This window comes from Acinetobacter sp. 742879 (genome assembly GCF_000588535.1).
Classification (GTDB): domain Bacteria; phylum Pseudomonadota; class Gammaproteobacteria; order Pseudomonadales; family Moraxellaceae; genus Acinetobacter; species Acinetobacter pittii.
Genome location: NZ_JFYC01000012.1, coordinates 57,672 through 115,342, shown reverse-complemented (window position 1 = coordinate 115,342; position 57,671 = coordinate 57,672). Strand labels below are relative to the sequence as shown.

Below are 57,671 nucleotides of genomic sequence, written 5' to 3'. Positions count from 1 at the left end.
ACTACCAGCTTATTTTTTTGGTTTAGCCATTGGGCAGTTGGTTTATGGTCCTTTAAGCGATCGTATCGGTAGAAAGAAACCACTTTACTTTGGCCTCGCGCTTTATGCAGTCGCAAGCTTATTTTGTGTAATGGCTACTAATGAATGGAGCTTGATTGCGGCCCGTATTTTACAAGCTTTAGGTGGTTGTGTTGGTGTAGTCATGGCTCGTGCAGCAATACGCGATAAATTGGACGTTCAAGGTTCTGCACAAGCTTTCTCAAGTATGATGATTGTCATGGGGCTTGCACCAATTTTGGCTCCTATGATCGGAGCATGGATTTTAATTTGGTTTCCGTGGCAGGCTATTTTTATTGCGCTTTCAATTGTGGGTGCACTATGTTGGTTGTGCGTACATTTCTTTTTTAAGGAAACTTTGGCAAATGATAAAAGGCTTAAGCTATCGCTCTATCAAGTGGTGACTTTATATGGAGCTATTTTCAAAGATGCGAGTTTCCGCTTACCTATGTTTGCAGGTTGTTTAACAGGGGCTGCATTGTTTTCCTATATCAGCTCAGCCCCTGCCGTGTTTATGGATCAGTACGGACTTAATCAGCAAGAGTTTGCTTACGTGTTTGGACTAAATGCTTTTGGCATTATGTTGATGTCTTCTTTAAACAAGCATTTAACAACACGTGTTGAAATTACCAAACGCTTAAAATCGGGTTCCCTTGTGCAAGTGACTGGAGCCATCATTGTATTTATTGCTGGTTTAATCCCTGCAGCGCCTTTATGGCTGGTTATGGTAGGGTTATTTTTAGCTATTTCGGGTATTGGTTTAACAGGCCCAAATGCTATGGCGTTAGCAATGTCCAAACAAGGTGCTCGCGCTGGGACAGCAAGTGCAATTATGGGAAGTATGCAATTCGCTTGTGGCCTTTTAGGTGGCGTGCTTCTTAACTTCCTGATTTGGTCCGCATCGCTCAATATGGGCGTAATGATGGTGTTATTTACACTAAGTGGTTTTATTGTCGTATTGAAAGCGACACAACAGGTCAAAACCAAGCCATTCTCATAGCTTTTAGAGAATGGCTACTTATAGCTTATTCGTCTAGAAAAACTGTGAAATTTTCAACAGGTTCTCTAGGCGTAATAAAGGTATTTACAATGTGGTTAGGATCGGCATGACCTAATGCAATTGCACATACCAGTTCTTCGTCATCTGATGCACCTATTATATCTAAAACAATAGGGTGAAAATGATTCCAAGCTGCTTGTGGGCATGTATCTAAACCACGTGCCTTGGCAGCGACCATCACGTTTTGGATCATCATTGCGATATCCATTTTAGAACCGATTCCCATCGTTTTATTTACGGTAAAGAAAAGGCCGACTGGTGCATCAAACAATTTAAAATTACGTAGCTGCTGTTCAGCCATTTTTTCTTTTTCGCCCTTTTTGATTTCGAGTAAACCGTAGAGTCCCCAACCATTCTCGCGGCGGCGGTCAATAAAAGGGGATATCCATTTTTCAGGGTAATAGGCAAAAGTTTCTTTATATTGTTCTGCTAGCTCAGGATTTTTTGAAACTTCAATTTGTGCAGCACAGACACGTTCAACCATTTCATCACGTTTTTTACCTGTGACCACATAGACTTTCCATGGTTGGGTGTTCGTTCCAGAAGGTGCTCGACTTGCGACTCGTAATATATCTTTAATGACTTCTGGCTCAATTGGAGTATTTAAAAAAGCGCGGACAGAATGTCGAGAAGTGATAGCTTCATCAACGAGACGAACTTGTTCCAGATTCATGCGTACTCCTATATCTTTTCTTAAATACTTAATACTTTTTTGAAGTTTAATTTCATGTTTTGAAAGTACTTCATTTATAAGCAAAAAATATTAGAAAAGGGATATCCTTAAAGATATGATGATGTGTTTAGTTTGGATATAATGTCTAATTAAATCTAATGTGAATATGCCACTTTAGATCTAAATAGACAAAAAAGTATGATGGTTTTGACTATAAAAATAAATTTATAGCATCAGTTGGATTAAAAATCACTCAATTGAAAAAAAGGTATAATATGTTTAAAAACAGTACAAAACAGATGATTTTGGATAAAAAACAATCTGAAATAACATAAATTTTTAATGAAAAACATACACAAAATTTTAAATTTCTGCATAATACCGACTTTTTTACGCAGGTATGATTTCTCCATACTCATGTTAGGAAAGAAATGGCTGCATACAAAATCCCTTTACAAAAAGGATTTGGATGTAGAAATGGAGAAATACACGAGGAATAAGGAGCTTTACATGAGTCTACCGCTCATCAACAAGCAGTTCATGAAACAAGGATTGGCGATTACCATTGCAACCATGAAAATGAACGTAACTCACGCAACTACTGAGCCACAAGAAATACAACAGCTTGGTACAGATCTAAACGCACTCTTTTCCAATCAGAGGGAAAAGGGCGCAGATAGCCGCGTTATGGCGATGGCTCGTTACAGTCTTTGAAATTCATATCCATTTTAGACATTCGCTCTCAAGTATATGTAAATATGCTTATTGGCTTAAATCCAGATTTTTATAACTCGATTAATTGATGGGAATCATTAAGCGAGCTGATTTAGCGGTGGTCATTTGTTAGTTTCCAAGTTTGTAGCCGAGTCGATGCATTCTGTTCACCCAAATGGGAATATGTTCAGTGGTGCGATGAATTCATTTTATCTGAAGGGTACTTTCTCTCATGTTACCTTCAAAGGCTTAGTGCTGGGCATTATGTTGCTTAAACTTGTGACGGTAATTGCTATTCAAGTGACATTAAAAGTTTTTCCTTAAATGTACTGAAGAAGTCCCTATTTTGAGGGGCTTTTTTGTTTATTGCAGTATTTTGGCTTGTGCTATTAGCACATTAGCAAGAACGTAAGCGGACCGAGTATGAATGAACAACTCAATGCCACACTGATGTCGTGGGTACAATTTTTTAATGACCCTTTATGGGACTTTTTGGTTATCTTCTTGCTGGCTGTCGGTATTTTTTATACGGTCTTAACAGGAGCCGTGCAAATTCGCATGTTCTTGCAAAGTATCCGAGTCATGAAAAGTAGTCGTACAGCAGGCGAAGATGAGCATGGACTTACACCTTTCCAAGCGTTTGTAACGGGTCTTGCGAGCCGTGTTGGGGTGGGTAACATTGCAGGTGTGGCAATTGCGATCGCAATTGGTGGCCCTGGTGCTGTGTTCTGGATGTGGGTAACTGCTGTACTTGGTATGAGCTCTGCTTTTATTGAGTCTACACTTGCTCAGCTCTTTAAAGTTAGAGATAACAAGACTAAACAGTTCCGCGGTGGACCAGCTTACTATATTACCCAAGGCTTACGCAGTAAAACCTTTGGTGTGGTTTTCGCACTAGCACTCATCTTTACCTACGGTTTCGTATTCAACTCAGTCCAAATTAATGCGATTGCGAATGCTTCTTCACATGCTTGGGGTTGGGACAAAGCTAATCTTGTTGCTCATTTAGGTGGTGTTGATCTAGAAATTTCATGGGTTGGCCTTGCGCTTGTTGTTATGGTTGCATTGGCAATTTTTGGTGGTATTAAACGTATCGCTAAATTTGCAGAGATGTTTGTACCTTTAAAAGCAGGTCTTTATCTAGCCGTTGCTCTTTATATTGCAATTAGTAACTATGCAATTTTGCCTGATATTTTAAAGCTGATTGTGACTGAAGCTTTCCACTTCAATGCTGCGGCAGGGGGTTTCTTCGGTGCGGCAGTGTCAATGGCAATGATGCAAGGTATTAAACGTGGTTTGTTCTCAAACGAAGCAGGTATGGGTTCTGCGCCAAACGCAGCTGCTGCATCTGATGTAAAACATCCTGTAAACCAAGGTTTAGTACAGATGCTTGGTGTATTCGTAGATACGTTCATTGTATGTACAAGTACTGCAATCATCATCTTAGTTTCTGGCGTTTACCAAGACGCAGGTTTTGTTGGTGTTGAATTAACACAACGTGCCTTAGAAACTCAAGTTGGACATTGGGGATCTGATTTCCTAGCGGTTCTATTATTCTTATTCTGCTATTCAGCTGTATTAGGTAACTATGCTTATGCAGAAGGTAATGTACAGTTTATTAATAACAACCCGAAAGTCATGTTCATCTTCCGTATTTTCGTATTGGTGATGGTGTACTTCGGTGCAATCGGTAGTGTTCCACTCGTTTGGTCAATGGCTGACTTGTTTATGGGTATCATGGCAACCATTAACTTGATTGCAATTTTACTATTAACGCCAATGGCACGTACTTTGTTAAAAGATTACCGCGAGCAATTAAAACGAGGCATTAAAGAGCCTGAGTTTAAAATTGACAAGTATCCGGAATTGAAGAAAAAAGTTGATTCAGATATCTGGTAAGTTTCAAAAGGCCTCTTATACATAAGGGGCCTTTTTTATATAGGGGACAAATAAAATACTTGAGTCTAAATTTTAAACATGACAAATTAAATAAATTCACTACAGCTTTTCACGAAAGTAGCAACTAAAATTGCAATCCGAACTTAAACCTCATAGTGCGAAGATGGGCCATGAAACAGCTTAAATTGTGGGTTCTCGGACTCTCTATGGTGTTGGCGGGATGCCAGACCACCACACACTTGTCTGCTGCTCTAAAACCGCAAACGACAGAAGCTTATGCTCGTCCTGTCGATCAACCTTTTGCAAGAATTAAAAAAATGCAAAAACGTCCTGTTGTTGCGCTTGTATTGGGTAGCGGTGGGGCACGAGGCTATGCTCATATAGGGGTGATTGAAGTTTTAGAACAACATGGTATTCGCCCGGATTTTATTGTAGGTACGAGTGCGGGTAGTATTGTTGGGGCAATTTATGCCAGTGGTAAAACACCTGCTGAACTGCGTGATACTGCTTTAAAAATGAAAGCTGGCGATGTCCGTGACATTAGTATCGGTTTAAAAGGTTTTTTTGATGGTAAAAAAGTAGAGAACTACGTTAACCAGCAAGTAAATAACATGCCACTCGAAAAAATGAAGATCCCAATGTATGTGGTGGCAACTGAACTAAAGCATGGCACTAAGACCGTATTTAACTACTGCAATACCGGTAAAGCCGTAAGAGCCTCTGCTTCGATTCCGAGTATGTTTGTGCCAACTAAAATTGGTAAATCTGAATATGTAGACGGTGGGTTGGTGAGTCCTGTACCGGTTGAAGTAGCTCGTGATTTAGGGGCTGATGTCATTATTGCAGTTGATATTTTAGCTCAGCCTATTTACACAGAAACATCGAATGTCTGGGGACTGTTTAACCAGAATATTAATATCATGCAAGGGCGTTTGGCAGCAGAAGAATTACAATATGCAGATGTTGTTATTCAGCCAGATTTAAGAGAAAAAGCACATATTTTTGATGTCAAAGGCCGTGAAGCTACTATGAAATCTGGTATAGATGCAGCTAATGCCAAGCTTTCTGATATTCAGTTTGCTATTGATGAAAAAATAGCTGAACAAAATATGTCTACGGAGGGCTTGAGTGCTCAAAGCCAATAAATAAACGTTAATATTCTGAAAATTATATAAAAAGCCCACAAAGAGCTTTTTTTATGGAAGTCTAAATCTTCAATTTTTAGAATAAAATTTTTTGTATATTAGAGACATGTTGGATATGCTGAAAACTCTAATGGTTAATATGAAATATTGTTGCCGTTTTTTAAAAAATAATTGATTTGTAGTGTATTGAGGCTGACTGGATAAATGATACAGCAACAGGTTAAAAATGGCTTTCCAACATTAGATGATGTTCATGCTGCCGCAGAGCGTTTGGAAGGTTTGGTTGTAAAAACTCCCTTTGTTTTCTCAGAGACCATTTCTAAAACCTTAGGGGCTGAGATGTGGTTGAAATTTGAAAACTTACAATTTACAGCTTCATTTAAAGAGCGGGGTGCTCTGAATAAACTGTTGTGTTTATCTGAGCAAGAAAAACAACATGGTGTTATTGCAGCTTCGGCAGGCAACCACGCCCAAGGTGTAGCCTATCATGCTCAGCGGACAGGTGTGACTGCGACTATTGTAATGCCGAAATCTACGCCAAACGTTAAGGTACAACGAGTACGTGAGTATGGTGCACGCGTTATTTTGCATGGGCAGGATTTTTCGGAAGCTGCTGCTGAAATGCACCGTGTTGCGCAAGAAGAATCTTTAACGATTATCCACCCATTTGATGATGCTGAAATTATTGCGGGTCAAGGCACCATTGCACTTGAAATGCTTGCGGCTGTGCCTGATCTGGATATTTTGGTTGTGCCAATTGGTGGTGGTGGTTTAATTTCTGGTATTGCAATTGCTGCTAAAGCGATCAATCCAAAAATCAAAATTATTGGGGTGCAGTCAGTTGTATACCCAAGTATGGCAAAACTACTTTGCAATTATCAACATGCGGTTTCAATGGGCTCTACTGTTGCTGAAGGTATTGCGGTAAAAACTCCAGGTGAGCTTACGACCCAAGTTGCTAAAGAATATGTTGATGACATTGTCGTTGTTACTGAGGACATGATTGAAGAAGCGATTGCACTATTACTTAATATTGAAAAAACAGTATGTGAAGGAGCAGGGGCGACAGGTATTGCTGCAATTATGTCGCGTCCCAATCTGTTTTTAGGTCATAAATTAGGTGTGGTGCTGTCGGGTGGAAATATTGATACACGTGTTATGGTCTCTGTATTACAACGCCATTTAACCCGTACAGGCCGTATGGTTCGTATTCGTGTTGAATTACCGGACAATCCAGGTGCTTTAGCTCGTTTGACGGCCATTATTGCTGAGCAAGGTGGTAATATTTATGAACTACGTCATGAACGCTTTGCGGCAACAAGCCGTGCCAAAGAAAGCGCTGTAAGCGTTGATGTAGAGTTAAAGAGTGCCTCAGACCTAGATTTGCTCATTCAAGCAATGCAATTAGAAGGCTATATTGTTCGTAAAGAAGAGATTTAATCTCTGATATCACTGTGTTATAAAAGCTGTATATGGCTCTATCGAGAGTCATATACAAGGTAATTTAAATGGATTAAATTGCCAAAAAAGGGATTAATTTACAAAAAAACGATCAAATCCTTCAATGGAACAGGAAAAACTGACAATTCTCTAAACTTTACCCTTCACAATTTTAAGGTTTAGGTTTTAGTATTCCTTTCATTGTAAATTTGAAGAAATATAGGGATATCCACGCTCAATGTTCAAATCATTTTTTCCATCACCAAGGTATTTTTTTATATCTGCGGTCATTTGGATCGCGCTCAATATGGTGCTCTGGTACTCAGGTGGGAACACATGGGGAACTTTTATCGGCTTTGCTAAGGGCTACCATGATGTTCAACCACCATTAGGTGTGAGCCGTTTTTGGTCTCCCACTTTCTTATGGTTTTATGTTTGGTTTTTAGTCTCTACTGCGCTTTTTGCTGGTTTCTGGAGGACTATATCGAATAACCCTTGGCAACGTTGGTCTGTGTGGGGCTCGGCGTTTATTTTATTCAATATCTGGTTTAGCGTTCAGGTTAGTGTAGCTGTTAATGCATGGTATGGGCCTTTTTATAATCTCATTCAAAGTATGTTAGATCACGGTGGTGGTGATATTAATAAACTTTATATGGGAACAGTTACATTTCTTTTAATTGCGATGGTCGGTGTGACTTTAGCTGTTATTAATGCTTTTTTTGCTAGTCATTATGTATTCCGCTGGCGTACAGCAATGAATGAATATTACACAGAGCATTGGGAAAAGCTTCGTCATATCGAGGGGGCTTCACAGCGTGTTCAAGAAGATACCATGCGTTTCGCCTCTGTTTTAGAAGACCTCGGAGTAAATTTTGTTAAGGCTATAATGGTTTTAATTGCCTTTTTACCTATTCTTTTTGAACTTTCTAAACAAGTTAGAGTACTGCCTATTGTAGGTGAAATTGATCATTCATTGGTCTGGGCTGCAATTGTATGGGCTGTTTTTGGTACTGTTCTATTAATGGTGGTTGGTATTAAATTACCTGGTTTACAGTTTAATAATCAAAAAGTAGAAGCAGCCTATCGTAAAGAACTTGTCTATGGTGAGGATCATGAGGAGCGTGCACAGCCAAAAACATTAAGAGAATTGTTCTCAAGTGTTAGGCTGAATTATTTCCGTTTATATCTGCATTACTCTTATTTTAATTTAGTTAGTATTTGGTATATCCAATTAGATATTTTATATAGTCTAGTTGTTTTATTCCCTTCTATTGCCGCAGGTAAAATGACATTGGGTTTAATTACGCAAATAGGTAATGTTTTTGATAAAGTCCGTGAATCATTCCAATATTTAATTAGTTCATGGAAAACGATTATTGAACTGCTTTCAATTTATAAGCGTTTAAGAATATTTGAGAAAATTTTAGATTAAAAAGTAATCATATCTCTGAAAGATGCCTTGGTTCAAGCCATGGCATCTTTAGAATATTAAGTATTTAGTAGAATAAAAGATTTGGTAAGTTTCTTCGTTTATAATTTTGATTTATATAAAAATATATTTTTGAAAATATTATATTTTCGCGGTATAAAACTTGCTTCTATATTGGTTTTAATTTTGCCATTCGCTTAATTAATAAAAAATAATCACTTTAAACCATTGTTTTAGATCATTAAATATTTAAATATGAGGTTAAGTCTTTGAAATCTATTTTACTTAAAAGTGCTCTTACGATTGCACTTATGACTTCTGCTAATTTGGTACGTGCGGAATTAGTAACAAATTCTCAAATCAAAAAAATATCAGGTATAGATCAACAATATATTGATTCCTCTATTAATGAAAAGAACGATTTTTATTCACATGTAAATGGTATTTGGTTAAAAAATACTGAAATCCCAGCTGATAAAGCAAGTTGGGGAGCTTTTAATCAGCTCCGTGAGTTATCAATCAGCCAAGTACATGGAATTGTAGAAGAGCTCTCTGGTCAAAAGTGGGTGGATGGTAGTTTAGAGCAGAAAATAGCTACTCTATATGCTAGCTTTATGGATGAAAAAAGTATTGAAAAGCAAGGTGTTAGTCCTCTAAAAAAAGAGATAAATCAAATTGATAAATTGAAAAATAAGAATCAAATTGCAATTTTAATGGCACATTTTGCTCGTATTGATGTCAATAGCCCAATCCGTCTAAGCATTGAACAGGATATGAAACAATCTACTGAAATGGTGGCTGGATTGGAGCAAAGTGGTTTGGGTCTACCTGACCGTGATTATTATTTGAAAGATGATAAAAAATTTATTGAAACTCGTGCACATTATTTAAAGTATATTGAAAAAACTTTAACACTTGCTGGAGACTCGCAAGCAGCACAACATGCTCAGGAAATTTTAAAACTTGAAACTCAGTTGGCAAAAATACAATGGAGTAATGTACAAAATCGTAATCTTGCAAAACGCTACAATAAATACAAAATCAAAGATTTATATAAACTAACACCTGTATTTGATTGGCAAGGTTATCTAACAGCAACTGAATTAAAAGGAAAAATTGATACTATTCAGGTAAATCAGCCAGACTACTTTCAGGGCTTAAATACAATTATTCAAGATACACCCTTAGATATATGGAAAGCTTATTTTAAATTGCATTTGATAAATAATTTTTCTCCATTACTAAATAGCGCTTTTGTAGATAATAAATTTGATTTTTATAACAAGACACTTCGAGATATTACGGAACAAGAAACACGTTGGAAGCGGGGTGTACAGCTTGTTGATAAGGTTCTGGGAGATGGTATTGGTAAACTTTATGTTGAAAAATACTTTCCTGCTGAGAAAAAACAACAGATAGAATTATTGGTTCAAAATCTGATTCGTGCTTATGACCAAAGCATTACAGAATTGGACTGGATGAGTCCTGCGACGAAAATACAAGCTCGTAAAAAGCTTTCTCACATGTCAATAAAGATCGGTTATCCAAAAAAGTGGCGTAATTATTCTGGTCTGCACATCGCTAAAAATGATTTAGTTGGAAATATAATTCGTGCAAGTGAGTTTAGATACCAATATGAACTTAATAAATTGGGTAAGCCGGTTGATCGTGATGAATGGTATATGAAACCACAAACGGTGAATGCTTATTACAATCCATCATTGAATGAAATTGTATTTCCAGCAGCGATATTACAACCACCTTTTTTTAATATAAAGGCAGATGATGCAGTGAACTATGGTGGTATAGGTGCTGTGATTGGCCATGAAATTAGTCATAGCTTTGATGATCAGGGTAGTCAGTTTGATGAATTGGGCAATATGAGAAACTGGTGGAATGCTGAAGATCATCAGCATTTTAAAGCTAAAACACAAGCGTTGATTGAACAATATAACCGTTATGAACCGATTGCTGGTTATCATGTTAATGGTGAATTGACATTAGGTGAAAACATTGCAGATAACTCCGGGTTAGCAATTGCCTATAAGGCTTATCAAATTGCATTAGATGGTAAGCCAGCCCCTGTAATTGATGGACGGACTGGTGAGCAACGTTTTTATATGGGGTGGGCTCAAGTTTGGCGTGCGAAAACCCGCGAAGCTCAAGCGATTATCTATTTAAAAACAGATCCTCACTCTCCTGATAAAGTGCGTGGCAATGGAGCTTTAATGAATCAAAAACCATTTTATGAGGCTTTTAAAATAAACGAAGATGATCAGATGTATTTACCACCAGAGAAGCGGGTAACTATTTGGTGAATAAGAAAACCCGCGAAAGCGGGTTTTCTTATTAATTATTGGATTAGTGCGTTGCATTATAAAAATTAAGGATAGGACCAACCAAAGACTGCTGCGATTTATCTAAGGTGACTTGAATTTCTTTATAGTTAAAAGTGTCTTCATCATAATATTTAGCAATACCATGCGTTTTATTGTTCACTTGTGGAATTTGATAACTAAAAAAAGCTACTTTCTTAGAAGGATGAACAATGTTAATTAGTTTTTTAGGATCTTTATAGCCACCGAATTCATTTTCAAGACTTTCTTTTAATAACTCTGGGAAATAGAGCGTTGCATTTGGTAGTCCGCAGCCAACACAAAATGAAGAATCATAGAGTTCTATTGCTCGTTTTTGATCTGTACTCATTATTAGAGCAAAACCAGTCCCATTAGCGCCTGCATTTGCTTGCACATCTTGCCAATTTCTTGGAACGAGCACCAAACCTGTTTCAGGTAATGCAAGAAGCTTGAGTTGTTTTGCATGTTGAGCATCGATTTTAAAATTAAAATGGCAGCTTTTAGGTGTACAGGTTTCAAAGTCTTTAAGTAAACCATTCTCTGTTGGGCTTTGTGCTGTAACACCATAAAACGGGACTGTAACGCCGTTTAAAAACTTTGCCTCTCCTAGAGCGTAGAATTGATTATCTGCTTTGCGGGTTGCAGCAGAGCTATAAAACTTTGGAAAATGGGGAGTAAAGCTTTTTACTTCTGCATAAACAGTTGAAGTTAGACTGACCAATGCTGTGCATAATAAAAAATTTAGTTTTTTCATTTTTAGAAAGTAATCAATTTAAATCTTATATAAATCTAACATATTCTTTTAAACTATAAGGCAATTCAAAATTTAAAACTGTTTTTAACTTCATAATAAAACAGACCAGCAGAGACATGAAAAAATGAAGAAAGTCCTTTCAATTTGCTGTTTATCATTCATTGGTTCTTATGGTTTTGCTCAAGAAATCAAAGGTATTTCATTTTCACACCAAGAGTGGGAAATCTCGTGTAGCAATACGGGTACATGTAAAGCCGCAGGCTATCAAAGTGAAGAAAATGGTGATAATCCAGCATCACTTTTATTGGTGCGTAAAGCAGGGCTAAAACAACCTGTGCAAGCTGAATTTGCTTTATCAGACTATGAGCAAAGTTTGCCAGCCAACCAGCTTAAAAATATTCATTTTTATATAAATGGCAAAGATTTAGGCGCTGTGACTGTAGATGGTACTGAGTTACCACTTATGGGTAAACTCAACAGCTCGCAAGTCAATGCTGTACTACAGCAATCCAAACAGAAGTCCGAAATTGTATTTAAAAATGCACAGCATAAATGGAAAATTTCCGATGCTGGAATGACTGCTGTGTTATTAAAAATGGATGATTTTCAGAGGCGTATCGGAACTGTTGGTGCTTTGCTTAAAAAGGGTAATGCCAATGAAACCAAAGTGCTTATGCCTGAGCCAAAACTACTTGTTAAACGTATTAAGACTTCAAACAAACCTTATTTAACTTTACTGCCTAAAAATAAACAGTATCAAGCAATACACCGTAGTTTGATGGCTGCTAAACCGAATCCGAAAGAAGACGGCTTTTGTGAAGGCGTTTATGGTGGTAATAGCGATGGAGCTGAACCACAGAAAATTGAGTTATATAAACTAACCAATAAGAAAGTTCTGGCGACTACGTTGTGCTGGAGAGGCGCCTATAACGAAGGATATGGTGCTTGGGTGTTAGATGAGTCTTTAAATGGTAAGGCAACATTTGTGACTGAGTCCGCTTCAGATTTTGATAGCGGTATGATCAGCAGTGCTCAAAAGGGAAGAGGCATAGGCGATTGCTGGGCAAGTGAAGAGTGGGTCTGGGATGGCAAGAGTTTTGTACATACTAAGGATATGTGGACAGGTATGTGCAAAGGCTTGGCAGCAGGTGGGGTGTGGGAGCTTGATCTAATAGAGTCTGTGGTGAAATAAATATTTTGTGGTTACAGAGTCATAACAGGTAACTTTAGTGACTCTGTGATAAAAAGAACAGATTGTTTATTGGAGCCAGACCTATGTCACATCATCTTTACGCTATTGTTCGCCGTAAGTTTTCACACCTGAGCCGTTCAATATGTGTGGCTGCTGCTGTGTTGGGGACTACTCAAATTGCGATGGCTGGACCAACGGTTGATCAGCTCAGTGATTGTTTGGTTAAGGCTACAACGGCTTCAGACAAAACTACTGTACTTCAATGGACATTTACAGCTTTAGCAGCTCATCCAGATTTAAAAGCATTTAGTAATGTAACGCCCGAGCAAAAAGATCAGTTAGACCAAAAACTGGCACAGGTTTTACAACGTGTGATTGTGGAGCAATGTTCTGCTCAGACCAAAGCTGTAATTCAGGCTGAAGGTGTGAAGGCGGTTGGAGAGGCTTTTCAACAGTTAGGTCAAAGTGCGGGTGAAGATATTGTTAAAGCCCCTGCCGTTAAACAGCAGTTACAAGGTACATTGCGTTATATCGATTTAAATAAATTAGTGACGACGTTTTTAACACCAGAAATTTGGAATAAATTAGGGATTACAAGATAAAAATCTAGTTTTCTATTTTAGTAATAAAGCCTGCTATCTGACAGCAGGCTTTATTGTATTTGGGATAAAGAGATCTCTTTAGATCGTAATTGTAGCCCCTAAAACTTTCACAAATTGAGCTAACCAAGCTGGATGTGCAGGCCAAGCAGGTGCAGTCACCAAATGCCCATCTGTAACTGCTTCAGTCACAGCAATATCTGCGTATTGTCCCCCTGCCAATTTTACTTCGGCAGAACATGCTGGATAAGCTGAGCAGAGGCGGCCTTGTAATATATCTGCCGCTGCGAGTAATTGAGCGCCATGGCATACGGCTGCTATCGGTTTTTTCACTCTATCGAACTCACGTACAATTTCAATAATACGTTCATTCATGCGTAAATACTCTGGTGCACGACCACCCGGAATAACTAGACCTACATAGTCTTCGGTATTAACGGCATCAAAATCATAGTTAATCGCAAAGTTGTGGCCACGTTTTTCGCTATAAGTTTGTTCGCCTTCAAAATCATGAATAGCTGTCGCAATATGGTCGCCGTTCTTTTTATTTGGGCAAACAGCATGCACGGTATAACCTAAACCAGTTAAGAACTGAAATGGAACCATAGTTTCATAGTCTTCGGCATAGTCACCGACCAACATTAGAATCTTTTTAGACATGATTTATCTCTCTTATTTAAAATATATGTGATTTCAATTTTTAATTTAAATTAGCACAATGAAAGTATGATTTTTAGCAAAAAGCACATTCTTTAGTCGAAGGATGTTTCATAAGGATGTAAAAAAGCCCCGATAAATCGAGGCTTTTTTTGAGTTAGCTAATGAAATTAACCAATCAATTTTTTCATTAATTCATTTACTTGAGCAGGGTTGGCTTTACCCTTAGAAGCTTTCATGACTTGACCAACAAGACCGTTAAAGGCTTTTTCTTTACCAGACTTGTACTCTTCAACCATTTTTTCATTGGCTGCAAGTACTTCTTTAATGATCGCTTCAATTGCACCAGTGTCAGTTTCTTGCTTTAAGCCTTTTTCCGCAATAATGTCATCGGCAGATTTACCTTCCGATTCCCACATAAAGCCAAAGACTTGTTTAGCAATCTTACCGCTAATGGTGTTGTCAATAATGCGTGCAATCATGCCGCCAAGTTGTTCAGCAGAAACAGGAGAGTCTGCTAAGTCTAGGCCAGCTTTGTTTAACGCACCTGAGAATTCACCCATTACCCAGTTTGCTGATACTTTACCTTGCTTCGCACCGCCAGCAGCAGCCACAACAGCTTCATAGAAGTCTGCCATTTCGCGTGAGAGCGTAAGTACATGTGCATCGTACTCAGTTACACCAAAGTCTGCGATAAAGCGCGCACGGCGAGCAGCAGGGAGCTCTGGAAGTGCAGCGCGAGCAGCTTCAATTTGCTCATCAGCAATAATCACAGGTAACAAATCTGGATCGGGGAAGTAGCGGTAGTCATTCGCTTCTTCTTTAGAACGCATAGAGCGCGTTTCCATTTTGTTTGGATCGAACAAACGAGTTTCTTGGTCGATACTTCCGCCGTATTCCAAAATTTCCATTTGGCGTTCAATTTCAACATTGATCGCTTGCTCAATGAAACGGAATGAATTGAGGTTTTTAAGTTCACAGCGCGTACCAAAAGGTTGGCCTGGACGACGTAAAGATACGTTACAGTCCGCACGGAATGAACCTTCTGCCATGTTACCGTCAGAAATACCCAACCAACGTACTAATGTATGAATCGCTTTGATGTAAGCAACTGCTTCTTCAACCGAACGCATGTCGGGCTCAGAAACGATTTCAAGTAAAGGTGTACCAGCACGGTTTAAGTCAATGCCAGACATGCCTTCAAATTGGTCATGTACAGATTTACCAGCATCTTCTTCAAGGTGAGCACGAGTTACGCCAATACGTTTAGTCGTACCATCCTCAAGTTGGATGTCGATGTGACCTAAGCCTACAATCGGGTTGTCCATTTGGCTAATTTGGTAGCCTTTTGGCGAGTCAGGGTAGAAGTAGTTTTTACGTGCAAACACAGATGCTTGGTCGATGTATGCATCAATACCCAAACCAAAGCGGATAGCAAGATCAACCACTTTTTCATTCAAAACAGGGAGTACACCCGGCATAGCCAAGTCGACAAGGCTTGCTTGTGTGTTTGGGTCTTGACCAAATTCAGTTGATGAACCTGAGAAAATTTTAGAATTGGTTGCAAGCTGAGTGTGAATCTCGATACCAATAACGACTTCCCAACCGTCAATCAATTTCAACTTTTGAGCTTCAGCCATTATGCATTCTCCTCAGCAATTGCCGCACGTTGAGTATGGAAATCGGTATTTTGTTGGTATTGATGAACAATCGACAACAATTGTGATTCTGACCAGTAGTTACCAATTAATTGTAGGCCTACAGGTAAGCTGTCTTTATCAAAACCAACAGGAGCATTAATCGCTGGTAAGCCTGCTAAGTTCACTGCAAGGGTATAGATATCGCCTAAATACATTTCAGTTGGGCTTAAGTTCGCACCAATTTTATATGCAGTTGTTGGCGCAGCAGGAGCAGCAATCACATCCACATTCTCAAATGCTTTTAAGAAGTCTTGTTGAATCAAACGACGTACTTTTTGAGCTTTTACATAGTAGGCATCGTAATAACCCGCAGAAAGCGCATAAGTACCAATGAGAATACGACGTTGAACTTCTGGACCGAAACCTTCTGAACGAGAGCGTTTGTAAAGATCCATCAAATCAGCTGGGTTTTCACAGCGGTAGCCGTAACGAACACCATCGTAACGTGACAAGTTAGATGATGCTTCTGCTGGCGCGATGAGGTAATACGTTGGAACATAGGCTTCAGTCATGTTGAGGTCGATCTCAACAAGCGTTGCACCCATTTCTTCAAGCTTTTTCAATGATTCTTCAACACGAGCTTTTACGTCGGCATCTAAACCTGCAACGTTAAAGTACTGTTTAGGAATACCAATGCGTAGACCTTTTACAGATGTGTTGTTTAAGTTTGCAACGTAGTCATCAACTTCTTTTTTAACCGAAGTCGAGTCTTTTGCATCGTGACCCGCAATTACATTCATTAAGTAAGCACAGTCTTCAGCAGAGCGTGCCATTGGCCCCGCTTGGTCTAAAGATGATGCATAAGCAATGATCCCGAAACGAGATACACGACCATAGGTTGGTTTTAAGCCAGTTAAGCCACAGAATGACGCAGGTTGACGAATTGAGCCACCTGTATCAGTACCTGTTGCAAAAGGTGCTAAATCAGCCGCTACAGCCGCAGCAGAACCACCTGATGAGCCACCAGGAACGTGGTCGAGTGCCCATGGGTTACTTGTTGCACCAATATACGAGCTTTCTGAAGTTGAACCCATTGCCAACTCGTCCATGTTCACTTTACCTAAAGTGACAAGACCAGCTGCTTTAGTTTTTTCAACAACAGTTGCATCGTATGGAGAGATGAAGTTGTCTAGTATTTTTGAACCGGCAGTTGTTTTAATGCCTTTGGTACAAAAGATATCTTTATGCGCAAGAGGAATACCCGTTAAAGCGGTTGCATTACCTGCTTTTAATGCAGCATCCGCAGCGTCAGCTTCTGCGAGCGCCTGTTCAGGCGTAACTGTCACGTAGCTTTTTACCAGTGGGTCAATTTTAGCAATACGTTTTAAATAGTGTTCAGTCAGTTCGCGAGATGAAAACTTCGCTTGGCTTAAGCCCTCAGCAAGTTCACGAATTGATAAGCGATGTAAATCAGTCATGAGTAAAATTTCTTTACATTCAAAATAGGGAAGATGGGTTAATTGAGTAAAAGTTATTCAATCACGCGAGGAACAAGATACAAACCATTTTGAGTTGCAGGCGCAACTGCTTGGTATTCATCTCGATGATTGCTTTCAGTTACCACATCAGCACGTAAAGGTTGAGGATTGTCAAAAGGACTTTTCAAAGGTTCTACGCCTTCCGTATCAATGCCTTTTAAGGTTTCCATCATGCCTAAAATTTTATTTAGACTTTGAGCATATTCAGCAGATTGCGTATCATTGAGCGACAATCGAGCAAGATTGGCGATTGCTGAAACTGTTTGTGCATTTAAATCTGCTGAATGCTGTGCATCCGATGTAGACATAACATCACCTAATCAGTATTAAAAATTTTCAAAATATCGTGCGTTATAATAAGCGATTGACTTGTTCAAATCATCACATTTAGTTTAAAGTTGCCACCTTGCATCCACATGAAAGTTTAACTGAGAACGAACCGTGATTCTAAAACGACTAATTGGCTTGTTTTCGCCGGATCTAGCCATTGATTTAGGTACAGCAAATACACTTATTTATGCACCAGGCCGCGGCATTATATTAAATGAACCAACAGTTGTGGCAATTCGTCACAGTGGTTCACAAAAAATTGTTGCTGCTGTAGGTCTAGATGCTAAGCAAATGCTGGGCCGTACGCCTGCGAATATTTCTGCAATTCGTCCAATGAAAGACGGTGTAATTGCGGATTTTGAAGTGACTGAAACCATGTTGAATCAGTTTATTGGTAAAGTTCACGAAAAACGTTTGTTCCCACCTGCACCTCGTGTAGTTGTATGTGTACCATGTAAATCAACTTTGGTCGAGCGTCGTGCGATTCGCGAAGCAGTATTTAATGCTGGTGCCCGTGATGTTCGTTTGATTGAAGAGCCTATGGCAGCAGCAATTGGCGCAGGTATGCCAGTTGAACAAGCATGTGGTTCTATGGTTGTGGATGTTGGTGGCGGTACAACAGAAATTGCAATTATTTCATTGCAAGGTTGTGTCTATGCTGACTCTTTACGCATCGGCGGCGATGTTTTTGATGAGCAAATCATCAATTATGTTCGTAAAGCTCACGGTTGTGTGATTGGTGAAACCACTGCTGAAATTATTAAAAAAGAAGTAGGTATGGCTGTTTCTGATGGTACAACATTAGAAATCGAAGTACGTGGCCGTAACCTTGCAGAAGGTGTGCCTCGTGCAATTACCGTAACTTCTGACGAAATTACTCAAGCTATTTCTGATCCATTACAAAGCATTGTAAGCGCTGTGAAATCTGCTCTTGAGCAAACTCCTCCTGAACTTTCTTCTGATATTGCTGAGCGCGGTATTGTGTTGACAGGCGGTGGTGCGCTACTTCGTAACCTTGACAAGTTATTGGCTCAAGAAACTGGTTTACCAGTTGTTGTTGCTGAAGATCCTCTTACTTGCGTAACCCGTGGTGGTGGTAAAGTATTAGAATTCTTCGACAACCCGAACCATGACATGCTTTTCGTCGGTTAAGTTTAAGGATTAGGCGGTGCAACCGAATATTTTTTCAAGACAGCCGCCATCTTTCCGCTCGTTCATTATTGCGGTCATTACATGTTTGGTTGTGCTCTTCTTTGATTGGCGCATGCCTTATGTAATTCAGCCAGCAAGGGATGTCTTGTACGCTGCATATAACCCAATTTATGCATTGGCTAGCTATCCGGTACTGTCGAGAGAATGGCTGAATCAACAAACAAAATCTGAAGCACAACTGCGTCGTGAAAATACAGCGATGCAGGCTGAGCTTTTACAAGCTCAAGTCCGCTTACAGAAGCTTTCTGAACTGTCAGCTGAAAATACCCGTTTACGAGGCCTTCTTGATACACCGTTAATTATTGATGGTCGTATGGAAATTGCCGAAGTAATTGGGACAGATGCAGATCCATTACGTCATATCATCATTATTAACCGAGGCTCTACGGACCATCTAAAGGTCGGTCAAACGGTTCTGGATGATAAGGGGATTATGGGGCAGATCATTAATGTATATCCTCATAGCTCACGTGTGATGCTACTTTCAGACAAAGAGCATTCACTGTCGGTACGTCTTGAGCGTACTGGAATGCGGGCAATTGTTTCTGGTACAGGTGATTTGGGCCGTTTAAAAATGGAATATGTCCCGACCAGTGCGAATATTCAGGTGGGTGATAAAGTGTTTAGCTCAGGCTTGGGTGAACATTTCCCAGCAGGTTACGCAGTGGGTACAGTTGCTAAAATAAAACGCCATAATTCAGGTGAGTTTGCTGAAATTGATGTAACACCATCAGCACAATTGGCAACAGGCCATCATGTAGTTGTACTTTTCTCTGAATCATTAGCGAAGGAGCAGCCGTATGCCGATCGCTAAACTAAAACGAGAAAAGCGTAAAGATCCATTATGGGGAATTATTCTCTCCGTTATTGTGGGTTCTGTACTTATGGTTTATCCGCTATCTTATGATATTTCAGGATGGCGGCCACTATTCATGTTAATGATTATGCTATTTTGGGTAGTATGTCAGCCAACATGGTGTGGGGTCTGGTTTGCATTTGGGATGGGGATCTTTACAGACTTACTGCTTGATGCGCCTTTAGGACTCAATGCCTTAAGTTTTGTAATTGTGACTTTTCTTACCCGTTTTTTAATTCGGGAACGCCGTATTTTAACTTTTGTTAATTTATGGACGATAGCAACGCTGGTCATTATTGCCCATTTAGCATTTATGTGGGTAACACAGACGATGGGTGGAATTCATTTTTCGATTGCTAGACATTGGCAACCTTTGATGACAAGTATCATCACGTGGCCAGTCGTCTATTATTGTTTGGCAAAATGGCGCATATAGTTTTAGCATCTAGCTCTCCTCGTCGAAAGGAGCTGTTGCAACAGCTAGGCTTAGATTTTGAAATCTATAGTCCTGACATTGATGAGTCTGTTCATGAAAATGAGCTGGTTCATCATTATGTTGAACGATTGGCTAGAGAAAAAGCTCAAACTGTATTGAAGCTTTTTCCAGAAGCAATTGTTATTGCTGCCGATACAAGTCTGGGACTTGATGGCCAAATTATTGGTAAGCCTGAATCGAAAAATCATGCTTTTGAAATCTGGAAACAATTATCTGGACGTTGGCATGATGTGTTTTCTGGACTGTGCGTTGCGACTCAACAACAAATGTTAAGTCAGGTAGTGCAAACACAAGTTGAGTTTCAGCACCTGACTAAACAGGATATGGAAGATTATTGGACCACGGGTGAGCCTGTTGGAAAAGCGGGTGGATATGCAATTCAAGGAATTGCCTCGCAATATATTCCCCAAATTCAAGGAAGTTATAGTAATGTGGTAGGACTTCCTTTATACGAATTTGCACAGTTATTCAAAAGAGTAAAGACATAAGGGGTTGTTATCATTCTTCATTGAATAGCATTGTCGATGAACACTAGACAACGTTAAAGTTAACAGCTTCTCTGACTCTTTAATAAAAAATTTTATAATGCTTTGAGTTTATGTATGTCAGAAGAACTACTTATTAATGTCACGCCTATGGAGTGTCGGGTGGCATTAATCGAAAATGGAACTGTTAATGAACTGTATGTCGAGCGTACAGTTAAACGCGGTCTAGTCGGCAATATCTACAAGGGTAAAGTTGTGCGAGTGCTTCCGGGCATGCAAGCTGCCTTTGTTGATATTGGTTTGTCTCGAACAGCCTTTTTACATATCAATGATATGGTTTGGCCTCGTTCGCAGCCTACCCCAAATGTCTTTGAGCTATTACATCCTGGGCAAACCCTTACTGTCCAAGTAATGAAAGATATGTTGGGCACAAAAGGTGCACGTCTAAGTACAGATCTTTCAATCCCTTCTCGCTATTTGGTTTTAATGCCATATGGCAACCATATTGGTGTTTCGCAGCGTATTGAGTCTGAAGAAGAGCGAGATCGTCTGCGTAATATTATTGAAGGTATTCAATCTGAGCATAATTTACCCGGTAGCGTGATTGTCCGTACGGCTGCAGAAGGTGTGGATGAGGCAGAAATTGCACAGGACATGTGCTATCTGAGCAAATTGTGGGAGTACATTCAGCGTAAACAGACCGACGTTGCTGTTCCTTCTTTAATTTTTGAAGAACTTCCATTACCTCAACGTATTATTCGCGACTTAGCAAGCGAAGAAACTGCAAAGATTTATGTAGATTCGCGAGAGATTCATGCAAAACTGCTTGAGTTTGTAGATGAATTTGTCCCGAATATGAAGAGTCGTCTCATTCATTATCCGGGCGAGCGACCACTATTTGATCTTTATAATGTTGAAGAAGATATTCAAAAAGCCTTACAAACTCGCGTAGCTTTGAAGTCGGGCGGTTATCTGATGATCGACCAGACTGAAGCCATGACAACGATTGACGTTAATACAGGTTCATATGTAGGTGGTCGTAGTCTTGAAGACACCGTTTTTAAAACCAATATGGAAGCGACTCAAGTTATCGCGCGTCAACTTAGACTGCGTAATTTGGGGGGGATTCTCATTATTGATTTTATTGACATGCAAGAAGCAACTCACCGTGAAGAGGTGATGCGTCAGTTCGAGAAAATGCTTGAGCGAGATCACGCGAAGACCAAAATTACTCAAGTGTCAGAACTTGGTCTGGTCGAAATGACGCGTAAACGAACTCGTGAATCATTAGAACACTTGTTATGTGAATCATGTCCAACATGCCAAGGGCGGGGTTTTGTCAAAACAGCGGAGACAGTGTGTTACGAAATATTTCGTGAGATATTACGATATACCCGCGCATTTGAGTCAACGAGTGGCTTTACTGTTGTTGCCCATCCTTCTGTGATTGATCGATTATTAACAGCAGAAGCACCAGCAGTAGCCGATTTAGAGCATTTTATTAACCGTGTTATTAAATTTCAGGTCGAAAATTTATATACGCAAGAGCAATACGATATCATTTTAAGTTAAAGTTGTAACAAGATATCGCTTAATCCTTGTTACAACTGAAATTTTACTTTCATTCATGAATTTTAAATACTACTTACATACAGTAGCCCTAGACGTTCTCCCTATTAAACGTCTTAGCAAACAATAAGAGGTATAACCCATGAATGTAAGTGAAAACTTAATTAGCAACGGTCTTAAACATGTTTTAGAAAGCACGCCAGTAAATAGCTGCTATATGTTGAATGACCAAGGTAAAGAAGTACCAATCACAACTGCAATGATTCGTTCAGTATGTCATCAGTTGCTTAACCAGTGCCGCACAATCAAAAAATAAGGGGCCAATTCAAAGCCCCTTAACTTTTTCTAACTTGCTGAATGATGTTTCAGCTGTTTCTCTGCAATAATTTCTTCAAAACGTTGAATCTCATCTTCTAAATGAGTCAAAAGGTTTTGCATTTTCGGCAAAGCATTTCGACAAGCTGTTAATCCAACTTCAAGCTTATCTAAATAACTGGTCATGGTAATGTTTAGAGCTTGTCCATCCATGACAATCGAAGCAGGGTAGAGCGCATCTAATTTCGCGCCATTCCAATAAAGTGGCTCACGTGGTCCTGGTACATTGGAAATTACTAAATTGAACGCCTGACGCTTAGGAAGCATTCCTGACATGATGTTTAATCCCGCCGGACCATAAACAACCGCACTATAGTTTAAAATTTCATTCGCAGTCATGCGGCTAAAGCGTTGCTTTGAATTCTGCATGCTGCGACGAATGATTTCTAGGCGTTCTAACGGTTGATCTTTATGCGTCCCTAAATTTGCCAGAATCATGGTAATTCGGTTACTCATGTCAGAATCATCTGTACGTAATGAAGCTGGAACCATGGCAATAAGTGGCTTTTTAGGTAAGCTGTTTTGGCTAATCAAATATTCACGTAAAGCGCCTGAACATACAGCTAGGACAACATCATTAATCGTCACGCCTAATGCTTTTGAAATTTTTCTAAGGCGGCTTAATTCAAATGATTGGGCCGCAAAACGACGTGAAGCACTAACTCTTTGGTTCAAAATAGAAACTGGTGCCTGAAAAGTAGAAACATAATCAGGATTTTTACCCATTTCCTTGAATATTGTTTGAGATAGCTCGTGCATAACTTTTGGAGCTATGTCGAGTTGAGATTTAATACCGCCTAAAATACTCTTAATTTTACTAGTACTTGGAGTTGGTACTTTTAGACGCTTAGCTCTTTTGCTTTCAACACACCATAAAGGAACAACATGTTTTTCTTCTGGTGTTTTTGATAGAGATTTCTCGATCAAACGCATACCAGCAACACCATCTACCATTGCATGATGGATTTTAAAATACATGGCAAAACGATTGCCTTCGATTCCTTCAATAATGTCACAAGTCCAAAGTGGCTTTGCACGATCAATTAGTGAACTATGCTGCTGTGAAATATACACCAGAAGTTCACGAATACGGCCAGGATGAGGCAAAGCAATGTGGCGAAAGTGATGATCGATATCGAATTCTTCATCTTCATCCCAAAACAGACCACTTAAGCGGTTATTGAAGGGCGGAATAGGAATGCTCTTTGAGCGTTTAATATCTTCTACTAAATCATGTACAAAGGTTTCTGGTGCATTTTCAGGAATTTCAAATAAAAATAATCCACCGACATGCATGGGTTGCTGTCTTTTTTCAAGTGACAGAAAAATGAAATCAATTGGGTGTAATGGACGCATAAATCATTGTGCCTCATGCATTTTTCTAAGAAGCCCTTATATGAGCTCTTATTAGAATTATAGAACCGTAAAATTAAGTATATAGCGTTTAGAGTAGAGAAAATATGACTTTGTGTACGGAACATGACATAAAAAAAACCACTGATTTGCCAGTGGTTTTTTGATATCCAATTACTTTTTCATATTACCAGCATGTAAGCCACACTCTTTTTGAGTGGCTTCTTCCCACCACCAGCGTCCTTCACGCTCATGTTGATTTGGTAATACAGGTCGCGTACATGGTTCACATCCAATAGAAACAAAACCACGCTCATGAAGAGGGTTATATGGAATTTCCATCATACGGATGTAGCTCCATACCTCAGCACTTGTCCAGTTTGCTAGAGGATTATATTTAATGAGTTGCTTACCTGGGCCAGAGAAGCCAGCATCAGCTTGTACTACAGGAATCTCTGTACGCGTACCAGGGCTTTGATCTTTACGTTGACCCGTAATCCAGCCATCTAAAGTCGCAAGTTTTTTACGTAAAGGCTGAACTTTTCGAATACCGCAACATTCTTGATGCCCATCTGTAAAAAAGCTGAATAAACCTTTTTCGTTTACCATGTTTTGAACAGCTTCAGATTCAGGGAAACAAATTTCGATATTGATATTGTAGTGTTTACGGACAGTTTCAATAAATTGATAAGTTTCGGCATGCAGGCGGCCTGTGTCGAGACTAAATACACGGAAAGGTTTGCCTAAGCGTGAAGCAATATCAATTAACACAACATCTTCTGCTCCCGAAAACGAAATTGCAATTTCACCTTGTTGGCTTAAGGCAAGTTCTAAAATTTCTCGAGGGCTTTTGGTTGCATATTCAGCAGCAAGAGCATCTACGATATCAATAGTCGGAATAACGGTCATGTGTGTTCCTGGCAAAAGGCTTGGGCGCATTGAGTTATGAAAAATATTCTAAAGGATAGTTGATAAAGTGCTTAGCACTTTAATTTCGATCCTTATGAATAAAATTGATTTGATCAATAACAACGCAAAACTGAAAATCTTAATGGTATGATACAGCAATTTTTAACCAACGTTGGAAGCATTCATGGAAATCGTATGCCTAGATCTTGAAGGGGTTTTAGTTCCTGAAATCTGGATCAATTTCGCTAAAAAAACAGGGATTAAAGAACTCGAAGCAACAACTCGTGATATTCCGGATTATGATGTTTTAATGACTCAGCGTCTTAATATCTTAAAACAACATGGTTTAGGCTTAAACGACATTCAAGAAGTCATTGCTGAGATGGGGCCATTACCGGGGGCAAAAGAGTTTGTTGAATGGGTGAGTACGCATTTCCAACTCGTGATCTTATCAGATACCTTCTATGAATTTGCGCATCCTTTAATGAAGCAATTAGGATGGCCAACAATTTTCTGTCATAAGTTAGAGACAGATGAAGAAGGTATGATTACCGCTTATAAACTACGTCAACCCGATCAAAAACGTGAGTCTGTTAAAGCACTGCATGGCTTAAATTTCCGTGTAATCGCTGCAGGTGATTCGTATAACGATACAACCATGCTTGGTGAAGCGGACCATGGTTTCTTATTTGATGCACCAGCAAATGTGATTGCTGAGTTTCCTCAGTTTCCAGCTATCCACGGTTACGATGCATTAAAAGAAGCAATCCGTTCAGTTTCACAGCGTACAATCCCAGCTTGAGAATAAATAATAAAAAAGGCGCTTTAAGCGCCTTTTTTATATAGATTAGTTTTTAAACTTAGAATTTATAACCAAGTTTTAAACCATAAGCGATAGCGTTGTTGTCAGAGAATTCTGCAACATAGTAGTCATCGCTACCAGCTTGGGCTCCAGTTTGTGCTTTTGCATCGCCCAACCAGAAATATTTTACACCGCCAGCAATAAAGGTTTGTGGAGTAGGGCTGTATTGAACACCTACGCCTACGTTCCAGTAACCTTCAGTTGGACCTAAAGTTGTTACAGGATTACCTGCGCCAGAGTCCCAACCTACCGAAACATTACCCGCCCACTTGTCGTTAAGTTTACGACCTACACCAGCATTCACAGACCATTGGTCATCAGAATATTCCACTAAATTAAAGCCATTTGGACGGCTAGGAGTTGCTATTGGACCTACAGCTTCTGATACTTTGCCAAATTTATATGGACGAATTGCGAAATCTTTCCAATTTACCCAGCGTACATTCGCAAATGCGACTGTATTTGCCATAATTCCTGTCTGGAAATCAAGGTTTACAGATTGAGGGGTAGTAATTGTAGTCTTGCCTTCTAATTGGTTAGCAGCAATAGCTTTACCAATTGTTTGTTGGATCGCTCCAGCTTGAGCTGGAGTTAACTGACCAGCTGCAACTAATTGTCCAATAGTTGACCCAAGTGCTCCAGCATTGGCTGTAATTGAATCTGCAAGTGCAATTGTTTCATCTGCATCAATTTTGTGGTCAATTTCTGAACGGTATGTAATCGATGCCTTAAGTGCAATTTCTGGGATTTGGAAAGCGGCCCCTGCTAACCAGCCAGCTGCTCCATCTTCAGGAATTGAAGCATCATAGCCATTATATAAGCTGTATGCAGAACCTCTTAAATGAACATTTCCTTTAATTGTTTGATATACACCACCACCGTAGAAATTAAAGTTTTCGGTAGGTTGGAAACCAAAAATCATCGAAATATTTTGACTATCAACTTCAACAGAAGTTGCACCTTGAGTACCACCTAAAGCACCAGTTGTAATTGGTAAAGTGCCAAGAATTGGATCTGATGGGCTTGCTACAAAGGCATTATTACCAGAATATTCTGCATCTGCCCCAAATGGTTGATCATAGAGTAAACCAAAAGAGAATTTATCAGTAAGTTGTAGTTTTAAGGCTGCGCTAGGGAAATAATAGTCATCTCCCATATCGCCAATATTACGACCTGTTTTAATTGTACCAGCTTCTTTACCAGCTACATCTGGGTCTAAAACAGAAATTCCAGCTTCAAAGTAATTACCAGGCTGCAAAAATGCAGAGATGGATTGTCCAGAGCGATCTAATGCTGCTGCAAAAACCCCAGTTGCAGGCAGCGTTGCTAAAATCATTGCAGTGCTCAGATGTTTTAATTTCATTTTAATCTTTCCTTGAACTTCAAGACATTTTTTTAAAAGTAACAGAGTTAAACCGTTTAAACTGTGTTGCCTTCAAAGCTCCTAATTACAAGTAATAGAAGCTTTGATAACTCCATGTAACAAAAATAGCATAATTACAATAAGAGTAAATCTGTTATATGAACTGAGGAGTACTCACTTTTTATACAAATAATGCCAATAATGGATGAAATATGAAGGAATATTTGCATTGTTAAATTAATTTAATTATTTGATATTTATATTTTTTATATATTAGTGGTGACCTTTGTTTTTATGACATTTTTGTCACAAATCCAAGAAAAATGGTCAAAGATTTTTTTGTAAAAATATGAATTAAGTGATTATGAAATGAGTATTGGTAGTCATTTTTAGTTGACAAGTCCAGTTTCTCTACATCTGTATATTATTGATTAAATTTTATATTATTCATTTTATGAAAAAGTTTACCTTAATTTTTTTACCATTTGATCTATTTTTTGAGCGAATTTGGATTCTATATTTGAAAGTTATGTGTAATAAAAAACCGAAAATAATGATCTAAATTCGGTTATTCAATTTTAAGAGCTAAAACAGAGTATTAGAGTGGATAAAGTTTTTCATCAAATTGTTCAAGTTGAGGAAACTTTAAAGGTTCGAGTTGGTCGAGGTGAGTAAGGTAGATTACATAGTCTTCAAGAAGGGTTTCTCGTGCTTCTTGGCTAATATACGGTACATGGTAAGCAATGAATGGAGGTAAGACTTCAAAACCAGCATATGCCAAAGTACCACGTTGAATCGGGGATAAATAATTTTCGATTGGGCCGTGAATTGAGTTTTCTCCAAACATGTGTGTTCTACCACCGAGTGTTAAACACAACATCGCTTTTTTTCCTGCCATGCCACCATGGTTGTAAAACCGCTTACCCCCATAAAAAAGCCCAGATACAAACACACGATCAATCCAGCCTTTTAAAATTGCTGGCACAGATGTCCAATAAAGTGGGAAATTTAAAATGACGAGATCAGCTTTTTTTACCTTTTCAATTTCTGCTTGAATATCTGGAGCTAGAAGCTGATTTTTGCTGGCATTTCTTTGTTCAAGTGCATAGTTAAAATAATCAGGTTGGTTAAGCTCTAAAAAATCTTCTTTGGATGCAATAGGGTTAAATTGCATCGCATATAAATCTGAAATTTCTACGCTGTGCCCCAATTCTTCTAAGGTTTGCTTAGCTGTACTTTTTAGAGCAGTGGTGAAAGACTGGGGTTCTGGATGAGCATGGACAATCAGAATGTTCATAAGGCGACCTGTATTCTTTTCAGAAATTGTGCTGTCTAGTGCAATTCAGCGGATTTTGTTTTGAATAACTATGCATCAATTTAAAAGCATGGCATAGTTCATGAACTGACAGTTTTTACCATTTCGCGCCATTTTATTTTGCTCATATGGGTTGCTCATGAATCCAGAATTACCCGGAACTTATATTAATTTAATCGTCGAGACTGTTAAGCGGTGGGGTGTCTCTGGTGAGCAGCTTTTAAATGGAAGCGGAATAACTTTAGACCAATTAGAAAAGCCTTACTGGTATGTTGAATTCAACATCTTAAATCAGCTTATTGAACGGGCGATCGAGTTATGCAAAGAGCCAGCACTAGCAGGGTATTTAGCTTTAAGCATGACGGCTTCATGTTATGGTTCAGTCGGAATGGCTGCCATAGTTTCTCCAAATTTAGGAGAAGCACTGAAAATACTTGAACAATTCATTGGTTCACGTTGTAAGGTTTTTAAACCGGAATTAAAACAAGAAAATAATGATGCATATTGGTCAATTCATCAGCCTGTCAATGCATTTCAGCTGAGCCCAAATGCCAACATTTTTTTGTTAGTCGGTTTTGTTCAAATTGCCAAAAAATTAACAGGGCTTTCTCATTTGGGAAAAGTTGAATTACCAATGCCAGAGCCGATAGGTTTTGGCCAAATCAGTCATCAACTGGCTGTAACTTGTTTATTTAACCAAAAGCGTAATCGTTGGATATTTCCAAAAGAGTATTTAGCACAACCTGTATTAACGGCAGACCCAATGCTAGCGCCGTTGTTAAATGCACAATGTAAGCGGGATATAGAGAAATTAAACTTAAAAAGTGGTTGGAAAGGCCAAGTCAAACAAGTTGCCGAAAAATTGCTTTTGAATGGGGAGATTGACGCATTAAAAGTTGGGCAAGTGGCTCATATCATGAATATGTCAGAGCGAACTTTGCAACGCTATTTAGCTCTTGATGATACTAGTTTTACACTCTTGGTAGACTCACTGAAAAAGGAGCATGCCCAGAAACTTTTAACTCAAAATAACATGTCGATCGAAAAAGTTGCTTTAATGCTAGGTTATGCCGAGACTTCTCACTTCACTCGTGCGTTTAAGCGCTGGATGGGGATGACGCCTAAATATTTCCAAACCCAGCATAAAATGGCGGATTCAAATTAAAAGGTCATAAATTTAATTTCATGGCCTTTCATTTATTATTTGAGTCAATTAAGTAGACTATTCTGGCTTAGATGAGAGTGATTCAATCACTTCAAAATAGCTAGGCGGTGCAGGAACATGTCCGCGGTCTCTCAATAGACGATGCATACGTGGCAGTTTGAAGTAGGGCACCGAAGCCATTAAATGATGTTCCATGTGATAATTGACATGAATCGGCGCTACAAAACTTCTAGCAATCCAACCTGCACGTGTAGTACGGGTATTAGTTAAAGCTGTATTACTCGTTTGCATCCCTGCATGTTCGGCCATTGAGCGAATTCTTAAAAATAATGGAAACGGTGTTAAATAAGCTAGGGGCCATAACCAATAAAACCGTTGCTGACCAAAAGCTTTTAAAACACCATAAAGAGCAACATTGGTTACAATGGCACCACTACTGTTTTTTATAAGACTTTTTGCATAGTCAACGAAATCTTTATTGCTTCGATCTAACCAGACTTGATCATTTGCAACGGTCCATTTCATTAGATCTAGGTCCATTAATACTCGGCCAAAGCTAAACTTTAATCCTGTCATACCTGTTAAGTCGCGTAAAAATTTACGAGTAAGAGATTTTTTGCTTACAGGAAAACCGGAAACTAAAGAAAGATCGGGGTCATCTGGAGTAGATGTTTTTGCATGATGACGAACATGATGTACGCGATATTTTTGTAGATCATTCCAGATTGGACGGGCGCATAGCCATTCGCCTACAAAGTCATTTATTTTTTTATTTTTGAATAAGCTTTTATGAGATGCATCATGCATCAAAATTGCTAGGCATAACTGGCGACCTGCCAATATAACTAAAGCTAGCATACAAGCAAGTAATTTGCCCCAGCTAGGTAAGTAATCCCACATCATGATTAAACTGGCAAATGTTCCGCCAATAACAGCCCATGTACTTGCAACAGCCCAAGCACCGTATATATCTGAGGGTTGTGTGAGCTCCTGTATTTCTTCTCTGCTAAATAGATCGGTCACACTCACTTGTGCATTCATTTTTATTCTCCCAAATCAGATTTTGGCATTCATATTTTATATTACAAATATAATCATAAAATTTTAAAAATTGAAATATTTGTTTGTAAAAAAATAAATCGCCTATTATTGGGCTAATTCATTTTCATAAAGTTTTTGCCATAGCTTTTGTCCAATCGAATCGAGTTGCTGTACATTCTGAGCAAACTGATTGCGGGCATGTTCGTCAACAAATGGAGAGGGCAGTAGAGGATCATTCATGAGTAAGGTAATGGTTTCACGTCCTAATAATAAAGCTTGGGTAGCAGCCTCATTTAAGGATAGATTTTTATATTTTAAAAGCCATTCTTGAATATCTTGACTATACATTTCATAGTTCTTTTCAAGCTGTTTGGTATCCCACAAAGAATGAATTAATGAAAGTGTTTTTGCGTCAAATTTTTGAATAATAGAAATTTTAGCTTCATTTTCAAGACCCGCTAAAATGAGCTCTTCACATGTTTTTTCAAAGCTATACGCTAAATTATCTGGACGTATATAAATTCCAGTTTCGAGTTCTCTAAAACCAAATTGACGTAAAGCTTGTTCTCTCTTTTTTAAAGCGGTTCGATCAATACGACCTAAAGTTCCAGTAAAGACTGCCAGATATTGATGTTGCCATTCTTTAGTCTGCTTAATGCCATTTTTACGATTCAAAATAACTTTTGCCCATTCTTTGGTTGATGGCGAAAGTTGATAAATACCGCGTTCTACACTTTCTATCATCCCTTCATTTAATAGCCGAGTCGTAGCCACACGAATACCGTTGTCACTCATATTAAAAAGTTTAGCGGCAATTAATATTTGTCTAATCGTGAGCTGAGGGTAAGCAGAGGAAAGAAATAAATCGATAATGAGATGGCGTGCATTAATTTTGATATTTTTCATTCAGATTGAATTTTTGATATGAGTTGCATTTGATCAGAATAATATCATGTTTTTTTAAGGACTTTTTAAGATCATTTTGTAGAGTAAGTAAAGGTAAAAAGCTTTGTCTATAACAAGAAAAACTTTGGCAGTTCTTAACCAAGTTTTATCTTTTTACGATAGTTAACCCAAGTTTGTCATCATGATGTGATACATTATCGCACTTTAAATAAACTGCCTTTAACTAGGGGCAATAACCACAAACGTTAGAAATGATCTGATATTGAACATGTGTTAAGTCTAATTTGGGACTTACCAATTTCGATAAAACAAATTTTAGGTCGTTCTAATGATTAACTTTCTTTGAGCAAGTTATGGAAAATTTTGAAGTTATAAAAGCACTGTTTTTAGGCTTTGTCGAAGGCTTAACTGAATTTTTACCCATCTCGAGTACAGGCCATTTAATTTTATTTGGTCATATTATCGATTTCCACTCAGACGGCGGTCGTGTATTTGAGGTCGTAATCCAGTTAGGTGCTATTTTGGCAGTGTGCTGGTTATATCGACAAAAAATTATTAACTTGATTAAGGGATTTTTTAGCGGTGATGTGGAGTCACGTCATTTTGCGATCAGTGTGCTTATTGCATTCTTTCCAGCAGTCATTATTGGTGTTCTAGCTGTCGACTTTATTAAAAGTGTTCTATTTAGCCCAATTGTGGTTGCGATTGCCTTAATTGTCGGTGCCCTTATCATTTTCTGGGTGGAATCTAGACAGTTTGAACATAAGACACTTGATGCAACCAAAATCACCTTTAAACAAGCGCTTTTAGTAGGTCTTGCTCAGTGTGTGGCGATGATTCCGGGAACTTCGCGTTCAGGCGCAACAATTGTAGGCGGAATGTTTGCAGGTTTATCACGCAAAGCTGCTACAGAATTTTCTTTTTTCCTTGCTATGCCGACCATGTTGGGCGCTGCGACTTTTGACTTGATTAAAAATGCTGACGTACTTACCTCAGACAATATGGTTAATATTGGGGTGGGATTCGTTGCTGCTTTTATTGCCGCGCTGTTTGTTGTAAAAGCATTGGTACTGTTTGTTGAGCGTCACACGTTACGTGTATTTGCTTGGTACCGAATTGTACTTGGTGTAATTATTTTGATTGCAGCAATGTTCTTTAATTTATCGGCTTAAATAATCTTATAAATTGAAAAAAACCTAGAATGCTCTAGGTTTTTTTATGCCTAAAAATTGATTTGAATTGCCTATTTATACAAAGTAAACGCAAGACAGATGTTTTCATTTTAGGTTCATTGTTATATTGATTATTAGATTACCTTTCACAATAAAACTATGCCGCAAAATCATCTTACAGAACATTTGGTCGATGCATTTTTGCACTTGGCTCCAGCAGAAGGCCTCTATCCTACTTTTATCTCTAACATCACTTTGATGCGTGTAGATCATTCCACACCACCTATTGCCGTGCTGCAAGAACCCTCAATTGTTTTAGTGATACAGGGGGTAAAGCGAGGATATATTGGTAAAGAAATCTTTCAGTTTCAACAAGGTCAGTGTTTATTTATCTCAATTGCAATACCGTTTGATTGCGATACTGTGGTTGAAAATAATGAACCAATGCTCGCGATAGCCATAAAATTTGAACCACAAATGATGACTGATCTCATTACTAAAATGGATAAACAGCAACAAGTGGTTACTGAAGATGCTCATTCAGAAGATTTAAAATTAAGCTGCGGGCTTAGAGTGATTGACATGAATGAGACTATTTCAGAGGTTGCTCTACGATTACTCAATTTACTTCGCTCTAAACAAGATACTTTTATATTGGGTGAGCAAGTTAAAAGAGAATTGGTTTATCGTGTGGTGCAGACTTCAGGCGGCAATCTAGTCGAGAGCTTATCGGCTATGGCAAGTCGAAATGGCGTGATTTACACCATTTGTGAAATTATTCAACGTGATTATTATCATAACTTAACGGTTCAAGAGTTGGCGAAACAAGCGGGCATGAGCATATCGCTTTTTCATCAAACTTTTAAAAAGGTGACGAATTATTCGCCCTTACAGTACATCAAAATTACTCGGTTACATAAGGCACGCGAGTTAATCACGAACAATAAAATGGGAGTCGCAGAAGCCGCCTATGAAGTTGGATATGTTAGTGCTTCACAATTTAGCCGAGAATTTAAACGACTGTTTGGCATTCCACCCAAGTCCTCAATTATTTAACGTAGATTAGTATTTTTAGATATAAATCAAACATGGAGCATTTTATGACCCTTCCAACAACCATGAAAATTATTGAAATTACGGCTCCGGGTGGACCTGAGGTTCTAAAAGTTCAAGATGCTAATATTCCAGAACCTCAAGCAGATGAAGTCTTAATTGAGGTAAAGGCTGCAGGAATCAACCGCCCTGATGTATTGCAGCGTATGGGATTATATCCAATGCCTAAAGGTGTTACTCAAATACCTGGACTTGAAGTCGCTGGTGTTGTGGTTGCTGTAGGTGACGAAGTAGATCAATTCAAGGTTGGCGATAAAGTTTGCGCCCTAACAAATGGCGGCGGTTATGCAGAATATTGTGCGGTAACTGCAACTCAAGTATTACCAATACCTGAAAATTTATCATTTACTCAAGCTGCTGCGATTCCAGAAACATTTTTTACAGTTTGGGCAAATCTATTTGATATTGGCCGTTTAAAGAAAGATGAAACCGCACTGATTCATGGTGGGGCTAGTGGTATTGGAACCACAGCTTTAGCCATTTGCCACGCTTTGGGGATTAAAACTTTTGCTACGGTTGGTAGTGAAGATAAAGTTGAAGCACTCTCAAGTTTAACGACAGCAATTAACTATAAAACCCAAGATTTTGAGCAGGAAGTTTTGAAGCACACTCAAGATCAAGGTGTTAATGTCATTTTAGATATTGTAGGTGGTTCTTATTTCACGAAAAACCTAAATCTATTAAAACGTGATGGCCGATTGGTCATTATTGGTTTTATGGGTGGACGAATCGCAAAAGAATTTGATTTACAAAAACTGATTTTAAAACGTGCCACAATTACGGGTTCAACGATGCGAGCACGTAATAGCCAAGAAAAAGCACAAATTGCCCAATCTTTGCATGAGCATGTGTGGCCATTATTGGCACAAGGTAAATGTTTACCGCAAATCTATAAAACGTATGCTTTTTCAGATGTACAAAGTGCTCACGCATGTATGGAACAAGGTGATCATATTGGAAAGATCGTTTTAGAAATGAATGCGTAACACTGTAATCATTGAAGTTTGGGCGAACGACAGGTTCGCCTAAACTGAATTTTATAATTCTAGATTCTGCCTATTTCTCTATAAAAATTGCCAAATTCTATTGGCAGATTGCACCAGTTCCATAACTTCACCTATAAATTGAGTAAGAAATAAAAATGGGTTCTTACCTTATTATTTCTTTCCATACTGATGAAAAAGGATAGTAACAATGAATACCGCAAATATTGATGATAAAAATCCTACTCCAGATTTGGCTGAAGATAATGCCTTTTTCCCATCACCTTATTCACTAAGTCAATATACTGCTCCTAAAACCGATTACGATGGCACCACTTATTCAACGCCGTATGCGGGCAATAAAAAAGTTTTAATGATTGCAACTGATGAGCGTTACATTCAGATGCAAAACGGTAAGTTCTTTTCAACAGGCAACCATCCTGTAGAAATGCTTTTACCGATGTTTCATTTAGATAATGCAGGCTTCGAAATTGATATTGCGACACTTTCAGGAAATCCAGCCAAACTTGAAATGTGGGCAATGCCAAAGCAAGAACAAGTGGTGTTAGACACCTTTCAGAAATATGCAGATAAATTAAAAAATCCGCTAAAACTAGCTGACATTTTAGAAAATGCAGTTGGTGAAAACTCACCCTATGCGGCTGTATTTATTCCGGGTGGGCATGGCGTATTAGCTAAAATTCCACATAGTCTTGAGGTAAAGAAAGTTCTTAAATGGGCGGTTGAACAAGATAAATTTATTATTACGTTATGCCATGGTCCAGCCTCATTACTGGCTGCGGCAGTTAATGAACAGCCAGAAAACTATATTTTTAAAGGCTATCAAATTTGTGTATTCCCTGATTCATTAGATAAAGGAGCAAATATTGATATTGGTTATATGCCTGGAGCTTTACCTTGGTTAGTGGGTGAAAATCTTGAAAAACTCGGTGTAGAAATTTTAAATAAGGGCATTACAGGTCAATGTCATAGAGACCGTAAATTGCTAACTGGTGATAGTCCGCTTGCTTCTAATAATTTAGGGAAACTTGCAGCTGAAACATTGTTGGCTGAAGTGAAGGATTAAGTGATGAAATATGTACGCCCTGCGGGACTCGAACCCACGTCGGTCGCTTAGGAGGCAACTGCTCTATCCAGTTAAGCTAAGGGCGCATAATTTTATGATTATAAACAAAAAAGCTATTGCGAAGGCAATGGCTTTTTTACGTTTTAGTTATTAAAAATTTTGCCAGAGTGGCCAATAAAGATAAAGTTGAACCATTCAACGGTTTCAAACACTTATATCTGTAGAAAAACAGTTTATAAAGCTAAAAAATCACAAAAACTTCATGTTGATCTTTCTATGATCTGAAGCAAAACACGAAAAGGTTTAAGACAAGCAATTGAGTAGATGAAACTGTTCCCGAAAGGTTGTTTGTTAAAAATCAGATTTAGCTACCTATAATTCAAAAGGGCATAGCATGAAAAAAATTGATGAACAGGACTTATCTAGAATTATTGAAATGGCATGGGAAGATCGAACCCCATTTGAAGCAATTGAGCGAGAATATGGGTTAAGTGAAAGTGAAGTGATTCGTTTAATGAGATACAACCTAAAAACCAATAGTTTTAAACTTTGGCGTAAACGTATGGCAGGGCGTAAAACTAAGCATCAACAATTACGTTCACCAGCCGTTGAACGAGCTTACTGCTCTCGTCAGTATAAATATGCTTAAGGCGATCAAATATAATCAATTGAAATACAGCTGATTCAACAATTAAGAGTCGTGTTGAATCAGTTAAAACAATCGAGTGAAATATCTACTTAGTTGATCGGGCTTGTCTTTTACATCTTTCAGAGCAATATTTTACTTCTTCCCAGCAACGTTCCCATTTTTTTCGCCAGTCAAAAGGACGTTGACAATAGACACATATTTTCTGGGGTAAATGCTGTTTTTTCATGATTTTAAAGCTCATCAAGTTGATGAATAAGTAACTTTGCGTGCTGCATGACAGAAGCTTTATCTTTCATACGATCAAGATTTTTGTAGATCATCGACATTCTGGGATTCTGACGAAATATGGCCTCATGCTGGCTCATAAAATACCAATACAAACTGTTAAATGGACAACTGTCTGGTTCAGTTTTTGTTTTGACGTTATATGTACAGTGCTGACAATAATTTGACATTTTATGTATGTAATTACTTGATACAGCATAGGGTTTACTTGCCATGATGCCGCCATCTGCATACATCACCATACCTAAAGTATTCGGTAATTCGACCCATTCATAAGCATCTACATAGACTGCTAAATACCATTTGCAAATTTCTGATGGATTTACACCTGCTAAAAGTGCAAAGTTGCCTGTAATCATTAAACGCTGAATATGGTGAGCATAGCCATGTTCAAAGGTATTTCTGAAACACTCGGCCATACATGCCATTTTTGTATTACCCGTCCAGTAATATTGTGGCAGCGGCGTGCTGGCTTGAAGGGTATTTTGATCGCTATAGTCAGGCATACACAACCAATAGATTCCACGCACATATTCCCGCCACCCTAATATCTGCCGAATAAATCCTTCTACTGCATTTAAGGGAGCCTGTCCGTTGTAATAAGCTGTTTGGGCAGCGTCACATACCTCTTTTGGTAATAACAATCCACAATTTAAATAAGGCGAGAGCAGACTATGAAACATAAAATCTGAACCATAAACCATGGCATCTTGATAATCGCCAAAGTGGGGTAGGTTGTTAGAAATAAAATGATCTAGAGCAAGTAGGGCATTTTGACGGGTTGTTGCCCATTGAAAGGAGTTGATATTGCCGATATGTTGAGAAAATTCTTTCTTGACCAGTTGAATAACATCTATATCAATTTGATCATGCTCAAAGGTTAATTTTGGTGGCAAAGGTGGATTGCCTGACCAAGCTTTTCGATTGGCTTGATCAAAGTTCCATTGCCCGCCAACGGGTTGTTGGTCATGCATTAAATAATGAGTTTGCTTGCGCATTTCTCGGTAAAAGTATTCCATTCTTAGTGTTTTATATTTGTTTGCCCATTGCTTGAATTGTTCTACGGTACAAAAGAATCGATCATCTTCTAAACAAATAACAGGTAGTTTTAGCTTGTTAGCCCATGAAGTTCCGATTTCATGTTGTAAGCGATACTCACCACATTGGGTAATGACGAGAGTATTCGCCGAGAAGTGTTGCTGCTGCAAAGCAATAAAGTCGACTAACTTTTTTATATGACTTTCGCGCTTAAATGTGTGATAACGGATTTTCCAGCCCTGTGCTTTTAATTCCTTTGCAAAGTGACGCATTGCACTAAAAATCAGTGCTATTTTTTGTGGATGATGAGCAACATAAGATGTTTCCTCAAGTACTTCAGCCATCAAAATAATGTCTTCATTCCGGTTTAAATACTTGAGCGTTGCGAGTTGGTGATTTAATTGATCACCCAGAATTAAACCAAATCGCATATTTTTGCTTCATGAGATGGAACTAAAATTAGTCTATATTTTCAGAGATCAATTTTATGTGAAGCAGAGCTTCTAAGTTCATCACTGGTCAGTTAGCTATAAAGTCATAGATATAACTTAAAAGCATAGCATGCGTGAATAAAATGTGATTTTAATCAAAAAGATACAAATTAAATAAATTGAAGATGTTTGCCAGTATACGTAAGATTTTTGAAAAATATGTTTTAAGTCTGATCCTTTTGAAGGAGCTATAGAGGCCGTCGAAAGGTTCTTCACTCGAGTATATAAATGGATACCAACAACCTTCCTATTGCTTATATTTTTCAGCAGCAACAACTTTTGGTTGATGCGAATTTTAATCTACCTTGCCTTGAACAGCAGGAATATGATTTACCTATACAAGCAGACCCTCTAGTAATAGCAAGAGATTTCCAAGAAAGCGAACTTATACCAAAAGGATATCAGTTCATACCCATTCGCCAACTCTTACAGTATTGGACTAAACCTCAGTTTGAGCAGGCAAGTCGCGCTTTTCAGTTGCTAGAGTGGCGTCGTAATCATCAGTTTTGTAGCCGTTGCGGACATAAAACCCAACAGCATAAGACCGAATATTCTATGACTTGTCCTGCATGTAATTTTAGTCAATATCCTAGAGTTAATCCTTGTGTGATTACTATTATTACACGTGGAGAGGACGAGATTTTGCTGGCTAAAAATGCCAGAAATACGAGCCAGATGTACAGTTTAATCGCTGGCTTTGTCGAGGTAGGGGAAGCACTAGAAGATGCTGTTCGACGTGAAACATTAGAAGAAGTTGGATTACAAATTAAGAATATTCAGTATTTGGCGAGCCAACCATGGCCATTTCCGAGTAACTTAATGTTGGCTTTTAAAGCTGAATATGAAGCGGGCGAAATTGAAATTCAGGAGAAAGAACTTAGCGATGCTCAGTTTTTCAAATTTAATCAATTACCTGAAATTCCATTTAAGGGCAGTATTGCTCATGCAATGATTATGCACGTTATTCATGGCACACCTGTCGCTGATGATACGAAACAGTGGCTTTAAACTGAGATTCAGATATGGCTTTAATCTTGTAGTTTTAAATAAAAAAGCCATTGTCTAGACAATGGCTTTTTAGATTTATTTATTCTTCAGGATTCTCAATGGAATCTAGTTTTTTAGGATTTAAATAGTCAAAAAGTACAAGCATTGCCGTAATCCAAATAGGGATCATCATTACTGACTCTTTGAAGCCTTGAGTCCACATAATATAGAGAACCACAGCAATAAACGCTAAAACTGAGTAATTACTAAAAGGTGACCATAACGCTGGAAAAGATGTCTTAATATTCGCGTGCTTAACAAAGCGTCTATACTTCAAGTGTGTAATTGATATCATTGCCCAGTTTAGAACAAGTGCACCAACTACAACATACATGAGATGTCCAAGAGCATCTTCAGGTACAAAGTAATTTAAAAGAACGCAACCAAAGATTAATAAAGCAGAAAGCAGAACAGCGGGAATAGGAACCCCCTGTTTATTGGTTTTTGCAAAAACTTTTGGTGCATTCCCTTGTTGAGCGAGACTGTATAGCATACGGCTATTTGCAAACATCCCACTGTTATAAACAGATAGAGCAGCAGTTAAAATAATAAAGTTAAGTAAGTGTGCAGCCCAACCAATACCCATTTGGCTAAAAATCATAACAAATGGACTTTTGTCGAGACCGCCAAGATCTAATTGGTTCCACGGCACTAATGAAAGTAAAATTGCCAATGAACCGATATAGAAAATCAAGATACGGAAAACGACTTGGTTAATTGCTTTTGGAATCGTTTTTTTCGGATCTTTTGCTTCTGCTGCGGCCATACCAATCAGTTCGATACCACCAAAGGCGAACATCAAGAAAGCCAACATATAGAAGAGGCCGCTAAAGCCATTTGGAAAAAATCCACCATGAGACCAAAGGTTACTAAATGAAATATTTGAGCCTACATCTGCTGTAAATAGCAAATAGAGTCCAAAAACAATCATAGAGATGACCGCAGCAACTTTAATAATAGCGAGCCAGAATTCGGACTCACCATAAAATTTGACGTTTGTTAGGTTAATTGCCGTAATCACGACAAAGAAAAATAAGACAGACGTCCACGCTGGAATATGAGGCCACCAATAATTAATATATTTGGCCACTGCGGTGAGTTCGCTCATCGCAACCAGAACGTAGAGTATCCAATAATTCCATCCAGTTAAAAATCCGGGAAATTTCCCCCAGTATTTATACGCAAAATGGCTGAACGATCCTGCAACAGGTTCTTCAACAATCATTTCTCCCAGGTGGCGCATAATTAAAAAAGCAATTAAGCCACCAATGGCATATCCTAAAATAATGGATGGTCCCGCAGATTGAATCACTTGCGCCGAGCCTAAAAATAATCCGGTACCAATTGCTCCACCCATAGCAATTAATTGGATATGTCGATTTTTTAGTCCTCGTTGAAGTGTAGAAGATTCGTTGGTCAAAGGTCTTCACTCACTATGAATAAGTAAATTATTCTAATAGATGGAGTTATTTTAGCCTAGACTACAAATTAATAAGCAGTGACTGAAAAGTAATTATAAAAACTATTTAAAATCATAATCTTGCATTTAATATTTCTATTTCGAGTGAAAAGTACTCTAAAAAATATAATTTCAGATAGACTTTTTTTCTTAGATTTTGCTTAGATTAAGTCATTGCAAGAGCATTGTTAAATTCACAAAATATGCTCGCGTCAATACGATTGATGTATAAAGCAGATCGCTATCTCTTGGCCTTAAAACAATTTAAGATGAAGAGAAGGGTAAACAAGAATGCTTGTTTTGATATAGAAGAACATAATAGTAAGGATAACAGTTGATATGAGCTCAGTACCGCAAATTAAAATTCCAGCAACTTATATGCGTGGTGGAACGAGTAAAGGTGTCTTTTTTAAACTTGATGATTTGCCGGAAATAGCTCAAGTTGCAGGTCAAGCAAGAGATCAGCTGTTACTACGTGTCATTGGTAGTCCGGATCCTTATGGAAAACAAATTGATGGAATGGGTGGTGCCACTTCGAGTACCAGCAAAACAGTTATTCTCGCTAAAAGTACGCAGTCAGATCATGATGTCGATTATTTGTTTGGTCAGGTTTCAATTGATCAAGCTTTTGTAGATTGGAGTGGTAACTGCGGTAATTTGACTGCGGCTGTTGGTTCTTTTGCGATTTCAAACGGTTTGGTTGATGCCGATCGTATTCCAGAAAATGGTCTATGCACGGTTCGAATCTGGAAAAAAAATATTCAAAAAACTATTATTGCGCATGTGCCTATTACCAATGGACAGGTTCAAGAAACTGGAGATTTTGAACTGGATGGAGTGACGTTTCCTGCCGCTGAAGTTCAAATTGAGTTCTTAGATCCTGCTGATGATGGTGAAGAAGGCGGTGATATGTTCCCGACAGGGAATGTTGTTGACCAATTAGATGTTCCAGAAATTGGTAGTTTTCAAGCGACATTCATTAATGCAGGTATTCCAACCATTTTCTTAAATGCAGAAGATTTAGGCTACGAAGGTACTGAATTACAAGATCATATTAATGGTGATGCAGCAGCATTAGCACGTTTTGAAAAAATTCGTGCCTATGGTGCAGTTCAGATGGGCTTAATTAAAGATATTTCAGAAGCAGCAGCGCGTCAGCACACACCCAAAATTGCCTTTGTTTCTAAACCGAAGAGCTATACGGCATCAAGCGGTAAAAACGTTTCAGAGAATGACGTTGATTTACTGGTTCGTGCTTTGTCGATGGGTAAACTTCACCATGCAATGATGGGAACAGCAGCGGTGGCGATTGGTACGGCTGCTGCTATTCCGGGCACATTGGTAAATTTAGCAGCTGGCGGCGGTGAGCGTGAAGCAGTACGCTTTGGTCATCCATCTGGGACATTACGTGTTGGTGCTCAAGCAGAACTTACTAATGGCCAGTGGATTGTTAAAAAGGCAATTATGAGTCGTAGTGCGCGTGTGTTAATGGAAGGTTGGGTACGCGTTCCGGGTGACAGTTTCTAAAAGTCACTTAAGAATGTAAAAAAGCCTCTCCATTTTGTAGAGGCTTTTTTACATGGGCCTTCGAAAACTCATCACGCACTTTTCATAGTGAATCGTGTATGATGTAGCGCATGAATGCTTCATGACATTCAATAAAATTTCTCTACTGATTTTATCGAGGCGACTGTGTCATCACTCTCTCAAGTTAATGCGGATGTTTTAAAACAAGCTCAACAACGTATTCAACAAGATTTATTGACGACACTGGCCGCATTTTCAATTCCAGAACCTTTAAAAAGTGCAGTACACCATGCAGTCATGCTTGGTGGAAAACGTGTGCGTCCAGCTTTATGTTATGCCACGGCTTCTTTACAGCCAAATCCGAATTTTGCTGCGGCTCGCCGTGCTGCGGTTGCAGTTGAACTTATTCATTGTTACTCACTAGCGCATGATGACTTGCCTTGTATGGACAATGATTTACTGCGTCGTGGTCAGCCGACTTGTCATGTTGCGTTTGGTGAAGATACGGCTTTGCTTGCAGGCGACATTTTACAATCAATGGCTTTTGAGATTTTAGGGAGCCGTTTGTTCGATGAACAAGGGCAGGGTACCGATGCCGCGATTGTATTAAAACAAATGCAGATTTTAGCAACTGCCAGCTCCAAAATGGTCTCTGGACAGGTATTAGATTTGCAAGCTGAAGGTAAGAAAATTACTCAAGACGAACTTGAAAATATCCATCGCAATAAAACTGGTGCGCTCATTCAGGCTGCCATTATGATGGGTGCCGTGACCATTTTCTCTGGAACAGATCAAGCAATTCCAAAGTTACGTCAATATGGGCAGACGATTGGTTTGGCTTTTCAAGTATTAGACGATATTCTTGATATTACTTCGAGTACCGAAACCTTGGGTAAAACCGCAGGTAAGGATGAACAAGTACAAAAATCGACGTACCCAGCTTTAATGGGTCTCGAACAAGCAAAGTCCTATGCTAAAGAATTGCATGATCAAGCTTTTGAAGCCTTAGCTCACTTTGGTGACGATGCAAAAGAATTAGTAGATATCTCACAATTCCTTTTAGCACGTACCAATTAATAATATTAAATCAATATTCATAACTTCTATTCATATTCAATGAATAAGGGAGAAAAGAATGAATGGTGCTCAGCTTCATCAAGCTGCAATTGAAATCGCTCGCAATCTTCCTTTTAGCCAACAGGATCATCCATTTGGGCCTGAATATGAAGTTTTTAAAATTTTAGAAAAAATGTTCATGCTGACCGCAGAAGTAGCTGACGTCAAAATAGTTAATGTCAAAAGTGATCCCTATAAAAGTCAGGAATATCAGGAGCTCTATTCATTTATTATTCCGGGTTATCACATGAATAAAAAGCACTGGATTTCGATTACACCGCATAAGAACTTAACAAGCGATTTACTTCAAGACTTGATTCACGACTCTTATGACTTGGTCGTAAAAAAGCTACCTTTGAAAGATCAAAAAAGATTAAACAACCAATAATACTCAATATAAAACGGCGACATAGTAGTCGCCGTTTTTATTTCAATTACGTATTGAAAGTTCCTAAATTAATTATGTTTTCCCATAATTCCGCGAATTGTATTTAAAACATCGGCTGGTAAAACCACAGTTTTAGCATTGCTTGATTTCGCCATATCTTGCATTGCTTTGACATACTGTTCACCTAACAGATAAGCAACAGGCGTTTCTTTATCACCCACTGCACTTGTCACCATCTCAATGGCTTTTTGTGAAGCTTCTGCCAAAACAACTTGTGCTTCTGCATCACGGCGGGATGCTTCTAAGCGACCATCAGCTTCTAAAATTGCAGCTTGTTTTTCACCATCAGCTCTCGTTACTGTAGCACGGCGTTGACGTTCTGCGGCAGCTTGAGCTTCCATGGCAGCTTGCATGGTAGAAGAGGGTTGAATATCTTGAATTTCAACAGTTTTTAAAGTGATACCCCAATCTGAAATATCATCAGAAATAGCAGCTTTGAGCTTCGCTTTAATATGATCTCGTGAAGACAAAGCATCATCTAGATCCATTTCACCGACAATAGAACGTAATGAAGTTTGTACAAGGTTTTGAATTGCCCATGTATAGTTTTCAATACCATAAACCGCTTTTTCTGGTGTGGTTAAATTAATATATGCCACAGCATTCATGAGTAATACAGCATTGTCGCGCGTAATCACTTCTTGAGATGGGATATCTAACACAATATCTTTAGTGGTAACTTTATAAGCCACTTCATCGACATAGGGAATCACAAAATTAAGCCCCGGATTAAGGGTAGAATGATATTTCCCTAAACGTTGAACAATCCACTTATAACCCTGAGGAACAATACGAACCCCTTTAAAAATGGTGACAGCCACAAAAGCCAAAAAGGCTAAAACAATAATAGTACCGACTGGCATGAAAATACCCTCTCTTTATCTTTAATGTTTATGAAGTACCATGGGACTGGACAATTAAGTCGTTACCCGAAATATCAATAACTCTAACACGGTCACCGACTTTGACTGGTGTGGTGCTTCGGCAGTTCCACTCATCGGCCCCTAAAATAGGCATTGGAAAGCGAACAATAATTTGATCATGGTCGAGACCGGTTTGGATCACCATACCAATTTGACCAATCGTCGCTTCACGGGGTAATCCCGCTTTAGTTTTATCAATTGATAATGGTTTAATAAATTTGAACCAAAGAATGGTGCATAGCACTGACAGAGCTATCCACAATACAATTTGCGTTGTGAGGCTAATATCTGGAAATAACCAGTAGAGAAAGCACACCATAATGGCGGCAATACCAAACCAAAGCGCGGCAAAGGCGGGTAGAATCAGTTCAGAAAGAATAAGTAAGATACCCAATACAAACCAGTGCCAAGGTTGTATAACAAACTCCATAGATCTGCTCTTTTATATATCTTTATGATGGGTAAAAGTGACTCAATATCACTTTTACCACTGTAGCAGATGATGGGGAGTGTGGATAGAAAAAAACCACCTCAATTAGAATTTAGGGCGTGGTGCAGGCTTAAACGCAGCTGGAGATTTTTTGAAGTTTGCAATTGCAGTTTCAACTTGGCGTATTTGCGCTTGAGCTGCTTTTTCGCCTTCCAAAATTGCTTGGTTACTTGATTTGAGATCAAGAGTACCTAGGTGACCAACTTTAGGTTGAATGACAACATTGGCCTGCTTGAGCTCTTCATTAATACTTTGTTGACCCATGATATTAATAGTTTGATCCAGTAATCCCCACATGTTTGCTGGGCGGTTTCCTGCTGGACGCGCAGAAATATCGACTGCAATGACAATATCTGCACCCATGTCACGAGCTGTTTTAACAGGAATTGGGCTAACCAATCCACCGTCGACATATTTCTGCTTGCCAATTGTTGTTGGTACAAACACATTTGGAATACTGCAAGATGCACGCACTGCTTGGCCTGCATTACCTTTAATGAAGTCAGCTTTTTGACCATTATCAAGGCGTGTTGCCACGGCAGCAAAACGGATTGGGAACTTCTCAATCGGTTTATTGCCTACATTACGGTTAACGTAGTCCTGTAACTTTTGTCCTAGAATAATACCCTGACGATTAAGTGTTAAATCGCGGATATCTGATTCTTGTAACTTCAGCGCTAGACTTTGCAACTGATAAGGCGTTTGTCCACTTGCGTAGATACTTCCAACAAAGCTACCGGCACTGGTACCCGTGACAATTTTAGGTTTAATTCCGTGAGACTCTAAAACCTTAATTACACCAATGTGTGAAAATCCTTTTGCTCCACCGCCACCTAAAGCAAGTGCAATCACAGGTTCACGGGCTTTCATTGAGGTTGTCGGTGTTGGTGTTTTGCTAAATTTATCACAGCCAAATAGTGCTAGAGAGATAAATCCAATACTGGCAAATTGAGCAATTTTCATCTTTAAAAATAATCTACGTCGAGATAAATTAAGAGGGCTCATGAGACCAGATTTGCTCAATTTTTGCTAGGTTTTTTTCACTAGATTTTGTAAAGGTTCGGCAAGCCAATTGCGATTTTTAGGTGAAATTTTTCCTTCATAACGCTCAAAAATCTTGGTGAGATCTTCATCATAGTTGCCACTTGGGTTTAGGTGACCTAAGCAGTGAATCGTCTTGTGATCATAATCAAAAGAAAACATCACAATGGGAATATTGGCTTTTGCAGCGATATGATAAAAGCCACTTTTCATTTTTTTTGCTTTTTTACGTGTGCCTTCGGGCGCCATTCCAATCCAGATCTTGTCATATTTTTGAATGGTTGCAACGACTTGCTCAGTAAGTCCATTGGCTGTGTCACGTTTAACTGGAATGACCCCAGCCCAATCTAAAGCTCGTTTAAACGGTGGTTTAAAAAGGGCATCTTTACCCAATACTGTAATTTGGATACCTAATCCGAAAATCGCAAGAAAGCCATACCATCCATCAATATTGGAAGTATGGGGGGAAATAATTGCCACTGCTTTTGGAAAATTAGGAACTTCGCCTTCAATTGTCCAGCCTTGCGCTAAAAAAAGTTTTTTAAATAGTGCTCGGCTTAAAGCAGTACCGCGTTGAGGCACCAAATCAGGTAAATTAGGGAAATGTTGATCCATATTTTTTTAAATTTTAACTTGTCCTAGTTTTATCTTAATCTTTTGAAATATATGCTTCATTGGCAAAATGTAAGAACAACATGACATTTGATGTTATTCCTCATTAAACAAATAAAAAGTAGGTTTCTATGTTGCGGCAGCAAAATCTTTATCTTCTGCTATTTTCCTTATATTGGGCACAAGGACTGCCTGTTGGGTTTATGACCCATGCTTTACCCGTGATCTTAAGGGCAGAAGGAGTTTCACTCGCCCATATTGGTGGCTTTGGCTTATTAATGTTGCCATGGTCAATCAAGATTTTTTGGGCGCCATGGGTCGACCGACACGCACTTTCCCGTTTAGGACATTATCGTAGTTGGATTCTACCTACTCAGTTTTTGACTGTGGGTGTACTGTGTATTTTGTCTTTTTTCCCTGTTCAAGCTTTAGATCAACCTATTTATTTATTCGCATTTTTTATTTCCCTTCTTTTTATGAACTTAACTGGAGCAACACAAGACATTGCTACCGATGCTTTAGCAGTCAACTTGTTAAAACATGATCAGCAGCATTGGGGCAATACATTTCAGGTCATTGGTTCGCGGTTAGGTTTTATTGTTGGGGGAGGCGCCGTACTTTGGTGCTTAGACTGGTTAACATGGCAACCCACTTTTTTGCTATTAGCAACCATAGTATTTTTAAATACTCTACCAGTTTGGTTATTTAAAGAGCCTCAACATTCTTCTCATGCGAGTTGCGAACTCAAACTTGATCAGCAAAATTTAGTCCTAAAAATTAAAGCTTACCTAAGATATTTCTCTCAAAATAAAGAGCTCCGCTCTTGGTTAATGGTACTGATCACTTTTAAAGTAGCAGACGGCTTAGCAGGGCCATTACTTAAACCTTTAATGGTGGATATAGGATTAAGTTTTACTCAAATTGGTGTTTACATCACGATGCTCGGTGCAGTAGCAGCACTCGCTGGGGCGGCAATAGCAGGAGGCGTGCTTAAATACTTTTCAAGACCAGCAGCATTAATTGGCTTTTCAATTTTTAAAATTATGAGTCTAGGAGCCTATGCTTATTTAGCCTATGCCTATGAACAAAAAATTCAGTTGAATGTCTGGGTTATATATACAGTCAATGCTTTAGAAGATGCATTCTCGGCAATGCTGTTGGTGGTTATGTTGACTCTGGTCATGCATTACAGTCGAAAAGAATATGCGGGAACAGACTTCACCTTTCAGGTTTCAGTCATGGCGACTGTTAGCGGTCTTCTTTATAGTTTTAGTGGGGTGATTGGAGATTTACTCGGTTATTTCCATTATTTGATAGCTATTGTCATTATTGCAGTGATCAGTTTACTGCCTATTTTCCTATGGAAACATGAGAAACTACAGGAAAAATAATGTTAACTAAATGAAATAAAGAACTTTAATATTGCTCAAGTAGTGATCTAAGCTTTATATAATACCTTTGTCTATGTTTTTAAAAATGTATATTTTTAGCTATTTAAATGCTCAATTAATTGTGCCATCTTGTGTGGGTAGCAAATGGAAGCTAAATGGAGAAAAAATGGATTTGGATAACAAGAAAAATCATGTGAATCAATCAAAATGGGCAGAAGAATGTTCAATTAGATTGGTTATTAGCCTAAAGTCTAAAAAAGAATAATGAAATAACGATTTAATCATTCTATAAGATAAGAGAGTTGTGTAGGATTCGTTACAACATGAAGTTAAGGTAAAAATCTGTAAATCAAAGTATGTTTTTTATGTCTTTGTTTATCGGTTTTAGTCTTGCACAACGTTGAAATTGGTTTTGGTTGCGGTAATAAAATTAATGTAACCAATGTGGAGGAGAGTTGATTTTTTAGCCCCTAATTTAATGGCGTAAATCAACTTGGCATGGATAGGCAACATAAAATATATTTTTAGGAGTTTTTGATGGATCTATTCCTTAATCGTAAATCTTTCGTTATTAAAAGTTTAGCTCTTACAGTTACAGCTTTAATGATGAGTGGGGCACATGCTGCGACTTCCGACAAAGCGGAAATTCAACAGCTTCGTAAAGAAGTTGAAGCGTTAAAAGCTTTAATTCAAGAACAACGTCAAGTTCAGCAACAACAACAGCAAGTACAGCAACAACAGCAAGTACAGTTAGCAGAAGTTAAGGCACAACCTCAAGCTGCTGCACCAGCTTCTCCATTAGCAGGATTTAAATCTAAAGCTGGTGCTGATGTGAACCTATATGGTTTTGTTCGTGGTGATGCTAACTATATTATTGAAGGTGCGGATAACGACTTTGGTGATGTAAGTAAGTCAGACGGTAAAACTCATGATAAATTACGTGCGACTGCTAAAACAACACGCCTTGGTTTAGACTTTAATACGCCTGTTGGAGACAACAAAGTAGGTGGTAAGGTCGAAGTCGATTTTGCTGGCTCAACAACAGATTCAAATGGCTCATTGCGTATTCGTCATGCTTATTTAACTTATAATAACTGGTTGTTTGGTCAAACAACGTCTAACTTCTTGTCTAACCATGCACCAGAAATGATCGACTTCTCGACAAACATTGGTGGTGGTACTAAACGTGTACCTCAAGTACGTTATAACTACAAGTTAGGACCAACTACACAATTATTTGTTTCTGCTGAAAAAGGTGATAGCACTACTTCGGTAGCAGGCGATAGCATTAAGTATAGCCTACCTGCATTAACTGCTAAAATCACTCAAGGCTATGCAGAAGGCAGAGGCTCTGCTTCAGCTCGTGTTCTAGTAGAAAATTATAAATCACAACTTGCTGATGATGATAAAACTGGCTGGGGTGTAGCTGTTGGTACTGACTTTAAAGTGTCTGATCCTTTAAAACTCTTTGCTGATGCATCATATGTTGTTGGTGATAATAGCTACTTATATGGTAGTAACACTCCTTATGCAGTAGAAGGTAATTCTATTGAGCAAAATGAATTTGTAGCAGTACAAGTGGGTGGAACTTATAAGATTTTACCTAACTTACGTTCTACTTTAGCATATGGCGCGCAGTTCTCTGATGACGGTACTGATTTTGCAAGATTGAATGCATCTGCAAATGAAAAAGTTCAACAAGCATGGATTAACTTCATCTATACACCAGTTAAACCAATTGATTTAGGCGTTGAATACGTAAACGGTAAACGTGATACTTTTGAAGGTAAATCTTACAAAGACAACCGTGTTGGTTTAATGGCTAAATATAGTTTCTAAAAACAATATTTAGTTAAAAACTCAAAAGACGAGGTTAAATCTAACCTCGTCTTTTTTTATATAAATTAAAAGAATTAGTATGCTTTAAAGCTCCTGAATTAGATCATTTTTTATTTAAGTCATTTTTAAGTTTCAATTTCTACATTAGAGCATCATAAAAAGATTGTAGTCACCCAAGATGCTGAATTTTTTTTCTACTTTAAAACATAAACAGATTTCGCTGTTTATGTTTAATTTGATTATAGCCATTTGGTTAGGGGCAGTTCTAAATATTGGTTTTTATCACCAAGTACATCTTTTAACTCCATATTTTGGAATAAAGGCTATTCTATTTCTAGCTGCTACAGTAGTTATTGTGGTTGCTGCTTATTATGCGGTTTTACAGATTTTAAACTGGAAATGGACTGCTAAAATTTTTGCAATTTTACTGATCGTGATTGGTGGTTTTAGCTCTTATTTCGTCAATACATTAGGTGTAATTATCTCACCTGATCAGATTCAAAATATGATACAAACCGATGTCTCTGAAGTTTCTGATTTAATTTCATTGCGTTTCGGGCTTTGGACAGTTTTCTTTGTTGCTTTGCCGATTATTTTAATTACTCAGGTAAAACTTAAACAAGAAAAAGTATCTTATTTATTGATGAAAAAGCTTGGTTCGATTGTAGCCTCATGTGCAATCGTGGGTATTTTACTATTTGTTTACTATGTTGATTTTGCATCTATTTTCCGTGAGCATCGTGATTTAAAAGGTATGATCTCACCACAAAATAGCATTTCATCTTTAATGTCTTATTATCACAAAATGGCGCCTAAGAAGAACTTGCCACTTATACATTATGGAGAAGATGCTCATCAAGTTCAGCAAGTACAAAGCAACTTGCCTAAATTAATGGTTTTGGTGGTAGGTGAGACAGCTCGTGCGGAAAGTTTTGCATTAAATGGTTATCCGAAAAATACGAATCCGGAACTTTCTAAACAAGATATTTTGAATTTTTCCCAAGTCAGTTCATGTGGTACAGCAACTGCTGTGTCGGTTCCATGTATGTTCTCTGGAATGCCTCGCATTGACTATGATGAACAGTTAGCAAGTCACCGTGAAGGTCTATTGGACATTGCTAAACGTGCGGGTTACCAAGTAACTTGGATTGATAATAATTCTGGTTGTAAGGGTACTTGTGATCGTGTTGAACAGTACAAAATACCTGAAAAGTTAAAGCAAAAATGGTGTAAAGATGGCGAATGCTATGATGATATTTTAATCGATAGCTTAAATGAGTATTTAGCGACTATTCCTAAAGAAGACACTCGTCCGCGACTCATTGTTTTACATCAAGTCGGAAGTCATGGTCCAGCCTATTACAAGCGTGCACCTGCCCAATATCAATCGTTTAAACCGACTTGTGATACTAATGCGATACAGGGATGTTCTCAAACAGAGTTATTAAATAGTTATGATGACACGATTGTATATACAGACCATGTGTTAAGTCAGATCATTAATAACCTAAAAGAATTATCGAAATATCAAACAGGTTTATGGTATTTATCTGATCATGGTGAATCAACGGGTGAACATGGTTTATATTTACATGGTTCACCGTATGCAATTGCACCGACCCAACAAACGCATGTACCAATGATGATGTGGTTTTCTGATAGCTGGAAACAACACAACCTTGCACAAGTAAGTTGTTTAGGCCAACAAACGAAAGAAAAGTTAAGTCAGGATAATTTATTCCCAAGCTTACTGAGTTTGTTAGGTGTAAAAACTCAGGTCATCAACCCTCAACTGGATATGCTGCACTCTTGTGCCCATGTGAATTAAAGCGAGCCTAGAACATGACAAAAATCTTGATGATTGAAGATGATTTTATGATTGCAGAGTCAACAATAACGTTGCTGCAATATCATCAATTTGAAGTGGAGTGGGTCAATAATGGCTTAGACGGTCTGGCTCAGTTGGCTAAAAATAAATTCGATTTAATTCTTTTGGACTTAGGACTACCTATGATGGATGGCATGCAGGTCTTAAAGCAAATTCGCCAAAGAGCAGCAACTCCCGTCTTAATTATTTCAGCGCGAGATCAGTTACAAAACCGTGTTGATGGCTTAAACCATGGTGCAGATGATTACTTGATCAAACCATACGAGTTTGATGAATTACTTGCTCGTATTCATGCGCTATTACGCCGTAGTGGCGTAGAGGCTCAGCTTGCGAATCATGAGCAACTATTACAAAGTGGTGATCTGGTTTTAAATGTTGAACAACACATTGCTACATTCAAAGGACAGCGTATTGATTTGTCTAATCGTGAGTGGGCAATTCTGATTCCTTTAATGAGCCACCCAAATAAAATCTTTTCTAAAGCAAATCTTGAAGATAAGTTATATGATTTCGATAGTGATGTGACCAGTAATACGATTGAAGTATATGTGCATCACCTGAGAGCTAAACTCGGGAAAGACTTTATCCGAACTATTCGAGGATTGGGTTACCGTTTAGGGCAATCGTAACTTAATTTTGGAACTTCATAACAGTGCATTATTCATTAAAAAAACGACTGATTTGGGGCACCTCAATTTTCAGTGTCATCTTAGGTTGTATATTAATTTTTAGTGCGTATAAAGTTGCACTGCAAGAAGTTGATGAAATTTTAGATACCCAAATGCGTTATTTAGCTGAGCGAACAGCTGAATATCCATTAAAAACGGTAAGCAGTGAATTTGATTTTCATAAAACTTATCATGAAGAAGATCTGTTTGTAGATATTTGGGCTTATAAAGATCAAGCCCATTTATCACACCATCTCCATTTATTGGTTCCACCTGTTGCACAAGCTGGCTTTTACTCACATAAAACCAGTAACGGCTTAATCCGTACCTATGTTTTACCGTTAAAGGATTACCAGATTCAGATTAGCCAGCAAGAAAAGGTTCGTGAGGCTTTTGCTTGGGAACTTGCAGGTAGCATGTTCATTCCATATTTGATTATCTTACCATTTGCGATTTTTGCTTTAGCTGCAATTATTCGTCGTGGGCTGAAGCCGATCGATGACTTTAAAAATGAACTGACCCATCGTGACTCAGAAGAGCTGACGCCTATTGAAGTTGTAGATTATCCTCAAGAATTGTTACCTACAATTGATGAAATGAATCGACTTTTCGAGCGCATTTCTAAGGCACAAAACGAGCAGAAACAGTTCATTGCAGATGCAGCCCATGAACTCAGAACCCCTGTGACTGCTCTAAATTTACAAACTAAAATTTTAATTAGTCAATTTCCTGAGCAGGAATCGCTGCAAAATTTGAGTAAAGGATTAGCGCGTATTCAGCACTTGGTGACACAGCTTTTAGCGCTGGCTAAGCAGGATGTTTCTTTAAGTGTGATTGAACCGACGAGGGCTTTTCAGCTTAATGATGTCGCTTTGAATTGCGTTGAGCAGCTTGTTAATCTGGCTATGCAAAAAGAAATTGACTTGGGGTTTGTTCGTAACGAACCAATTGAAATGCATAGTGTTGAGCCAACAGTTCATTCAATTATTTTTAACTTAATTGATAACGCTATCAAATATACGCCCCATGAAGGGATGATTAATATTTCTGTTTTCACTGCAACAGATGGCGATGCATGTATACAAATTGAAGATAGCGGCGCGGGGATCGACCCAGAACATTATGATAAAGTCCTAAAGCGTTTTTATCGTGTACATCATCATCTTGAAGTGGGGAGTGGTTTAGGTCTATCCATTGTTGATCGAGCAACTCAACGTTTAGGTGGGAATTTGACACTAGACAGAAGTTTAGAGCTTGGTGGACTTTCGGTTTTGGTTAAACTTCCAAAGATTTTACATGTTCACGAAACAAGGACTTGAGTTAGATAAGTTCTTGTTTGATTCGTTTTTCAAACTCAAAGCGGTGAATACAAACGGCATAAAATAAGATATTTACCGCCCAAACTACCCAACCTGTCCATAAATTATGACTCAGGAAATGTGCTCCACGCATCATTTGTGCCCATCCCATCATAAAACCTAATAAAATGCCTGAAATGAGATAAAAATAGGCACGTTTGGGTTGTTCAAGACGATAAACAAAATAACCTGTCATTAAAATAAAGCCAGCGCTTGCATGGCCGCCCGGAAAACAATGCCCATGCTTAGCAGTAAAATCCCATACATAACTTAAAGCAGTCGGATGAACCATATTCCAAGGGCAGGCATGAGCCGATTGTGATTTTAAGAGACCAACCAGTGCGCTACCAATCATGCTCACAAAAAACATATAACCATATTGCCAGCGATAAAGCTTTAATTTCTCAACTTTAAATGACGCAAGCCATAGACCGAAAAAGATGACATAAATGCCAGTAATGATCTGTTTTACAATTTCATGATTAAGCCTTTCCAGATACCAATTGTCTCGATTGAAAAAATGACCTGTTGAATCAATCCAAGGCTGGATGAGGTACATATCAATTTTCCCACCCACTGGAAAAACGATTAAAAGCAGAAAAAAACTGAAAAACAGAAGAATGATATTAATCTGGAAAAATTGTTTTTGTTGATTCATGCCGTGCAACATCAATTAGATTGTGGGTAAAGGCATTACATAAAATAAAACTTAAATTGCTCTTAAACTATACTGAAGAAAGAAGTTCAATTTTCCTTAAAAATAAAAAAGCGACGAGAAGTATCGTCGCCCTGAGCACTTTAGAAAGTATTAAAACATACCCTCTTCAGAGTTTGCTGAAATTTTATGAATAGACAAATCTGCACCACGAAACTCATCTTCTTGAGATAAACGAATGCCGATAGTTGCTTTAAGCAAGCCGTAAACAATAAAGCCACCCGCAAGCGCAATAGCGATCGCGAGCGCTGTCCCGATGAGCTGTGAGATGAATGATACGCCGCCTAAGCCACCAAGCCATTGTTGACCAAATAGGCCTACTGCAATACCACCAAATGCGCCGCATACGCCGTGTAAAGGCCATACACCTAACACATCGTCAACTTTAAGTTTGTTTTGAGTATAGGTGAATAGATACACAAACATAGCCCCAGCTGCACCACCAATAACAAGTGCACTGATTGGATGAACAATGTCAGAGCCGGCACAGATTGCGACTAAACCTGCAAGTGGACCGTTGTGTAAGAAGCCTGGGTCATTTTTCCCAATCGCATTTGCTGTAATTGTACCCCCAACCATTGCCATAAGTGAGTTAATGGCAACTAAGCCAGAAATTGCATCAACACGCTGAGCACTCATTACATTAAAGCCAAACCAGCCGACAATTAAAATCCATGAGCCAAGTGCCAAAAATGGGATAGACGATGGCGGGTGAGCACTTACACGACCATCTTTCTTATAACGACCAGAACGCGCACCCAATAAAATGACAGCAGCAAGTGCAATCCAACCGCCCATGGCATGAACTACGACTGAACCCGCAAAGTCGTGAAAAGCTGCGCCAAAGGTTGTTTCTAACCACTTTTGCAGACCGTAGTTACCATTCCAGACCATACCTTCAAAAAATGGATATACAAGCGCAACTAAAGCAAGTGTGGCAATTGCTTGTGAACGCATTTTTGCACGTTCAGCAATACCACCCGAAATAATGGCAGGAATTGCCGCAGCAAAAGTGAGTAAGAAGAAGCAACGCATAAGGTTATAGCCATGATCACTTGATAAAACCGTACCATCATGGAAGAAGTGCTGGCCATAAGAGATGTAGTAGCCAACAAAGAAATATGCGATTGCAGAAAGGGCAAAGTCAGTCAGAATTTTACTAAGTGCGTTCACCTGATTTTTGTGGCGAACCGTACCAAGTTCCAAGAATGCAAAACCTGCGTGCATGGCAAGAACCAAAACAGCACCAAGTAATAAGAAAAATAGATCTACATTTTGCATAGCATGCTCGAAAAAAGTGCTAAATTCCATTTTGGAACAAATCTGGGTCTGTAAATTGCACCAAAATAGATTTAAGGAATCTAAAAACCTAAGCTTGTCGAAACAAACTCAATTGCATAAAAGTGAATATGCAATAAGCGCACCAATTTGGATTAAATAAGTGGTTTTTGGCGATAAATGGTGCGTTGATTTGGTTAAAGAGGGGCAGTTTTGGCGCTTTTTACGTTACAAGTCATCTAATGTGCTTATAAATTGACCTGAAAAAGTTCGTTATAAAATTCCTAAAAATTATTCGTAATCATTTAATGATTTGACCAAACCGATTGTGCGACTTCAATAAAAGCTTTCGCAGCGGGACTCATATGCTTTTTATTTTTGACTGCAAGACCAATAGAACGTTTAAGGTTTGGTTTAAAAGGGCGTTTAACCACGTTGGGATAAAGTGACAGTAACTCTTTGGTGAGCACCATATCAGAGACAATAGAAATCCCTAATTGATTGTGAACCATGCTAACGATACTTAGAATTTGTGAAACATAAAACTTGATGTCTGGTTTCACATCAAAGTTTTTTAAAATTAATTCGACCTGATGTCGACTCCCCGCCATTGTCATAATAAAAGGGCAATTTTCTAGCTGTACTGGATCAATATAGAGTTGTTGGGCGAGCGAGTAACTATTCGGAATTAGGGCAACAAAACGATCTTCAATTAAAGGGAATGTATCGAATCGCTCATCTGGCATAATCAAGAAACCAACTTCTATACGCCGTTCCAATAGCCACTGGGCAACTTCTTTATCTTCACCTTCATCAATATAAATTTCGATTTTAGGGTAGCGCTGCCGAAAGGTTTCTAAAATTTCAGGCAATAGATAAATAGAGGATGAAGCCCCAAAAGATCCAATACGTAATGTGCCTTCGTTTAAACCGTGGATTGCAGCCACTTCTTTTTCTAAGGTATCAGAAATACTCAATAGCTCTTTTACATGTGTAAGAAGCTGCTGACCTGTCGTAGTCAGCTCAATATCACTTTGGGTTCTTGAAATTAGGTTAATGCCCCATTGTTGTTCTAATGATTTAAGTGCATGAGAAACTGCCGACTGTGAAATTCCCAGCTTTTCTGCAGTAGCAGTGAAGCTTTTTAGTTCAGCAATGAGTGCAAAAATTTCAAGCTGGGTAAATGTCATGTTGTATTTGTTATGAGTAAAAACTCATTTTATCATGAGTTTTCATTATCTTTAATATATGAGTAAGCCAAGGTAGTTGCCAAACAACAAGCCCTAACAGAACTCGAGTAAAGAAATGAATAGCATTGTTTTATCTCTTTTTCCTTTAGTTGCATTAATTGCATCGGGATACTTATTTAAAAAATATCGCTTTTTTAGCGATGAGTTTTGGGCTGGGGCAGAGAAGCTTAATTACTATATTTTATTTCCCGCTTTGCTTTTTAGTACGCTATCGACTGCAAAAATTGACTTACAAAGTTTGAGTACAGCCATTATTGCGATGTTGATTGTGGTCTTAGCTGTGACCACCTTTTTATACATACTCCGAATGTTTTGGCACATACCGCCTGCACGTTTTGGTGTGCATGTACAAAGTATGGTTCGCTTTAATACCTATATTGGTTTGGCTTTAGTGACTTCACTTTTTAAAAGT

General features: G+C 38.5%; 56 protein-coding genes and 1 tRNA gene (2 of these 57 cut by a window edge). 34 read left to right on the top strand and 23 right to left on the bottom strand.

The features are described from left to right. On the top strand, positions 1–1,057 hold the 3' portion of the coding sequence (locus J690_RS18345) for a multidrug effflux MFS transporter (RefSeq protein WP_032037387.1). The gene continues 158 nt to the left of window position 1, outside the view; only the last 1,057 of its 1,215 coding nucleotides appear in the window; its start codon lies off the left edge, out of view; its stop codon occupies positions 1,055–1,057. A gap of 25 nt (positions 1,058–1,082) precedes the next feature. Here the strand turns inward: J690_RS18345 and J690_RS18340 are convergent, their stop codons facing one another. Beyond that, complete coding sequence (locus J690_RS18340; RefSeq protein ID WP_032037386.1) at positions 1,083–1,790, bottom strand: nitroreductase; 708 nt, start codon at positions 1,788–1,790, stop codon at positions 1,083–1,085. A gap of 510 nt (positions 1,791–2,300) precedes the next feature. Between J690_RS18340 and J690_RS18335 the strand changes: the two genes are divergently transcribed. The 7 genes from J690_RS18335 (at position 2,301) to J690_RS18310 (ending at position 10,735) form a co-directional block, all read left to right on the top strand. Further along, positions 2,301–2,504 carry a hypothetical protein gene (locus tag J690_RS18335; RefSeq protein WP_005064392.1) on the top strand — a complete coding sequence of 68 codons (204 nt, stop codon included), beginning with the start codon at positions 2,301–2,303 and terminating at the stop codon, positions 2,502–2,504. A gap of 183 nt (positions 2,505–2,687) precedes the next feature. After that, positions 2,688–2,828, top strand: coding sequence for a hypothetical protein (locus J690_RS24015; RefSeq protein WP_016802562.1), 141 nt, complete (start codon positions 2,688–2,690; stop codon positions 2,826–2,828). Between the two features lie 99 nt (positions 2,829–2,927). Beyond that, entirely contained in the window at positions 2,928–4,403 is a 1,476-nt protein-coding gene (locus J690_RS18330) for an alanine/glycine:cation symporter family protein (RefSeq protein ID WP_032037384.1), read from the top strand. 170 nt (positions 4,404–4,573) lie between these two features. Then, the gene (locus tag J690_RS18325; protein ID WP_032037382.1) at positions 4,574–5,548 is read left to right on the top strand and encodes a patatin-like phospholipase family protein; all 975 of its coding nucleotides are present in this window, start codon (positions 4,574–4,576) and stop codon (positions 5,546–5,548) included. A gap of 204 nt (positions 5,549–5,752) precedes the next feature. Next, on the top strand, positions 5,753–6,988 hold the full coding sequence (locus J690_RS18320; RefSeq protein ID WP_032037380.1) for a threonine ammonia-lyase: 1,236 nt from the start codon (positions 5,753–5,755) through the stop codon (positions 6,986–6,988). Between the two features lie 238 nt (positions 6,989–7,226). Further along, positions 7,227–8,420, top strand: a complete 1,194-nt coding sequence (gene sbmA, locus J690_RS18315) for a peptide antibiotic transporter SbmA (protein WP_032005414.1) — start codon at positions 7,227–7,229, stop codon at positions 8,418–8,420. Positions 8,421–8,686: 266 nt separating this feature from the next. Next, positions 8,687–10,735 carry a M13 family metallopeptidase gene (locus J690_RS18310; protein ID WP_032037378.1) on the top strand — a complete coding sequence of 683 codons (2,049 nt, stop codon included), beginning with the start codon at positions 8,687–8,689 and terminating at the stop codon, positions 10,733–10,735. 43 nt (positions 10,736–10,778) lie between these two features. On the opposite strand, the gene J690_RS18305 is transcribed toward J690_RS18310, so the two are convergent. Continuing rightward, a complete protein-coding gene (locus J690_RS18305; protein ID WP_032037376.1) occupies positions 10,779–11,528 on the bottom strand; it encodes a DUF4850 domain-containing protein in 750 nt (249 codons plus the stop codon). A gap of 124 nt (positions 11,529–11,652) precedes the next feature. Between J690_RS18305 and J690_RS18300 the strand changes: the two genes are divergently transcribed. Both J690_RS18300 and J690_RS18295 read left to right on the top strand, forming a co-directional pair. Continuing rightward, positions 11,653–12,720: a DUF1176 domain-containing protein gene (locus J690_RS18300; protein ID WP_032037374.1), complete on the top strand. Its 1,068-nt coding sequence runs from the start codon at positions 11,653–11,655 to the stop codon at positions 12,718–12,720. An 83-nt stretch (positions 12,721–12,803) separates the two neighbouring features. Continuing rightward, complete coding sequence (locus J690_RS18295; RefSeq protein ID WP_032037373.1) at positions 12,804–13,322, top strand: hypothetical protein; 519 nt, start codon at positions 12,804–12,806, stop codon at positions 13,320–13,322. Between the two features lie 78 nt (positions 13,323–13,400). Here the strand turns inward: J690_RS18295 and J690_RS18290 are convergent, their stop codons facing one another. From J690_RS18290 to gatC, 4 genes are all read right to left on the bottom strand, one after another. Then, entirely contained in the window at positions 13,401–13,979 is a 579-nt protein-coding gene (locus J690_RS18290) for a DJ-1/PfpI family protein (protein ID WP_032037372.1), read from the bottom strand. A 167-nt stretch (positions 13,980–14,146) separates the two neighbouring features. Next, positions 14,147–15,616: an Asp-tRNA(Asn)/Glu-tRNA(Gln) amidotransferase subunit GatB gene (gatB, locus tag J690_RS18285; RefSeq protein ID WP_002116348.1), complete on the bottom strand. Its 1,470-nt coding sequence runs from the start codon at positions 15,614–15,616 to the stop codon at positions 14,147–14,149. After that, a complete protein-coding gene (gene gatA / locus J690_RS18280) occupies positions 15,616–17,094 on the bottom strand; it encodes an Asp-tRNA(Asn)/Glu-tRNA(Gln) amidotransferase subunit GatA (protein WP_032037370.1) in 1,479 nt (492 codons plus the stop codon). The genes gatB and gatA overlap by 1 nt, the downstream gene beginning before the upstream one ends. Positions 17,095–17,147: 53 nt before the next feature. Continuing rightward, on the bottom strand, positions 17,148–17,462 hold the full coding sequence (gene gatC, locus J690_RS18275) for an Asp-tRNA(Asn)/Glu-tRNA(Gln) amidotransferase subunit GatC (protein WP_000107700.1): 315 nt from the start codon (positions 17,460–17,462) through the stop codon (positions 17,148–17,150). A gap of 133 nt (positions 17,463–17,595) precedes the next feature. On the opposite strand from gatC, the gene J690_RS18270 reads away from it, so the two are divergent. From J690_RS18270 to J690_RS24010, 6 genes are all read left to right on the top strand, one after another. Next, positions 17,596–18,636: a rod shape-determining protein gene (locus J690_RS18270; protein WP_000601379.1), complete on the top strand. Its 1,041-nt coding sequence runs from the start codon at positions 17,596–17,598 to the stop codon at positions 18,634–18,636. 16 nt (positions 18,637–18,652) lie between these two features. Then, positions 18,653–19,510, top strand: coding sequence for a rod shape-determining protein MreC (mreC, locus tag J690_RS18265; RefSeq protein ID WP_002116449.1), 858 nt, complete (start codon positions 18,653–18,655; stop codon positions 19,508–19,510). Next, positions 19,497–19,988, top strand: a complete 492-nt coding sequence (gene mreD, locus J690_RS18260; protein WP_002116279.1) for a rod shape-determining protein MreD — start codon at positions 19,497–19,499, stop codon at positions 19,986–19,988. Before mreC ends, mreD begins: the two co-directional genes overlap by 14 nt. After that, positions 19,976–20,536, top strand: coding sequence for a Maf-like protein (locus J690_RS18255; protein WP_032037368.1), 561 nt, complete (start codon positions 19,976–19,978; stop codon positions 20,534–20,536). Before mreD ends, J690_RS18255 begins: the two co-directional genes overlap by 13 nt. 114 nt (positions 20,537–20,650) lie before the next feature. Next, positions 20,651–22,105, top strand: a complete 1,455-nt coding sequence (gene rng, locus J690_RS18250) for a ribonuclease G (protein WP_005064412.1) — start codon at positions 20,651–20,653, stop codon at positions 22,103–22,105. A 139-nt stretch (positions 22,106–22,244) separates the two neighbouring features. Next, positions 22,245–22,418: a PA1571 family protein gene (locus tag J690_RS24010; RefSeq protein ID WP_002116397.1), complete on the top strand. Its 174-nt coding sequence runs from the start codon at positions 22,245–22,247 to the stop codon at positions 22,416–22,418. 29 nt (positions 22,419–22,447) lie between these two features. On the opposite strand, the gene J690_RS18240 is transcribed toward J690_RS24010, so the two are convergent. Further along, positions 22,448–23,833 (bottom strand): WS/DGAT/MGAT family O-acyltransferase, encoded by a 1,386-nt coding sequence (locus J690_RS18240; RefSeq protein ID WP_005064414.1) that lies wholly within the window; start codon positions 23,831–23,833, stop codon positions 22,448–22,450. 171 nt (positions 23,834–24,004) lie between these two features. Then, a complete protein-coding gene (locus J690_RS18235) occupies positions 24,005–24,739 on the bottom strand; it encodes a phosphoadenylyl-sulfate reductase (RefSeq protein WP_005064416.1) in 735 nt (244 codons plus the stop codon). Between the two features lie 184 nt (positions 24,740–24,923). Between J690_RS18235 and thrH the strand changes: the two genes are divergently transcribed. After that, positions 24,924–25,541 carry a bifunctional phosphoserine phosphatase/homoserine phosphotransferase ThrH gene (gene thrH, locus J690_RS18230; protein WP_002116438.1) on the top strand — a complete coding sequence of 206 codons (618 nt, stop codon included), beginning with the start codon at positions 24,924–24,926 and terminating at the stop codon, positions 25,539–25,541. Positions 25,542–25,599: 58 nt separating this feature from the next. On the opposite strand, the gene J690_RS18225 is transcribed toward thrH, so the two are convergent. Together J690_RS18225 and J690_RS18220 are read right to left on the bottom strand one after the other, a co-directional pair. Further along, the gene (locus tag J690_RS18225; protein WP_032037367.1) at positions 25,600–26,964 is read right to left on the bottom strand and encodes an outer membrane protein transport protein; all 1,365 of its coding nucleotides are present in this window, start codon (positions 26,962–26,964) and stop codon (positions 25,600–25,602) included. A 598-nt stretch (positions 26,965–27,562) separates the two neighbouring features. Beyond that, positions 27,563–28,261, bottom strand: a complete 699-nt coding sequence (locus tag J690_RS18220) for an NAD(P)H-dependent oxidoreductase (protein WP_032037365.1) — start codon at positions 28,259–28,261, stop codon at positions 27,563–27,565. Between the two features lie 157 nt (positions 28,262–28,418). Here J690_RS18220 and J690_RS18215 point away from each other — a divergent pair, with 157 nt between their 5' ends. Further along, positions 28,419–29,444, top strand: a complete 1,026-nt coding sequence (locus J690_RS18215; protein ID WP_032037363.1) for an AraC family transcriptional regulator — start codon at positions 28,419–28,421, stop codon at positions 29,442–29,444. Positions 29,445–29,501: 57 nt separating this feature from the next. Here J690_RS18215 and J690_RS18210 read toward each other — a convergent pair whose 3' ends face one another. Beyond that, positions 29,502–30,485, bottom strand: coding sequence for a fatty acid desaturase family protein (locus J690_RS18210; RefSeq protein WP_032037362.1), 984 nt, complete (start codon positions 30,483–30,485; stop codon positions 29,502–29,504). Between the two features lie 105 nt (positions 30,486–30,590). Then, positions 30,591–31,391, bottom strand: coding sequence for a PaaX family transcriptional regulator C-terminal domain-containing protein (locus tag J690_RS18205; RefSeq protein ID WP_032037361.1), 801 nt, complete (start codon positions 31,389–31,391; stop codon positions 30,591–30,593). 353 nt (positions 31,392–31,744) lie between these two features. Between J690_RS18205 and J690_RS18200 the strand changes: the two genes are divergently transcribed. The 4 genes from J690_RS18200 (at position 31,745) to hchA (ending at position 35,746) form a co-directional block, all read left to right on the top strand. Continuing rightward, positions 31,745–32,563: an undecaprenyl-diphosphate phosphatase gene (locus J690_RS18200; protein WP_002116515.1), complete on the top strand. Its 819-nt coding sequence runs from the start codon at positions 31,745–31,747 to the stop codon at positions 32,561–32,563. 159 nt (positions 32,564–32,722) lie between these two features. After that, positions 32,723–33,619, top strand: coding sequence for an AraC family transcriptional regulator (locus J690_RS18195; RefSeq protein WP_032037360.1), 897 nt, complete (start codon positions 32,723–32,725; stop codon positions 33,617–33,619). A 32-nt stretch (positions 33,620–33,651) separates the two neighbouring features. Continuing rightward, positions 33,652–34,662, top strand: a complete 1,011-nt coding sequence (locus tag J690_RS18190) for an NAD(P)H-quinone oxidoreductase (protein WP_081405232.1) — start codon at positions 33,652–33,654, stop codon at positions 34,660–34,662. A 208-nt stretch (positions 34,663–34,870) separates the two neighbouring features. Further along, positions 34,871–35,746, top strand: coding sequence for a glyoxalase III HchA (gene hchA / locus J690_RS18185; RefSeq protein WP_017482116.1), 876 nt, complete (start codon positions 34,871–34,873; stop codon positions 35,744–35,746). 13 nt (positions 35,747–35,759) lie between these two features. On the opposite strand, the gene J690_RS18180 is transcribed toward hchA, so the two are convergent. Beyond that, a tRNA-Arg gene (locus J690_RS18180) sits at positions 35,760–35,832 on the bottom strand. 308 nt (positions 35,833–36,140) lie between these two features. On the opposite strand from J690_RS18180, the gene J690_RS18175 reads away from it, so the two are divergent. Further along, the gene (locus tag J690_RS18175; RefSeq protein WP_017386291.1) at positions 36,141–36,395 is read left to right on the top strand and encodes a TIGR03643 family protein; all 255 of its coding nucleotides are present in this window, start codon (positions 36,141–36,143) and stop codon (positions 36,393–36,395) included. Between the two features lie 85 nt (positions 36,396–36,480). On the opposite strand, the gene J690_RS24005 is transcribed toward J690_RS18175, so the two are convergent. Together J690_RS24005 and J690_RS18170 are read right to left on the bottom strand one after the other, a co-directional pair. Continuing rightward, positions 36,481–36,621, bottom strand: a complete 141-nt coding sequence (locus J690_RS24005) for a DUF2256 domain-containing protein (RefSeq protein WP_081313898.1) — start codon at positions 36,619–36,621, stop codon at positions 36,481–36,483. 4 nt (positions 36,622–36,625) lie between these two features. Then, complete coding sequence (locus J690_RS18170) at positions 36,626–38,149, bottom strand: cryptochrome/photolyase family protein (RefSeq protein WP_032037357.1); 1,524 nt, start codon at positions 38,147–38,149, stop codon at positions 36,626–36,628. 288 nt (positions 38,150–38,437) lie between these two features. Here J690_RS18170 and nudC point away from each other — a divergent pair, with 288 nt between their 5' ends. Then, positions 38,438–39,217: an NAD(+) diphosphatase gene (nudC, locus tag J690_RS18165; protein WP_032037355.1), complete on the top strand. Its 780-nt coding sequence runs from the start codon at positions 38,438–38,440 to the stop codon at positions 39,215–39,217. A 79-nt stretch (positions 39,218–39,296) separates the two neighbouring features. On the opposite strand, the gene J690_RS18160 is transcribed toward nudC, so the two are convergent. Next, positions 39,297–40,676 carry an amino acid permease gene (locus J690_RS18160; RefSeq protein WP_032037353.1) on the bottom strand — a complete coding sequence of 460 codons (1,380 nt, stop codon included), beginning with the start codon at positions 40,674–40,676 and terminating at the stop codon, positions 39,297–39,299. 378 nt (positions 40,677–41,054) lie between these two features. Between J690_RS18160 and prpF the strand changes: the two genes are divergently transcribed. The 3 genes from prpF (at position 41,055) to J690_RS18145 (ending at position 43,746) form a co-directional block, all read left to right on the top strand. Then, positions 41,055–42,242 carry a 2-methylaconitate cis-trans isomerase PrpF gene (prpF, locus tag J690_RS18155; protein ID WP_032037352.1) on the top strand — a complete coding sequence of 396 codons (1,188 nt, stop codon included), beginning with the start codon at positions 41,055–41,057 and terminating at the stop codon, positions 42,240–42,242. A 165-nt stretch (positions 42,243–42,407) separates the two neighbouring features. Further along, complete coding sequence (locus J690_RS18150; RefSeq protein ID WP_032037351.1) at positions 42,408–43,319, top strand: polyprenyl synthetase family protein; 912 nt, start codon at positions 42,408–42,410, stop codon at positions 43,317–43,319. 58 nt (positions 43,320–43,377) lie between these two features. Further along, positions 43,378–43,746 carry an MmcQ/YjbR family DNA-binding protein gene (locus J690_RS18145; protein ID WP_032037350.1) on the top strand — a complete coding sequence of 123 codons (369 nt, stop codon included), beginning with the start codon at positions 43,378–43,380 and terminating at the stop codon, positions 43,744–43,746. A 68-nt stretch (positions 43,747–43,814) separates the two neighbouring features. Here J690_RS18145 and J690_RS18140 read toward each other — a convergent pair whose 3' ends face one another. The 4 genes from J690_RS18140 to J690_RS18125 form a co-directional block, all read right to left on the bottom strand. Continuing rightward, positions 43,815–44,669 (bottom strand): SPFH domain-containing protein, encoded by an 855-nt coding sequence (locus J690_RS18140; protein ID WP_002116544.1) that lies wholly within the window; start codon positions 44,667–44,669, stop codon positions 43,815–43,817. 28 nt (positions 44,670–44,697) lie between these two features. Beyond that, positions 44,698–45,159 (bottom strand): NfeD family protein, encoded by a 462-nt coding sequence (locus J690_RS18135; RefSeq protein WP_032037349.1) that lies wholly within the window; start codon positions 45,157–45,159, stop codon positions 44,698–44,700. A 105-nt stretch (positions 45,160–45,264) separates the two neighbouring features. After that, on the bottom strand, positions 45,265–46,182 hold the full coding sequence (locus J690_RS18130) for a patatin-like phospholipase family protein (protein ID WP_002116244.1): 918 nt from the start codon (positions 46,180–46,182) through the stop codon (positions 45,265–45,267). Between the two features lie 66 nt (positions 46,183–46,248). Beyond that, complete coding sequence (locus J690_RS18125) at positions 46,249–46,875, bottom strand: lysophospholipid acyltransferase family protein (protein ID WP_032037347.1); 627 nt, start codon at positions 46,873–46,875, stop codon at positions 46,249–46,251. Between the two features lie 128 nt (positions 46,876–47,003). On the opposite strand from J690_RS18125, the gene J690_RS18120 reads away from it, so the two are divergent. From J690_RS18120 to J690_RS18095, 6 genes are all read left to right on the top strand, one after another. Next, positions 47,004–48,263 (top strand): MFS transporter, encoded by a 1,260-nt coding sequence (locus tag J690_RS18120; protein WP_032037345.1) that lies wholly within the window; start codon positions 47,004–47,006, stop codon positions 48,261–48,263. 73 nt (positions 48,264–48,336) lie between these two features. Next, positions 48,337–48,528 (top strand): hypothetical protein, encoded by a 192-nt coding sequence (locus tag J690_RS18115; RefSeq protein WP_050688061.1) that lies wholly within the window; start codon positions 48,337–48,339, stop codon positions 48,526–48,528. A 272-nt stretch (positions 48,529–48,800) separates the two neighbouring features. Then, positions 48,801–50,102 (top strand): DcaP family trimeric outer membrane transporter, encoded by a 1,302-nt coding sequence (locus tag J690_RS18110; RefSeq protein WP_032037344.1) that lies wholly within the window; start codon positions 48,801–48,803, stop codon positions 50,100–50,102. A gap of 178 nt (positions 50,103–50,280) precedes the next feature. Further along, positions 50,281–51,930, top strand: coding sequence for a phosphoethanolamine transferase (locus J690_RS18105; protein WP_032037342.1), 1,650 nt, complete (start codon positions 50,281–50,283; stop codon positions 51,928–51,930). 14 nt (positions 51,931–51,944) lie between these two features. Further along, positions 51,945–52,619 carry a DNA-binding response regulator PmrA gene (locus tag J690_RS18100; RefSeq protein WP_002116411.1) on the top strand — a complete coding sequence of 225 codons (675 nt, stop codon included), beginning with the start codon at positions 51,945–51,947 and terminating at the stop codon, positions 52,617–52,619. Between the two features lie 23 nt (positions 52,620–52,642). After that, the gene (locus J690_RS18095) at positions 52,643–53,977 is read left to right on the top strand and encodes a two-component system sensor histidine kinase PmrB (RefSeq protein ID WP_032037340.1); all 1,335 of its coding nucleotides are present in this window, start codon (positions 52,643–52,645) and stop codon (positions 53,975–53,977) included. 1 nt (position 53,978) lies between these two features. Here J690_RS18095 and J690_RS18090 read toward each other — a convergent pair whose 3' ends face one another. From J690_RS18090 to J690_RS18080, 3 genes are all read right to left on the bottom strand, one after another. Next, complete coding sequence (locus tag J690_RS18090; protein WP_081405231.1) at positions 53,979–54,686, bottom strand: phosphatase PAP2 family protein; 708 nt, start codon at positions 54,684–54,686, stop codon at positions 53,979–53,981. 138 nt (positions 54,687–54,824) lie between these two features. Then, on the bottom strand, positions 54,825–56,012 hold the full coding sequence (locus tag J690_RS18085; RefSeq protein WP_016143347.1) for an ammonium transporter: 1,188 nt from the start codon (positions 56,010–56,012) through the stop codon (positions 54,825–54,827). A 302-nt stretch (positions 56,013–56,314) separates the two neighbouring features. Then, complete coding sequence (locus J690_RS18080) at positions 56,315–57,199, bottom strand: LysR family transcriptional regulator (RefSeq protein WP_032037337.1); 885 nt, start codon at positions 57,197–57,199, stop codon at positions 56,315–56,317. Positions 57,200–57,314: 115 nt separating this feature from the next. Here J690_RS18080 and J690_RS18075 point away from each other — a divergent pair, with 115 nt between their 5' ends. Continuing rightward, positions 57,315–57,671, top strand: partial view of an AEC family transporter gene (locus J690_RS18075; RefSeq protein ID WP_032037335.1) — the start only. Its footprint extends 549 nt past the window's final position; 357 of the gene's 906 nt are visible here — the first part of the coding sequence; the start codon lies at positions 57,315–57,317; the stop codon falls past the right edge of the window.

Bases quoted from the DNA above. Each gene is read 5' to 3' on its own strand.
- J690_RS18340 (WP_032037386.1), bottom strand. From the start codon at position 1,790: ATGAATCTGGAACAAGTTCGTCTCGTTGATGAAGCTATCACTTCTCGA.
- J690_RS18335 (WP_005064392.1), top strand. From the start codon at position 2,301: ATGAGTCTACCGCTCATCAACAAGCAGTTCATGAAACAAGGATTGGCG.
- J690_RS24015 (WP_016802562.1), top strand. From the start codon at position 2,688: ATGTTCAGTGGTGCGATGAATTCATTTTATCTGAAGGGTACTTTCTCT.
- J690_RS18330 (WP_032037384.1), top strand. From the start codon at position 2,928: ATGAATGAACAACTCAATGCCACACTGATGTCGTGGGTACAATTTTTT.
- J690_RS18325 (WP_032037382.1), top strand. From the start codon at position 4,574: ATGAAACAGCTTAAATTGTGGGTTCTCGGACTCTCTATGGTGTTGGCG.
- J690_RS18320 (WP_032037380.1), top strand. From the start codon at position 5,753: ATGATACAGCAACAGGTTAAAAATGGCTTTCCAACATTAGATGATGTT.
- sbmA (WP_032005414.1), top strand. From the start codon at position 7,227: ATGTTCAAATCATTTTTTCCATCACCAAGGTATTTTTTTATATCTGCG.
- J690_RS18305 (WP_032037376.1), bottom strand. From the start codon at position 11,528: ATGAAAAAACTAAATTTTTTATTATGCACAGCATTGGTCAGTCTAACT.
- J690_RS18300 (WP_032037374.1), top strand. From the start codon at position 11,653: ATGAAGAAAGTCCTTTCAATTTGCTGTTTATCATTCATTGGTTCTTAT.
- J690_RS18295 (WP_032037373.1), top strand. From the start codon at position 12,804: ATGTCACATCATCTTTACGCTATTGTTCGCCGTAAGTTTTCACACCTG.
- J690_RS18290 (WP_032037372.1), bottom strand. From the start codon at position 13,979: ATGTCTAAAAAGATTCTAATGTTGGTCGGTGACTATGCCGAAGACTAT.
- gatB (WP_002116348.1), bottom strand. From the start codon at position 15,616: ATGGCTGAAGCTCAAAAGTTGAAATTGATTGACGGTTGGGAAGTCGTT.
- gatA (WP_032037370.1), bottom strand. From the start codon at position 17,094: ATGACTGATTTACATCGCTTATCAATTCGTGAACTTGCTGAGGGCTTA.
- gatC (WP_000107700.1), bottom strand. From the start codon at position 17,462: ATGTCTACATCGGATGCACAGCATTCAGCAGATTTAAATGCACAAACA.
- mreD (WP_002116279.1), top strand. From the start codon at position 19,497: ATGCCGATCGCTAAACTAAAACGAGAAAAGCGTAAAGATCCATTATGG.
- J690_RS18255 (WP_032037368.1), top strand. From the start codon at position 19,976: ATGGCGCATATAGTTTTAGCATCTAGCTCTCCTCGTCGAAAGGAGCTG.
- rng (WP_005064412.1), top strand. From the start codon at position 20,651: ATGTCAGAAGAACTACTTATTAATGTCACGCCTATGGAGTGTCGGGTG.
- J690_RS24010 (WP_002116397.1), top strand. From the start codon at position 22,245: ATGAATGTAAGTGAAAACTTAATTAGCAACGGTCTTAAACATGTTTTA.
- J690_RS18240 (WP_005064414.1), bottom strand. From the start codon at position 23,833: ATGCGTCCATTACACCCAATTGATTTCATTTTTCTGTCACTTGAAAAA.
- J690_RS18235 (WP_005064416.1), bottom strand. From the start codon at position 24,739: ATGACCGTTATTCCGACTATTGATATCGTAGATGCTCTTGCTGCTGAA.
- thrH (WP_002116438.1), top strand. From the start codon at position 24,924: ATGGAAATCGTATGCCTAGATCTTGAAGGGGTTTTAGTTCCTGAAATC.
- J690_RS18225 (WP_032037367.1), bottom strand. From the start codon at position 26,964: ATGAAATTAAAACATCTGAGCACTGCAATGATTTTAGCAACGCTGCCT.
- J690_RS18220 (WP_032037365.1), bottom strand. From the start codon at position 28,261: ATGAACATTCTGATTGTCCATGCTCATCCAGAACCCCAGTCTTTCACC.
- J690_RS18215 (WP_032037363.1), top strand. From the start codon at position 28,419: ATGAATCCAGAATTACCCGGAACTTATATTAATTTAATCGTCGAGACT.
- J690_RS18210 (WP_032037362.1), bottom strand. From the start codon at position 30,485: ATGAATGCACAAGTGAGTGTGACCGATCTATTTAGCAGAGAAGAAATA.
- J690_RS18205 (WP_032037361.1), bottom strand. From the start codon at position 31,391: ATGAAAAATATCAAAATTAATGCACGCCATCTCATTATCGATTTATTT.
- J690_RS18200 (WP_002116515.1), top strand. From the start codon at position 31,745: ATGGAAAATTTTGAAGTTATAAAAGCACTGTTTTTAGGCTTTGTCGAA.
- J690_RS18195 (WP_032037360.1), top strand. From the start codon at position 32,723: ATGCCGCAAAATCATCTTACAGAACATTTGGTCGATGCATTTTTGCAC.
- J690_RS18190 (WP_081405232.1), top strand. From the start codon at position 33,652: ATGGAGCATTTTATGACCCTTCCAACAACCATGAAAATTATTGAAATT.
- hchA (WP_017482116.1), top strand. From the start codon at position 34,871: ATGAATACCGCAAATATTGATGATAAAAATCCTACTCCAGATTTGGCT.
- J690_RS18175 (WP_017386291.1), top strand. From the start codon at position 36,141: ATGAAAAAAATTGATGAACAGGACTTATCTAGAATTATTGAAATGGCA.
- J690_RS24005 (WP_081313898.1), bottom strand. From the start codon at position 36,621: ATGAAAAAACAGCATTTACCCCAGAAAATATGTGTCTATTGTCAACGT.
- J690_RS18170 (WP_032037357.1), bottom strand. From the start codon at position 38,149: ATGCGATTTGGTTTAATTCTGGGTGATCAATTAAATCACCAACTCGCA.
- nudC (WP_032037355.1), top strand. From the start codon at position 38,438: ATGGATACCAACAACCTTCCTATTGCTTATATTTTTCAGCAGCAACAA.
- prpF (WP_032037352.1), top strand. From the start codon at position 41,055: ATGAGCTCAGTACCGCAAATTAAAATTCCAGCAACTTATATGCGTGGT.
- J690_RS18145 (WP_032037350.1), top strand. From the start codon at position 43,378: ATGAATGGTGCTCAGCTTCATCAAGCTGCAATTGAAATCGCTCGCAAT.
- J690_RS18140 (WP_002116544.1), bottom strand. From the start codon at position 44,669: ATGCCAGTCGGTACTATTATTGTTTTAGCCTTTTTGGCTTTTGTGGCT.
- J690_RS18135 (WP_032037349.1), bottom strand. From the start codon at position 45,159: ATGGAGTTTGTTATACAACCTTGGCACTGGTTTGTATTGGGTATCTTA.
- J690_RS18130 (WP_002116244.1), bottom strand. From the start codon at position 46,182: ATGAAAATTGCTCAATTTGCCAGTATTGGATTTATCTCTCTAGCACTA.
- J690_RS18125 (WP_032037347.1), bottom strand. From the start codon at position 46,875: ATGGATCAACATTTCCCTAATTTACCTGATTTGGTGCCTCAACGCGGT.
- J690_RS18120 (WP_032037345.1), top strand. From the start codon at position 47,004: ATGTTGCGGCAGCAAAATCTTTATCTTCTGCTATTTTCCTTATATTGG.
- J690_RS18115 (WP_050688061.1), top strand. From the start codon at position 48,337: ATGTTTTTAAAAATGTATATTTTTAGCTATTTAAATGCTCAATTAATT.
- J690_RS18110 (WP_032037344.1), top strand. From the start codon at position 48,801: ATGGATCTATTCCTTAATCGTAAATCTTTCGTTATTAAAAGTTTAGCT.
- J690_RS18105 (WP_032037342.1), top strand. From the start codon at position 50,281: ATGCTGAATTTTTTTTCTACTTTAAAACATAAACAGATTTCGCTGTTT.
- J690_RS18100 (WP_002116411.1), top strand. From the start codon at position 51,945: ATGACAAAAATCTTGATGATTGAAGATGATTTTATGATTGCAGAGTCA.
- J690_RS18090 (WP_081405231.1), bottom strand. From the start codon at position 54,686: ATGTTGCACGGCATGAATCAACAAAAACAATTTTTCCAGATTAATATC.
- J690_RS18085 (WP_016143347.1), bottom strand. From the start codon at position 56,012: ATGCAAAATGTAGATCTATTTTTCTTATTACTTGGTGCTGTTTTGGTT.
- J690_RS18080 (WP_032037337.1), bottom strand. From the start codon at position 57,199: ATGACATTTACCCAGCTTGAAATTTTTGCACTCATTGCTGAACTAAAA.